This window comes from Desulfovibrio sp. SGI.230 (assembly GCF_050313065.1).
Lineage (GTDB): Bacteria > Desulfobacterota > Desulfovibrionia > Desulfovibrionales > Desulfovibrionaceae > Desulfovibrio.
Genome location: NZ_JBNPKS010000014.1, coordinates 1 through 57,671, shown reverse-complemented (window position 1 = coordinate 57,671; position 57,671 = coordinate 1). Strand labels below are relative to the sequence as shown.

42 protein-coding genes (1 of these 42 running past the window's edge) are annotated in these 57,671 nt (G+C 64.8%); 16 read left to right on the top strand and 26 right to left on the bottom strand.

Features of this window, described 5'->3' with window-relative positions; genetic code table 11:
* Positions 1–300 carry the 3' portion of a type III secretion system chaperone gene (locus ACQRAG_RS10195; RefSeq protein ID WP_006007678.1) on the top strand. Its footprint begins 156 nt before the window's first position, so only the last 300 of its 456 coding nucleotides appear in the window; its start codon lies off the left edge, out of view; the stop codon is at positions 298–300.
* Positions 301–310: 10 nt separating this feature from the next.
* Positions 311–2,560: an inositol phosphate phosphatase SopB gene (locus ACQRAG_RS10190; RefSeq protein ID WP_427803955.1), complete on the top strand. Its 2,250-nt coding sequence runs from the start codon at positions 311–313 to the stop codon at positions 2,558–2,560.
* 301 nt (positions 2,561–2,861) lie between these two features.
* Here the strand turns inward: ACQRAG_RS10190 and asnB are convergent, their stop codons facing one another.
* The 3 genes from asnB to ACQRAG_RS10175 form a co-directional block, all read right to left on the bottom strand.
* A complete protein-coding gene (asnB, locus tag ACQRAG_RS10185; protein WP_427803956.1) occupies positions 2,862–4,763 on the bottom strand; it encodes an asparagine synthase (glutamine-hydrolyzing) in 1,902 nt (633 codons plus the stop codon).
* 253 nt (positions 4,764–5,016) lie between these two features.
* Positions 5,017–6,270, bottom strand: coding sequence for a glycosyltransferase family 4 protein (locus tag ACQRAG_RS10180; RefSeq protein ID WP_297158461.1), 1,254 nt, complete (start codon positions 6,268–6,270; stop codon positions 5,017–5,019).
* Positions 6,271–6,348: 78 nt separating this feature from the next.
* Entirely contained in the window at positions 6,349–7,638 is a 1,290-nt protein-coding gene (locus tag ACQRAG_RS10175) for an aminotransferase class I/II-fold pyridoxal phosphate-dependent enzyme (protein ID WP_204625782.1), read from the bottom strand.
* A 298-nt stretch (positions 7,639–7,936) separates the two neighbouring features.
* Between ACQRAG_RS10175 and ACQRAG_RS10170 the strand changes: the two genes are divergently transcribed.
* From ACQRAG_RS10170 to ACQRAG_RS10145, 6 genes are read left to right on the top strand one after another with little or no spacing between them, the layout of a single operon-like run.
* Complete coding sequence (locus ACQRAG_RS10170; protein WP_427803957.1) at positions 7,937–11,599, top strand: acyltransferase domain-containing protein; 3,663 nt, start codon at positions 7,937–7,939, stop codon at positions 11,597–11,599.
* 22 nt (positions 11,600–11,621) lie between these two features.
* Entirely contained in the window at positions 11,622–13,085 is a 1,464-nt protein-coding gene (locus ACQRAG_RS10165) for a TolC family protein (RefSeq protein ID WP_427803958.1), read from the top strand.
* Positions 13,085–13,978, top strand: a complete 894-nt coding sequence (locus ACQRAG_RS10160; RefSeq protein ID WP_168934925.1) for an HlyD family secretion protein — start codon at positions 13,085–13,087, stop codon at positions 13,976–13,978. Before ACQRAG_RS10165 ends, ACQRAG_RS10160 begins: the two co-directional genes overlap by 1 nt.
* A 3-nt stretch (positions 13,979–13,981) precedes the next feature.
* Positions 13,982–15,403, top strand: coding sequence for an oligosaccharide flippase family protein (locus ACQRAG_RS10155; RefSeq protein WP_006007699.1), 1,422 nt, complete (start codon positions 13,982–13,984; stop codon positions 15,401–15,403).
* Positions 15,404–15,461: 58 nt separating this feature from the next.
* Complete coding sequence (locus ACQRAG_RS10150) at positions 15,462–16,382, top strand: 4Fe-4S dicluster domain-containing protein (protein WP_239463860.1); 921 nt, start codon at positions 15,462–15,464, stop codon at positions 16,380–16,382.
* Positions 16,372–16,860: a FeS-binding protein gene (locus ACQRAG_RS10145; protein ID WP_427803959.1), complete on the top strand. Its 489-nt coding sequence runs from the start codon at positions 16,372–16,374 to the stop codon at positions 16,858–16,860. The genes ACQRAG_RS10150 and ACQRAG_RS10145 overlap by 11 nt, the downstream gene beginning before the upstream one ends.
* A gap of 286 nt (positions 16,861–17,146) precedes the next feature.
* Here the strand turns inward: ACQRAG_RS10145 and rlmN are convergent, their stop codons facing one another.
* The 16 genes from rlmN to ACQRAG_RS10065 form a co-directional block, all read right to left on the bottom strand.
* Positions 17,147–18,220 (bottom strand): 23S rRNA (adenine(2503)-C(2))-methyltransferase RlmN, encoded by a 1,074-nt coding sequence (gene rlmN, locus ACQRAG_RS10140; protein ID WP_204625786.1) that lies wholly within the window; start codon positions 18,218–18,220, stop codon positions 17,147–17,149.
* A 218-nt stretch (positions 18,221–18,438) separates the two neighbouring features.
* A complete protein-coding gene (locus ACQRAG_RS10135; protein ID WP_427803960.1) occupies positions 18,439–19,773 on the bottom strand; it encodes an HD domain-containing protein in 1,335 nt (444 codons plus the stop codon).
* A 465-nt stretch (positions 19,774–20,238) separates the two neighbouring features.
* Positions 20,239–21,405, bottom strand: a complete 1,167-nt coding sequence (dsrP, locus tag ACQRAG_RS10130) for a sulfate reduction electron transfer complex DsrMKJOP subunit DsrP (RefSeq protein ID WP_006007720.1) — start codon at positions 21,403–21,405, stop codon at positions 20,239–20,241.
* Between the two features lie 12 nt (positions 21,406–21,417).
* On the bottom strand, positions 21,418–22,200 hold the full coding sequence (gene dsrO / locus ACQRAG_RS10125; protein ID WP_006007722.1) for a sulfate reduction electron transfer complex DsrMKJOP subunit DsrO: 783 nt from the start codon (positions 22,198–22,200) through the stop codon (positions 21,418–21,420).
* Complete coding sequence (gene dsrJ, locus ACQRAG_RS10120; protein WP_006007724.1) at positions 22,200–22,583, bottom strand: sulfate reduction electron transfer complex DsrMKJOP subunit DsrJ; 384 nt, start codon at positions 22,581–22,583, stop codon at positions 22,200–22,202. The genes dsrO and dsrJ overlap by 1 nt, the downstream gene beginning before the upstream one ends.
* Before the next feature lie 4 nt (positions 22,584–22,587).
* Positions 22,588–24,213 carry a sulfate reduction electron transfer complex DsrMKJOP subunit DsrK gene (gene dsrK / locus ACQRAG_RS10115; protein WP_204625787.1) on the bottom strand — a complete coding sequence of 542 codons (1,626 nt, stop codon included), beginning with the start codon at positions 24,211–24,213 and terminating at the stop codon, positions 22,588–22,590.
* Positions 24,214–24,225: 12 nt separating this feature from the next.
* Positions 24,226–25,248, bottom strand: coding sequence for a sulfate reduction electron transfer complex DsrMKJOP subunit DsrM (gene dsrM, locus ACQRAG_RS10110; RefSeq protein WP_168934931.1), 1,023 nt, complete (start codon positions 25,246–25,248; stop codon positions 24,226–24,228).
* Positions 25,249–25,271: 23 nt separating this feature from the next.
* Positions 25,272–25,799 carry an RsbRD N-terminal domain-containing protein gene (locus tag ACQRAG_RS10105; RefSeq protein WP_303954024.1) on the bottom strand — a complete coding sequence of 176 codons (528 nt, stop codon included), beginning with the start codon at positions 25,797–25,799 and terminating at the stop codon, positions 25,272–25,274.
* 87 nt (positions 25,800–25,886) lie between these two features.
* On the bottom strand, positions 25,887–26,864 hold the full coding sequence (locus ACQRAG_RS10100) for a hypothetical protein (protein WP_303739762.1): 978 nt from the start codon (positions 26,862–26,864) through the stop codon (positions 25,887–25,889).
* A 468-nt stretch (positions 26,865–27,332) separates the two neighbouring features.
* Positions 27,333–28,604, bottom strand: a complete 1,272-nt coding sequence (gene sat, locus ACQRAG_RS10095) for a sulfate adenylyltransferase (RefSeq protein ID WP_168934934.1) — start codon at positions 28,602–28,604, stop codon at positions 27,333–27,335.
* A gap of 503 nt (positions 28,605–29,107) precedes the next feature.
* A complete protein-coding gene (locus tag ACQRAG_RS10090) occupies positions 29,108–30,469 on the bottom strand; it encodes a cytochrome c peroxidase (protein WP_204674312.1) in 1,362 nt (453 codons plus the stop codon).
* Positions 30,470–30,861: 392 nt separating this feature from the next.
* Positions 30,862–31,386 (bottom strand): single-stranded DNA-binding protein, encoded by a 525-nt coding sequence (locus ACQRAG_RS10085; RefSeq protein WP_006007739.1) that lies wholly within the window; start codon positions 31,384–31,386, stop codon positions 30,862–30,864.
* A 37-nt stretch (positions 31,387–31,423) separates the two neighbouring features.
* Positions 31,424–32,209: a hypothetical protein gene (locus ACQRAG_RS10080; protein WP_304037025.1), complete on the bottom strand. Its 786-nt coding sequence runs from the start codon at positions 32,207–32,209 to the stop codon at positions 31,424–31,426.
* A 6-nt stretch (positions 32,210–32,215) separates the two neighbouring features.
* Positions 32,216–32,866, bottom strand: coding sequence for a biotin attachment protein (locus tag ACQRAG_RS10075; protein ID WP_204625792.1), 651 nt, complete (start codon positions 32,864–32,866; stop codon positions 32,216–32,218).
* A 93-nt stretch (positions 32,867–32,959) separates the two neighbouring features.
* Positions 32,960–35,203 (bottom strand): carboxyl transferase domain-containing protein, encoded by a 2,244-nt coding sequence (locus tag ACQRAG_RS10070; protein WP_297158442.1) that lies wholly within the window; start codon positions 35,201–35,203, stop codon positions 32,960–32,962.
* Positions 35,204–35,258: 55 nt separating this feature from the next.
* Positions 35,259–36,698, bottom strand: coding sequence for a biotin carboxylase N-terminal domain-containing protein (locus ACQRAG_RS10065; RefSeq protein WP_006007747.1), 1,440 nt, complete (start codon positions 36,696–36,698; stop codon positions 35,259–35,261).
* 141 nt (positions 36,699–36,839) lie between these two features.
* On the opposite strand from ACQRAG_RS10065, the gene ACQRAG_RS10060 reads away from it, so the two are divergent.
* Positions 36,840–37,670: a purine-nucleoside phosphorylase gene (locus ACQRAG_RS10060; protein WP_168934939.1), complete on the top strand. Its 831-nt coding sequence runs from the start codon at positions 36,840–36,842 to the stop codon at positions 37,668–37,670.
* 67 nt (positions 37,671–37,737) lie between these two features.
* Positions 37,738–39,567 carry a translational GTPase TypA gene (typA, locus tag ACQRAG_RS10055; protein WP_168934940.1) on the top strand — a complete coding sequence of 610 codons (1,830 nt, stop codon included), beginning with the start codon at positions 37,738–37,740 and terminating at the stop codon, positions 39,565–39,567.
* Between the two features lie 83 nt (positions 39,568–39,650).
* Here the strand turns inward: typA and ACQRAG_RS10050 are convergent, their stop codons facing one another.
* The 3 genes from ACQRAG_RS10050 to ACQRAG_RS10040 all read right to left on the bottom strand — a co-directional run bounded on the left by ACQRAG_RS10050 (position 39,651) and on the right by ACQRAG_RS10040 (position 43,451).
* Complete coding sequence (locus ACQRAG_RS10050; protein ID WP_303739765.1) at positions 39,651–41,147, bottom strand: outer membrane homotrimeric porin; 1,497 nt, start codon at positions 41,145–41,147, stop codon at positions 39,651–39,653.
* Positions 41,148–41,553: 406 nt separating this feature from the next.
* Positions 41,554–41,910 carry a cytochrome c3 family protein gene (locus tag ACQRAG_RS10045; RefSeq protein ID WP_300645734.1) on the bottom strand — a complete coding sequence of 119 codons (357 nt, stop codon included), beginning with the start codon at positions 41,908–41,910 and terminating at the stop codon, positions 41,554–41,556.
* A gap of 14 nt (positions 41,911–41,924) precedes the next feature.
* Entirely contained in the window at positions 41,925–43,451 is a 1,527-nt protein-coding gene (locus ACQRAG_RS10040) for an FAD-dependent oxidoreductase (protein WP_304037027.1), read from the bottom strand.
* 123 nt (positions 43,452–43,574) lie between these two features.
* On the opposite strand from ACQRAG_RS10040, the gene ACQRAG_RS10035 reads away from it, so the two are divergent.
* Together ACQRAG_RS10035 and ACQRAG_RS10030 are read left to right on the top strand one after the other, a co-directional pair.
* Positions 43,575–44,276, top strand: coding sequence for a Crp/Fnr family transcriptional regulator (locus ACQRAG_RS10035; RefSeq protein WP_412626059.1), 702 nt, complete (start codon positions 43,575–43,577; stop codon positions 44,274–44,276).
* Entirely contained in the window at positions 44,273–45,010 is a 738-nt protein-coding gene (locus ACQRAG_RS10030) for a Crp/Fnr family transcriptional regulator (RefSeq protein ID WP_304043951.1), read from the top strand. The genes ACQRAG_RS10035 and ACQRAG_RS10030 overlap by 4 nt, the downstream gene beginning before the upstream one ends.
* A 125-nt stretch (positions 45,011–45,135) precedes the next feature.
* Here ACQRAG_RS10030 and ACQRAG_RS10025 read toward each other — a convergent pair whose 3' ends face one another.
* A complete protein-coding gene (locus tag ACQRAG_RS10025) occupies positions 45,136–45,483 on the bottom strand; it encodes a DsrE family protein (protein WP_168934941.1) in 348 nt (115 codons plus the stop codon).
* A 90-nt stretch (positions 45,484–45,573) separates the two neighbouring features.
* On the opposite strand from ACQRAG_RS10025, the gene ACQRAG_RS10020 reads away from it, so the two are divergent.
* The 3 genes from ACQRAG_RS10020 to ACQRAG_RS10010 all read left to right on the top strand — a co-directional run bounded on the left by ACQRAG_RS10020 (position 45,574) and on the right by ACQRAG_RS10010 (position 52,845).
* Entirely contained in the window at positions 45,574–47,718 is a 2,145-nt protein-coding gene (locus ACQRAG_RS10020; RefSeq protein WP_427803961.1) for an autotransporter assembly complex protein TamA, read from the top strand.
* Positions 47,719–47,798: 80 nt separating this feature from the next.
* On the top strand, positions 47,799–52,052 hold the full coding sequence (locus tag ACQRAG_RS10015; protein ID WP_427803962.1) for a translocation/assembly module TamB domain-containing protein: 4,254 nt from the start codon (positions 47,799–47,801) through the stop codon (positions 52,050–52,052).
* Between the two features lie 217 nt (positions 52,053–52,269).
* Positions 52,270–52,845, top strand: a complete 576-nt coding sequence (locus tag ACQRAG_RS10010; RefSeq protein ID WP_302261046.1) for a GNAT family N-acetyltransferase — start codon at positions 52,270–52,272, stop codon at positions 52,843–52,845.
* A 181-nt stretch (positions 52,846–53,026) separates the two neighbouring features.
* Here the strand turns inward: ACQRAG_RS10010 and ACQRAG_RS10005 are convergent, their stop codons facing one another.
* The gene (locus tag ACQRAG_RS10005; RefSeq protein ID WP_239463862.1) at positions 53,027–54,250 is read right to left on the bottom strand and encodes an MFS transporter; all 1,224 of its coding nucleotides are present in this window, start codon (positions 54,248–54,250) and stop codon (positions 53,027–53,029) included.
* 181 nt (positions 54,251–54,431) lie between these two features.
* On the opposite strand from ACQRAG_RS10005, the gene ACQRAG_RS10000 reads away from it, so the two are divergent.
* Complete coding sequence (locus tag ACQRAG_RS10000; RefSeq protein WP_006007772.1) at positions 54,432–54,863, top strand: MarR family winged helix-turn-helix transcriptional regulator; 432 nt, start codon at positions 54,432–54,434, stop codon at positions 54,861–54,863.
* A 278-nt stretch (positions 54,864–55,141) separates the two neighbouring features.
* On the opposite strand, the gene ACQRAG_RS09995 is transcribed toward ACQRAG_RS10000, so the two are convergent.
* Both ACQRAG_RS09995 and ACQRAG_RS09990 read right to left on the bottom strand, forming a co-directional pair.
* Positions 55,142–56,344: a bifunctional nucleoside/nucleotide kinase/histidine phosphatase family protein gene (locus ACQRAG_RS09995; protein ID WP_168934946.1), complete on the bottom strand. Its 1,203-nt coding sequence runs from the start codon at positions 56,342–56,344 to the stop codon at positions 55,142–55,144.
* A gap of 81 nt (positions 56,345–56,425) precedes the next feature.
* Complete coding sequence (locus tag ACQRAG_RS09990; RefSeq protein WP_427803963.1) at positions 56,426–57,121, bottom strand: hypothetical protein; 696 nt, start codon at positions 57,119–57,121, stop codon at positions 56,426–56,428.
* Positions 57,122–57,671: the final 550 nt, after the last annotated feature.

Sequence of the window (57,671 nt, the reverse complement as noted above, 5' to 3'; positions counted from 1 at the left end):
ATCGCCTTCGGCAGCATAGGTACGCTTTCCGAGGATGAGGAAGTGGCCCTGCGGGAACTGCGGGCCCTGCTCACCGCCAACCTCATGTGGCAGGATACCCAGGGCGCCACCATCACCCTGGCCCCGGAGAGCGACACCGTGCTGTTGCAGCAGATGTGGCTGCCCGAACAGGCCACGGCGGACAAACTGGATGCCTTCCTGCAATCCTTCGCCCTGTCGCTGGACTTCTGGACGCAGCGTTGCGCGACCCTGGGCGACACCGTGATGGAGAGCGAGCAGCCCTTTTATGTGAAGGTCTAGGAGGGGAGCCATGCCTATCGATTCCATAGCCGGCCTGCGCCACCTGAGTCAGGCCCAGGGCAGTTTCGTCCGCCTCGACCAGAGCACGGACAAGCTCCAGACGACGACCGCCAAGGCCCGTTTCTGGCAGTTGTCGCAACGCAGCCAGGAAAAGGCCGGGAACAGGGCCGCGGCCGAGCGCGTGCGCGACAGCGTCTGCGCCTACTGCGGCAAGGCCGAGGGCACACGTTTGTTCAACCAGTACATCGGCAAGAAGTCCCTGGAGGGCAAGGCCTTCACCGGCGCTAGCCTGTCCAGGCTCCTGGATGCGGCGGCGGAGCGCAACCTGGCCTGCCTGGGGCGCGGCATGGTGGCCACGGGGCGGCGGGCCCTCCGGCCGGAGCTTATGGCGGAGCTGGGCCGGGCCGGTGTGGATCCCGACTATTTCGTCAGCCTGGTGAGCCAGGGCGTGCCTCTGGTGGGGAACGATTTCTGGGGGCAGCAGTCCGTTGCCGAGGGCGAGCGGGAGCTTGCCTCGGTCTCCTGGGCGGTGGACGCCATGCGCAGGGATCTGGACACCTTCCAGGCGGGGCTGCCCGCAGGCGCGGAGGGCGTGGCCGGGGTGCTCCATTGTCTGGAAGGGCTCAAGGCACAGCTGGATACCAAGCGGGACATCATGGCCGCCCAGAAGGAGCAGAGCCCCTTCACGGCCGGGAACGTGCGTCTTGCCTTTCAGCAGACCTATGCCGCCTACGAACGGGTCATAGGGGAGCATGTGCGCCGGACGGGTGTGGAGCTGGGGACCCTGGATCCCGCTTCGGACAAGGGCATGCGCCTTGCGGAACGGGCCCGGGATCTCAGCAGGCTGATGGCGGCCATGCAGGACAAGATGACCGATCCGCCCGAGCTGCGTGGCCTGGCCGACGGGGAACGCGTCCCCGATGCGGTGATGAAGTCCTTCAATGAGCTCCCCGGAGAGCTGGGCAAGGAACTGCACCGGCTGCTGCCCGGCCTGTCGGCGGGGAAGCTGGCCAGGGAGATCAAGGAGGCCCATATCCAGGTGCTCAACGAGCAGGGCTGGGGCGTCATCCGGCGCGATCTGCAATATCTGGGGCGCGGGGGCGCGGGAGTGACGGCCACGTCCACCATCACGCCCGCCTGCCATATCGGTGCGGGCGCACAGCCCGGCCCCATCGGCCGGAGCATGGCCCGGCACGGCATCAATGGCGTCTCCTGCGAGGACAGGGGCCAGCCCAACCATGCCTTGAACCTGGCCCGCACGGAGATCGCCGTGGGCGGCAACACCCTGTTCCGGGGCCTCCGGCACGGTATCAACAGCGCCTATTCCATCAAGAATCCCGCGGCCAGAAGGGCGGCCAACGCCACCCGCGCCACGGAGATCTTCACGGCGGCCCTGCAAAGCTCCCCGAAGCTGGCGGACGTCCAGCGCAGGCTGGCGGTGAACCCCGATGCCGTCATCGACCTGCCTTTGCTTTCCACCAGTCTGGTCACGCCCGATGTGCCGCGCGAGATCTTCGGCACGTCGGAAAAGACCTATCTGGCCGAGCAATGCGCTTCGTGGAAGGATGCCTGCGGGCCTGACGGCACCTGCACGGTGAACGTGGTCCTGCCTGACGGGCAGGAAAGGGCGGTCAAGGTCAGGCCGCAGGTGCTCACCTTCAATTTCGGCGTGAACACCGGCGCGCAGGGCGGGCTCCAGGGCCTGATCGGCGGCTGGGGCACGTCCGACCGGTACAACAGGGAAGCCATGGCCCTGCTTTTCGGGGACGACATGCTCGGCGGGATGGTGGAGACCTATCTTGCGCGGTCGGACATCTCCGCCAGGGACAGGCAGAACATACAGGCCCTGCGCTACGAGATCCACGCGCTCTGGGCCGCCGGAGGCTACAGGATGAGCGGGGCCGACCCCTATCGCCTGCCTGCGCGTCTGGCCATGCTGGGGCACATCATGGGCATGATGCCGCTGTTCAACTGCAAGAGCGGCAAGGACCGCACCGGGCAGATGGACGTGGCCTGCAAGACCCTGGCCCTGCAGATGCACGAGAACGGCGGCCTGCTGCCGCCCTTCAATGCCCCGCGCAGCTCCATGGACCAGCAGATCTTCCAGCAGGTGGCCCTCAACGGCGGCAATCTGGAGATGCAGCGCCTGAACACCGGTCTGGCGGGCTTCAAGACCAAGGGCGTGGCTGGTCTCGATGCCCTGTTCACGGACGAGGCCAGGGAGATCCACCGGGGCCTCAGCAGCTATGTGAAGGCATAAGGCGTCAGTACGACCAGGCTGATCCCTCCACGCATCCCTTCTTTTCAAACCTCATTCAGGGGCGGGCCTCGGCCTGCCCCTGTCGTTTGCTGTCTGTCTGAAGGACACCTGATCCTTGGGGAGGCGTCCTCCCCAGACCTGCAGGATGCTCTTGTCTCTTTTGCCAACCCGTATGAGCGGTTTTTGAAGGGGTGGGGGAGCGCGAGGGGGCGGGGGAACTTTTTTCCGCCAGGAAAAGTTCCCCCGCCCCCTCGTCCATCCCGGAAGGCTGCCAGCCGTACCGGGCCTCTTTTTTTATCCGTTACATCCCCCGGGCGCGCAGCCAGAGCTGGAGCACGAGCAGCGTCCAGAGCGGCTTGCGCAGGTCGGCCTTGCCGGAGCAGTGGGCGTCCACCAGGGAGCGCACGGCCTCGGGCCGGAACAGGCCCTGGGCACGCAGGCGCTCGGGAGCGAAAAGCTCTTCCATGAGCGGACGCATGCGCCCGCGCAGCCAGGCCGCCACGGGGATCTGGAAGCCGCGCTTGTTGCGGTGCAGGATCTCGGGCGGCAGCACGTCGGTGAAGGCCTTCTTGAGCAGGTATTTGCGCTGGAAACCGTGCAGCTTGTGCCGGATGGGCAGGCGGGCCACATATTCGGCAAAGTCCTTGTCCAGGAAGGGCGCGCGCACTTCCAGCGAGTGGAGCATGGAGCAGCGGTCCACCTTGACCAGGATGTCGTCCAGCATGAACTGGCGGGCATAGACGTGGAAGGCCCGTGCCAGGGGCGAGGGACCGGCGGGCCAGTGCTCGAACTGCTCCCGCGTGGGCGCAAAGAGGTTCTCGCGGCGCAGGAAGTCGTGGTCGGGCCGGGCCAGCAGCTCGGCCTGCATCTCGGGCGTGAAGGAGGTGAGCAGGGTCTGCACCCGTTCCCAGGCCGGGGCGTGGGCGCCGCGCAAAAAGGTCTCCACCGCCAGACGGGGATTGATGTATCCGGCCGAGGCGGGCAGGAGCCGGGTCAGGGGCTCGATGACGCCGCGGCGCAGGATGCCGGGGATGGCGTTGTACCATTCGGCGATCTTGAAGGCGATGTAGTGCTCATACCCGGCCCAGAGTTCGTCGGCACCGTCGCCGCCCAGGGCCACGGTGACTTTTTCGCGGGTCACGCCCGAAAGCAGCCAGGTGGGCGCCACCGAGGCGTCGGCCATGGGCACGTCCATGCGGCTGATGATGTTGGGCAGATGCTCGGCGCAGTCCTCGGCCGAGAGCACGCGCTCGTGATGGTCGGTGTTCCAGCGCTGGGCCACCACGCGGGCGTAGCGGCTCTCGTCGTAGCTGGCCTCGGTGAAGCCGATGGAAAAGGTCTTGATGGGCGTGGAAGACTGGCGGGCCATGAGACCGGCCACGATGGACGAGTCGATGCCGCCGGAGAGGAAGACCCCCAGGGGCACGTCGCTGACCATGCGGCGGCCCACGGCGCGGGTGAGCAGCTCGTGCACGTCGGCGCAGATATCGGCCTCGGAGCGACGGTCGTCCTCATCGGCCGGGGGCAGGTCCCAGTAACGGCGGATGCTCAGGCGTCCGTCCTCCACCAGCAGCCAGTGCGAGGGCGGCAGGCTCTTGGCCTCGCGGTACATGGTGTCCGGGGTGGGCACGTATTCGTAGGCCAGGTAACGCATGACGGCCTGCGGATTGAGGGTGAGCTCCAGCCCCGGCACGGCGGCCAGGCAGTTGAGCTCCGAGCCGAAGAACAGGCTGCCCTGCTGCAGGGTGTAGAAGAAGGGCTTTTTGCCGAAGCGGTCACGGGCGCAGAACAGACGGCGGCGGGGAGCATCCCAGAGGGCGAAGGCGAACATGCCGTCGAAGCGCTGGAGGCAGTCCGTGCCCCAGACGCGGTAGGCCTGGAGGATGACCTCCGTATCGGAGTGGCTGCTGTGGAAGCGGGCGCCCGCCTGCAGCAGTTCCTGCCGGAGTTCGGCAAAGTTGTAGATCTCGCCGTTGAAGACGATGCAGAGCTCGCCGTCCACGTCCTGCATGGGCTGGCTGCCGCCGGAAAGGTCGATGATGGACAGGCGGCGGTGCCCCAGGCTGACGGGCCCTTCCTGCCAGATGCCGCTGCCGTCGGGGCCGCGGTAGGTGATGACGTCGGTCATGGCCCGGACATGGGCCCGGGCGTCCTCGTTCAGGGGCTGGCCGTCAAGACGGCAGATACCGGCTATTCCGCACATGGCATATCCACAGGGCGTACCGGAGGTTCAGGCCGCCGGCCGCCGGTTGCAGGTGTCGGGGAAGGGGCTCCGGCGGAAGACCGTCGCGGAGCGGGGAAAGGGGGATTGTTTGCGTTCCCGGCAGGGGGTGCTGCCGGAGGGAGCGCCGCGGTTGACCACGGCAGGACATCTTTCCGAAAGTGCCCCGGAAAAGAGGGCCGGGGAAGGGCAAACTTCCGTACTGGCGGAAGGGCCCTTCCCCGGTGATCCCTCCCTAAACGTTGGGGCCGTGGGTGGTGCGCCACTGCGTGTACTGTTGGCAGTAGAGATCCTGCAGGGCCGCGATATTGGTCTCGGTATCGAACATGCGGAAGACGAGCTCGCGCCCGGTCCGGGCCATGCGCAGGGCCGCCTCGCGGTCGGAGAGCATGCGGCGGATGGCATCGGCCAGGGCGGCGGGATCGCGCTGGGGGATGAGGTAGCCGGTCTCGCCGTTGCGGATGACCTCGCCCACGCCGCAGACATCGGTGGCCACCACGGGCATGCCGCAGGAAAGGGCCTCCATGATGACGTTGGGGATGCCGTCGCGGTCGCCGTTGGTGTGCACCACGCTGGGCACCACCAGCATGTCGTGCTCTTCCATGAAGGTACGGATGCGGTCATTGGGCACGAAGCCCGGCATGTCCACCAGATCTTCCAGATGCAGGCGCTTGCGCATCTCCACCAGCTTGCGCTTCCAGTTGCCGTCGCCCACCAGGGTCAGACGCACGGGGAAGCCGTCGTCACGCAGCCGGGCCATGGCCGTGAGCAGCTCGGGGAAACCCTTGGTGCGGGCAAAGCGGCCGATGGCCAGCAGGCGGTAGGGCTTCTGGAAGGGAGCGCGGCAATCCACGCGGCGGCCCAGGGTCAGGCCGTTGTAGATGACGTGCACCTTGTCCTTTTGTCCGGCGGGGCAGAAGCTCTGGAGCCAGGGCTTGTTGGCCATGTTGTTGGTGCGGATGAAGATGGCGTCGCGCGATTTTTCGGCCAGGATGCCGTCCTGCGGGTAGATGTCGCCCGCGCGGCCGGTGAAGGCGAAGGGGATGCCCGACAGGCGCGAGGCCACCCAGACGGCGGTGGCGGGCCCGTTGCCCCAGGAGGAGTGCAAAAGCTCGATGCCGTCGCGCTGGGCCTCTTCGGCCAGCAGGAAACCGGCCAGGAAACACCAGAGGTTCTCGGCATAGGCTTCCAGATTGCGCATCTTGCGGAACAGGCCGCGACGCATCAGGGTCTTGACGGTCTCGCGGTCGCGTTTCCAGGCGCGCCAGAAGGCCTTGAGCAGGCGCAGGGTCGCCACGGAGCCGAAGCGTTTGATGGGCCCGGCGTAATTCTTCATCTCGTCGCTGCAACCGCGCAGCTTCTCGCCGTACATGGTGTAGACGCGGATATCCATGCCGCGCTGGACCAGCTGCTGGATCTCACGGAAGACGAAGGTCTCGGAGGAGAGGGGGAACCAGAGCAGCACATAGGCCATACGGGGGGACAGCATAGGGACCTCGGATGGGCAGGATGTTGGGGAAGAAAAAAAAGGCCGGGCAGGGTGCCCGGCCTCGTGCTGTGCGACAGACTAGGCGTTCTGTTCGTCCTGGTGCTCGCGGCGGAATTTCTCCACGATCTCCCGGGCCACGGGGATCTCTTCGACCACGGTGTCGATGGTCTTGCGGATCTGCTCTTCCGTGTGGGAGGCGGAAAGGAAGAAGCGCAGGCGGGCGGCGCCTTCCTTCACGGCGGGGAAGGTGATGGGCATCACATAGATGCCGCGGGCAAAGAGGCGGGTGGCCAGGAAGCCGCTGACCATGGAGTCGCCCACCATGATGGGCACGATGGCGTAGCCCTGGGCGGCGCCGGTATCCAGGCCCTTTTCCTGGGCGTAGTTGAGGAAGAACTGGGAGATCTTCTGCAGCTTGTGCACGCGCTCGGGCTCACGCTGCATGAGTTCCAGGGCCTTGTGGCAGGCAGCGGCCACGATGGGAGGCATGCCCACGCTGAAGACGAAGCCCGGGGAACCGTACTTGAGGTATTCCACCAGCTCCTTGCGACCGGCGATGAAACCGCCGCAACCGCACATGGCCTTGCTGAGGGTGCTCATCCACATGTCCACTTCGTTGGCGTCGATACCGAAGTATTCGTGCACGCCGCGGCCGGTGGCGCCCAGCACACCAAAGGAGTGGGCCTCGTCCACCAGCAGCATGCAGTCGTACTTCTTCTTCAGCTCGATGATGCGCGGCAGGTCGGGGATGTTGCCGTCCATGCTGAACAGGCCTTCGGTGACGATGCAGGCGCGCTTGTGCTTGCCGCGGTGCTCCTTGAGCATCTTCTCCAGGGCATCGCAGTCGTTGTGCTCGTAGGAGTAGCGGTCGGCGCCGGAAAGGCGGGCGCCCTGCATCAGGGAGTTGTGGGCGAGACCGTCATAGAAGATGGCGTCGCGGTGACCGAAAAGGAAACCCAGGGTAGAGACGTTGGTGGCGTGGCCGCTCACATAGGCGATGCAGTCCTCGACACCGTAGAAGTCGGCCAGGGCGCGCTCGAGCTGGCGATGGGGCGGACGTTCGCCGCCCACCAGGCGGCTGGCGCCGGCGGAGCTGCCGAAGACCTTGGCGGCTTCGGTGACGGCTTCGGTGATCTCGGGATGGGTATTGAGGTCCAGATAGTCGTAGGTGGAGAAGTTGATGTACTCCTTGCCATTGATCACCGTGGTGGCCTTAGCCGCCCGCTCGTGGCACAGGAAGAGCGGGTTTTCCATGCCCATCTTGGCACCCATTTCCACCATGCGCTCAAACGACAGTTTGGAGCGCAACCGTGTGAAACTGCTGGTGCCGCTCTCCTGGGCGTTCTGGCTGGAGTGGTTTTCTTTCATTCCGGATCCTCTCAGATATAGTATAAAAACCGTACGTTACAGGTGACGTACAGTAAACGTTCCGGGCAAACTGCCCGTAAAAATTGTTTTTAACGGCTAACCATATCCCAAGAGTTCCACCAAGGCAAGCGAGAAAGACTCGCGGTTGGCGCGGGCTGGACAAGCGGCCTGAGATGGCCTAAAATTTGCTTTTAACATTGTGATAGAATGGCCGCGGCTCCCCTGGGCCGCGGGCTGTACATACCGGACCCCTCCGGGTCCTTTACCCGCCGGTGGCGGTATTCCCGGTATCCTTACGATGCAACGACCCGAATCTTGCGGAGCGTCTGCGGCTCTCGAACTTTGGCCCCTTGCCGGGCGCGAGGGCGCCGACAGCGGCGAGTCCTGCCGCCTGCTCCTCGAAGAAGCTTCCCGCCTGCCCCAGCTCCGGGGCAAGGCCCCCCGTCTCGTCCTCAGTCCCGCCGGCAGCGGGCAGGCCACAGCCGCCGCGCTCGACATGCTCCGTCCTCTGGCTGCCGGGCTTTGGCCCGGTCTTGAGCCCGAGGCCCTTCCGGCTGTCCCCGGTCCCGGCGATCTGGCCCGGCTGGCCGGTGGAGACCGTCCTGTCCTGCTCCTCCAGCCCCGCCCCGAAGGCCCCTGGGAAGGCATGCTGCTTGCCCGCAAGGATGACGTGGCGGCTCCTGCGCCGGAGGCTGCCGTGGTGAGCATGCCCGACATGCCCGCACCGTCCTGTGAGCCCGGAGAAGGGGAGATTGCCTGTGACGGCGTGCGCTTCGCCGACCTGCCGCACGGCGGGGCCATCTGGCACGCAGGCTCCGTGGTGCCCGCCTGGCGTCAGGAACTGCTGGCCCTCGGGGCCCGTCCCGATGCCGCGGCCCTCGAAGCCATGGGACAGCGGGGCATCTGGCTGCATCCGCAGGGCGACGTGCCGCCTCTGGCCGTCATGTGCTGCGGGCAGGGGGCCGTCTGGCCCGGCATGGGCCGCGAGCTCTACGACCACTTCCCGGCGGCCCGGGCCGCCATGGACCGCATCGCCCGCGCCGCCGACTGGGACGTGCTGGCCCTGCTGGACGAGACCGATGTGGAAAAGATCGGTCTGACCCGCTGGCAGCAGCCCTACCTCTTTTTGCTGGAATACGCCCAGTGGAGCCATCTGGCCTCGCTGGGACTGCGGCCTTCCCTCATTTGCGGGCACAGCCTGGGCGAGCTCATCGCCCTGTGCCTGGCCGGTGTCTACGAACCGGAAGTGGCCTGGTACATCCTGGACACCCGTTCCACCCACATGGCCGAACTGGAGGCCCGCGCCACCCGCGAGACCGGCATGATGGCCGTGCCCGCCGAGGCCTCGGTCATCGAAGAGGCCCGCAAGACCTGGCCCCAGCTCTACGTCTCCAATTACAACTCCCCGCGCCAGTTCATCATCAGCGGCCCCCGCGACGTGCTGCTGGAGGCCCGCAAGAGCCTGCGCAAACGCCGCATCCCGGCCATCATGCTCAACGTGAGCCTGGCTTTCCATCACCCCAGCATGCGCGTGCTGCGCGACATGTCCCTGCGCCGCCTCAATGCCCTGGCCATGCAGGCGCCGCAGATCCCCATGCTCAGCTGCATCACCACGCGCCCCTATCCCGACGACCAGCCCGGCATCTGCGAGCACATCGGCGACCTGGACGAGAATTCCGTGCGCTGGGTGGAATGCGTGCAGGCCATGTGGCAGCGCGACGGCATCCGGCATTTCGTGGAAGTGGGCCCGCAGGATACCCTGTGCGGTCTGGTGAACGACATCGAGCCGCAGGCCCTGTGCCTGGCTGCCGGCCGCAAAGGCAAGGAAGCCGAAGGTATGCGCCAGACCTGCGCGCGTCTCTATGCCCTTGGCCATCTGACGCATGACGGCGTGGCGCGGCACCGGCAGCGCTGGCTGGATGCGGCCCCCGCTCCGGCCGCCTCTGCGGAGGCCCCTGCCGCCCCGGCGGCGCGCGCGGTTGCTCCGGCCAGGGACGAGCTGCCCGAGGCCGCCCGCAAGGTACTGGAGATCCTGGCCGCTGCCTGCGGTCGTGACGCGGATTCCCTGAAGCCGGAGATGGATCTGCGCTATGACCTGGCCCTGCGGTCCAGCCGCTTCCCGCTCATCGTGCAGGAAGTGGAGGAGGAACTGGGCATCAGCGTGGATTTCGAGGCCCTGCTGCACGTGGCCACCGTGGGCGACCTGCTGCGCGTGCTGGCCAGCCTTGCCCCGGCGGAAAGGGAGCCCGGAGAGGTCGCTCCCCTGAGCACGCCGCAGCACGGCTCCGGTGAAGATCTGCCGCCCCTGTGCTGCTTCGATCTGGGCTGCTGCGACGAAGACGGCCGGCCGTTGCCTCTGGTCCTCGATCCGGCCGTCCGGGGCATGGGTGCCCACGCCGGTGACGTGCTGGCTGTCTGGGGGCCCGATGCCCAGGCATTGCCTCTGGCCGAGCTGCTGGGGGCGCTGGCCCCCCTGGGCATGACCTTTGCCCTGCCTGATGCCGCGTTGGAAGATTGTTTGTCGCTGGAGCAACTGGGCGGCCACCTGTACGGCCTGCCCGCGCTGACGGCCCTCACGGCCCTGCCCGAGACCGTGCATCGTGCCTGCGGGCGCCTGGACGGCATCCTGCTGTGCGCGCCCGCGGACAGGGCGCTGGCCGCTGACGAGATGGAAGCGCTGTGCCGCTCGGCCAAAGCCTGCGGTGTGCGCTATGTCTATGCCCTGCGCTGGCTGCATGCCGGTGATGCGGCCCATGCGGCCCCCTGGCAGGAAGCCGGTGAAGCGGCCGCCCGTGAGCTGGGCCTGCCCTGGCGGGTGGTCTGCGTGGACGACGGCGGACGGCCCCCCATCCCCCGCGAACTGGGCGACCTGCTGGCCCGTGCCCTGACGCACGGGACGTCCGACAGGGTGCTCTGGCGGCGCGCCCCGGCCGACGCCCCCGTCCGTGACTGGCAGTGGCTGGAGCGGCCCGAGCTCTTCCCCCGTGTGTTTTCCGCCGCTGTGGCGCACGAGGCCATGCCCTGGCCAGAAGCCGCCCGGCCTTCTTCCCGCCAGATGCTCGCCTGCGCGCAGTTCTCCCGCTATGCCGATCCGCGTCTTGCCGGGCATGGTGCCCTGCCGCAGGACGGCCAGCCCTGGCTGCCCCTGAGCGAACTGCTCCAGACCATGCTGGAGAGCGGTCGTTTGCAGCTGCCGTGGCTGGAACCCACCGGGTTCTCCGACCTGCGCTTTGCGGCCCCCCTGCCCCTGCCCGAGGCCGTGACCCGGGAGTGCCGCATCACGGCCCGTTCCCAGTCCTGGCTGCTGCAGGACGGCGTGATGACGCGCATGTGCCATGTGCGCCTGCAAAGCCGGGATCTGGCCCCCAACCTGCGGCGCATCAACCATTTTTCGCCTCTGGCACGGGGCATGGTCTTCCTGGCCGCTGCCGCGGGGAGCCTGCCGCCCCTGTGGGACGGCGAGATGGCCGTTACCGGCCCTGATCTGCCTCTGGAAGACTTCTACGCGGGCTGCGGCATGGCGGAGGGCTGGCGCCTGCTGGCAGAACTGGCTCCGGCGGGCGATGACCTGTGGCAGGGCCGCTTCGACGGCATGGCGCAAGGCATTGCCCCGGCTGGCAAATCCGGCTATTGTAGCTTGCTGTCCGCTGTGGACGCCATTTTGCAGGCAGCCTGCCGTATCATGGAAGAGACCGTCCCCCGGGCGGAGCTTGCCGGAGGACGTCTGCTCTGGCCGCAGGGCTGGCGTCTGAGCGGCATCGGCTTTATCCGTTTCGCGGATGCGGGGCTGCTGTGCGGTGCCCGGATGCCCTGGCGCATCCAGTTGCGCCGCGGCTGGGACGATGAACGTCTGCAGCGCTATGACGCCCAGGTCGTGGATGCGGACGGCCGGGTGCTGCTGACATTGCACCAGATGGAATTTGAAAAGGATGTCCGGCCGCAGGAAGGCGCCGGTGCCTAATATTTGTCGCAAGGGAATGACCATGACGAAAAGAAGGGTTCGCTGGAAACGGGGACTGGCTGTGGCGGCCTTGTGCGCCGGGATGGCGCTTTCGGGATGTGCTTCGCAGAAGGCCGGGTCGGATGCCCCGGAACTGCCCGCCAAGCACTGGCTGGAAGACGTGCCCGGTGTGCCGGTGGAGAACAAGGGCAAGCTCGAGGCCGTGATCCCCAACCTCTATGACCCGGCCAAGAAATTCTCGTTTGAGGATTGCGTGTTCCTGACCATCCAGCAGTCGCCTCTGCTGGTCAACAGCGCCGTGGAACTGGAGATCAAGCGCCTGGCCCTGACCGATGCGGTCTGGAAGTATCTGCCCGAACCCCGCATGACCGTGGAAGTGGGCAATACCCTGACCTATTACAATGAAGGTCGTGACGACGTCCCCAGCAACTACGGCAAGGTGGTGCCCCGCATCGGCTTCTACGCGCGTTTCCCCAACCCCGTAGAGTCCTATTTCAATCACCAGGCCCAGAAGATCATGGTCAACCTGGCCATCTCCACGCACCGCAAGGCCGTGGGCGAGGCCATCTACAAGGTGGCCCAGGCCTACCTGCGTCTGGAGGCCAAGAACGAGATTTTGCGCATCCAGAAAGAAGTCGCTCCCCTGGCCAGGGAAACGACCCGTTACTGGGAGCAGTTGGAGTCCGCTGACGGCCGTCAGGGCGTGGCCCTCAATCTGGCCCAGCAGCACGAGCGCGAAGTGGAGCTGACCAGCGAGCGCATGACCATGGAAGAGGTCATGGAGCGCACCAGCCTCAAGATCCTGGCCGGTGTGGAGCCGCAGCAGCGCCTGAACATCGACAGCAAGAGCGCCAACGACATCCTGCGCGGTTTCAACGGCAAGGATTACCGCTGGGAAGACCGCTGGCTGGTCACGGAAGACAATCTGCTGCTGCGTTCCCAGATCCGTCTGGGCGATTACAACATCATGCTGGCCTGGGCCGAATACGTGCCCGACATGACCATCAGCGTGGACAAGAACCCGCCCGCCGGTCAGTATCAGCCCGCTGACGGCCAGGAAGACTATTTCTGGCGCCTGACCTTCGACTTCCCGCTCATCGACTGGAACCGCCGTTACCGCGGTGTGCAGGCGGCCCGCATGAAGAAGGCCCAGGCCTTCCATGAGCTGTCGCGCAAGCGCACGGATTACTCCAACACCTGGCTGCAGTGCGAACAGCGCGTGGCCCTGGCCGAGACCAACCGCCGCCTGGCCAAAGTCCATTTCGAAACGGCCGAGATGCGCTACAAGGAAGCCCGCATCTCCTTCGAGACCGGTCTGGGCGACATGCCCGCCATGAGTTCCGCCCACGAGGCCATGGTCCAGAGCCGCATCAAGCTGATCGAAGCCGAACTGGAACTCAAGCTGGCCAATCTGGAATGGATGTACGTCGCCAACCTCTTGCAGGAACGCTTCCTGGGCCTTCCTGCCACGGAGATTGAAAAATAATGAAAAGACTGACCGTTTTCTGGGCCCTGCTGGCCTGTCTGCTGCTGGCCGCCCCGGCCATGGCCGTGGAGACCACCGCCACCGGCAAGGTGGTGGCCACCGTGACGCGTGATGTGCGTCTGCCCTTCAATGCCGTCATCGACGAGGTGCTGGTCCGTCCCGGGGATGCCATCAAGGCCGGGGATCCGCTGGTGCGTTATCATCTGCAGGACGAGGCCGAACGCGTGCTGCAGCGCGAAGTAACCACCGGTGCCGCCACCGAGAGCCTGCGCGGCCAGATCCTTGATCTGGAGCGCGAACTGGTGCAGGCCCGCGCCGAGCGCAATCGCGCCAGCCAGCTGGCCGCTTCCGGGCTGGGCTCGCGCCAGGCCCTGGGGCGTCTGGAAGAGAGCGTGCGCTCCCTGCAGCACCGCATCGAGCTGACCCAGATCTCCATCAAGAAGAACGAAGAGAGCTTCCGGGCCCGCCTGAAGGAACTGGAAGGCTATTACGGCCAGCCCATCCGGGAGGGCGAGACCCTGCCGGATCAGCTGGTGCTGACCTCCCCCATCGACGGCTATGTGCTGCAGCTCATGCCCAACCTCAATCCCGATGTGCTGCTGCCTGCCCAGGCCACGCCCGTGACCGTGGGCCAGCTGGACCCGGTGCTGATCCAGGTGCCGGTCTATGAAGGCGACCTGGGCCGCATCAAGGAAGGCGGCCATGCCCGCGTGGAGATCCCCTCGCTGGGCGACAAGGTGTTCTCGGCCACCATCACGGAGATCTCGTGGATCTCCACCAACATGGATGTGGCCCAGCCCTCGTACTACACGGTGGAACTGACCGTGCCCAACAGCCAGCTTGAGCTCAAGCCCGGCTTCAAGGCGCTGGTGCGCTTTGGCGCTGCCGAGTAGCCCATGAAGCTGAAAAGCCTGCCGCGCCAGCTGGGATACATCCTGGGGGCCCAATGGACCAGGGACCTTTCCTGGACCATCTTCACCATCCTGCTGGCACGGCGCAGCCCCGAGATGCTGGGCCAGATCGCCGTGGCCCTTTCCTGCGGCTATCTGGTCAAGACCGTCTCGGACGTGGGGCTCAACGACTTTCTGCTGTCCACGTTCGCCCGTCGGGAAGAACGCCCCCGTACCCTGCTGGGCGAGGTGACGGGCCTCAAGACCTGCTTCATGATGCTGGCCCTGATCGTCACCTGGTTCGTGACGGGCTGGCTGGGGTACAGCTTCGAGCTGCGGCTCATCGTCCTGTTCATCGCTACGGGCTTCGGTCTCGACGGGGTGACGGATTCCTTCTTCGCGCTCTGCCAGGCCCGCGGGCGGCAGGACGTGGAGATGCGCATCCGCGTGCCTTCGGCTCTGCTGGGCATAGGCTACGGCATCGTCTGCGTGGTGGCCGGAGCGCCCCTGATCTTCATCGCCCTCTACAAGCTCATCGAATCCGTCCTCTGCACGGGCTTCGCCTTCCGTGCTCTGGGCCGCAATCCCTTCGTGGGGTTCGGCTACGACAATGTGCGCGACCTGGCCGTGAAGATGAAGAGCGGCTTCATCTTCACCATCATGGCCGCCTGCGCCATGTTCTACAACAAGATCAATGTGTTCTTCCTCAAGAACTACGGCGGCGACGCTGCCGTGGGCGGCTACAACGTGGCCTGGGAGACCGTGGAAGGCCTGTCCGTGCTGGTCTCCAGCGCGCTGCTCGGCAAGGTCATCTTCCCCTTGCTGGCCCGCTACTGGGCGCAGGACAGGGCCGCGTTCCGTCAGCTGGCGGGGCAGACGGCCCGCTCGCTCTGGGCGGCCTCCCTGCCGCTGATCTTCCTGATCTGCGTGGAGAGCGACCGCTTCCTGCCCACCATCTACGGCCCGGGCTACGAGATGGCCGCCACGGCCCAGCGCCTGCTGACGCCCTGCCTGGCCACGGCCTTCCTGCACAATCTGGCGGCCTATGCCATGATCGGCATGAGGAAGCATACCCTGCTGCTTTTCTTCTATCTGAGCGGTCTGGTGGTCAACATCGTCTGCTGCCTGACCATCATCGAGCCCATGCCGCTGGAAGGGGCCGCGCTTTCCCTGACCGCCACCAAGGTCTGGGTGGCCATCCTCACTGTGGGCTATTTCCAGTGGGTGGCCCGTCCCATGAGCCTGGGGCAGTGGCTGCTGATGCTGGCCGCCATCGCCGTGGCCGTGGGCCTGTGGTGGTCGCTGGGCATGATCCTGGCCCTGCCGCGCGAAGTGGCGGAACTGGCCGGCCTGCTGCCCCTGCTGGCGCTGTTCTGGTACTGGCGCCCGCCGCCGGCTTTTGAGAAGGAGCAGCGTCAGGAGGCCTGATCATATGGAACGACGCGGCTTTCTCAAAACGCTGGCAGGTGCCGGCCTGGGAGCGGGGATGCTCTCTGCCTGGGGAGCTGCGACCCCGGCTCAGGCGGCCGGGCTGGAAGATTGTCTTGCTGTGGTCGTGGATGTGGATGCCTGCACGGGCTGCGGGGCTTGCGTGCAGGCCTGCCATGAGCGGGCCGCCGCCCGGGTCCCCCAGCCGGTATCGCCCATCCCGGCTTCCCGCTGGGGCCGGGACAGGAAACCCGACTGGTGGGGACGGCGCAACGTCACGGATCGCCTGACCCCCTACAACTGGCTGTATCTGCAATCCTGTACCGTACAGACGGCCCGGGGCGAGCGCCGGGTCTTCATGCCGCGGCGCTGCCTGCAATGCCTCAACCCGCCCTGCGTCAGTCTGTGCCCGCTGGGGGCCGCCCGGCAACGTCCCACCGGTGCCGTCTACACGGAGATGTCCCTGTGCTTCGGCGACAGCCAGTGCATCGCCGTCTGCCCGTGGCACATCCCGCGCCTGCAGGCCGGGGTGGGGCCCTACCTGCATCTGGCGCCCGGTTACCTGGGCTACGGCCAGACCTTCAAATGCGATTTTTGTGAAGACATCATCAGCGACGGCAAGCCCCCGCTTTGCGTGGCAGCCTGCCCGCACGGCGCGCAGCATTTCGGCCCCTATGCGGAGATGACGGCCCTGGCCCGCCGCATGGCGGAGGAGCGGCACGGCGATCTTTTCGGTCTGCAGGAGAACGGCGGCACCTGCCTGATCTATGTCTCGTCCATCCCCTTCCGGGATATCGAAGCCTCATTGCTGCGGCAGGGGCTGATCTCCGCCGGACGGCCCAGCCTGCGCCCGGCCGGGGCCAGTCTGGAACGCGAGAACGATCTTGTGGGCACGGTGCTGGCCGCGCCGCTGGCCGGGGCCGCACTGGCCGGCCTGCGCCTGTTGCGCGACCACTGGAGGGACAAGGATGAGGACTGAGCGCCGTCCGCTGTTCGGCTTCCTTTTCCGTTTGCTGTGGCGGATCAGCGTGGTCTGGGCGGTGGTCAGCGGCTTCGCGCATCTGCCCGTGATCTACCGCTACGCCGAAGCGGCCCTGCCCTGGCTGCGGCCCGCAGCCTATTCGGGCACAGTGGCCCATTATTGGGCCGCAGCGGCCATGCTCTGCCTGACCAGCTACGCGGCCATCGTCTGGCTGGTCAGGGGCACGCGCAGCTACAGCCTGACCCCCTTCGGCATGCTGCGCCTGGTCTTGCTGGCCCTGCTCATGCTTTCCGGTCTGGGCCTGATTCTGCACAACTTCCAGGACTTTTCCTTCTACGGCCCTGTGTACACCCTCATCAAGCATGGCCACCTAGGCTGTGCGTTGCTCTGGGCCCTGCTGGTCCTTGTCCGTCTGGCCCGCCGCGGGCTGTGGTGGGATCGCCGCCGGGGCACGGACCGACGGGCTCGCGCCTGAGCTTGTCAGCCATGCTCCACGGCATGGCCCCCCATCGTTCCGGATAACGAAAAAAGACGCCCTGAGGGCGTCTTTTTTGTTTTCACGTCTCTCTTGCCGGACATTTGTTTTTCAGCGTCCAGAGGGGCGCTGGGAGGGGATAAAAAGGGTTTCCTAACCCTGTGGCGGTCTTCGAGCTGCTTTCCCCATCTGCTCTAGAAAAAGCGCGGTTGGAGAGGATGGGGGACGGGGAAGGAGGCACGTTAGCGCGGGCAAAGGGCCTCCTTCCCCCGGAAAGCATTCCCGTCTAGGCCTGTTCCCCGGCCTCGTTCTGGCGGGCGGCCTTGAGCTGGCCACAGGCCGCCTTGATGTCCTGCCCCTTGCTCTTGCGGATGATGGCCGTGATGTTGCGGTCCCAGAGGTACTGCTCGAAGGCCAGCACGCGTTCCGGCGAGGGGGCCTTGTAGGGATCGCCCTCGGAGGGATTGTAGACGATGAGGTTGAGCTTGCCCTTGACGTCGCTGACCACGCGGGCCAGCTGCCGGGCCTGTTCCAGACCGTCGTTGACGCCGCCCAGCAGCAGATATTCGAAGGTGATGCGCTCGCGGGTCTTGAGCGGATAGGACTTGAGGGCCTGGAGCAGGTCCTCGAGGGGCCAGCGGGCGGCCTTGGGCATGATGCGGGCGCGCAGTTCCTGGGTGGGAGCGTGCAGGGACACGGCCAGATAGGCCAGGCCGCTCTCGCCCAGTTCGCGCAGGCCCTTCTCGATGCCGCAGGTGGAGACCGTGATGCGGCGGGGCGAGAAGTTCAGGCCCTTGTCGTTGTTGAGGCTCTCCAGGGCGCGCATGACGTTCTTGAGGTTGAGCAGGGGCTCGCCCATGCCCATGAAGACCAGGTTGCGCAGCACGGGCCAGTCGGGGCGGGTATCGCCCAGGTGCTCGCGGGCCACCAGGATCTGGCCCAGGATCTCGCCCATGGTCATGTTGCGCTCGAAGCCCATGGTGCCGGTGCTGCAGAAGGTGCAGGCCATGGCGCAGCCCACCTGCGAGGACAGGCACTGGGTCCAGCGGCGCACGCCTTCGCGGGAGTCGCTGGGGATGAGCACGGTCTCCACTTCGGCGCCGTCCTGGAGGCGGAGCAGGAACTTGGTGGTATCGTCGCTGCTCTGTTCCACGGTGACGATCTCGGGCCAGCGGATCTCGGCACACTGGGCCAGGCGTTCCCGGCAGGCTTTGGAGACATTGGTCATGGCATCGAAATCGCGGGCCATCTTCTGCCAGATCCATTGCCAGACCTGGACGGCCCGGAACTTGGGCTCGCCCAGCTCGTTCTGCATCCAGTCGGTGAGTTCGGGCAGGGTATAGTCGAGGAGATTGATCATGGTCTTCGGGGGTGCCACGGCAGGGCTCGACCGTGGGTTGGAGGGAAAGACAGGGCGGCGGGGCGCTGTGGCCCCGTGTCCGGCACAAGGGCCGCCTGCCGGGAAAATGCCGGAGCGGGAATATGAGAGGGAGAGGGAGACGGCATGGCGCCGTGCTTCCTCTCCCTTATGGTCGTGTCGTAGCGGTCCCGTTTGGGGCCGCAGGGTGCGGGAGGCGTCTAGCCCACGGACTTGCGGGCGTATTCGCACACGAAGTGCAGGGCCGAGGCACGGTCCGTGACTTCGCCCGCGATCTGGGCCTGGAGCAGGGCATCGCGGATGACGCCCACCAGCGGGCCGGGGGCCAGCTTGGTCTCGCTCATGATCTCGTTACCGTTGAGCAGGGGCTCCAGCATCTGTTCGGGGGTCTCGGCACGCTCCAGATACTTCATATTGTGGTTGAAGTAGGTGTAGCTGCCGTCGCGGGCCTGGATGTCCGCACGGGACATGGCGATGAGGCGCGGGTATTCGTCCAGGGCCTTGAAACGGCGGATGCCGCGGTCCGTGAGCATGAAGTGGAAGCGCATGTGGTAGCGCACCAGATGGCAGAGCAGGTCGATGTCTTCGGGGCTGAAGTGCAGACGGCGCAGGATCTTGCGGGTGACCTTGGCGCCCACGCGGTGGTGCTGGTAGAAAGTCCACTGGCCGTCGAAGTATTCGCCGGTGAAGAGCTTGCCCACATCGTGGAAGAGCATGGCCATGGTGCCCAGCCAGTCGTAGTGGAAGCCTTCTTCGGGGTAGTGGCGCATGCACTCCAGGGTGTGGTCGAAGACCGTCTCCTCGGTGTCGTCATCATCGTTGCGGCGCTGGCGGATGCAGGCCAGGGCGGCCACTTCGGGGATGAGGCCCTGGAGGATGTGGGCGTCGAACATGAGCTTCACGAAGCGGTACATGGATTCGGCGGCCACTTTGCGCCATTCGTCCATGATGTCGGCGGCGGGCACGTAGTCCAGCACGCGGGTGGACGAACGCACGATGGCCAGCCAGGTGTTGGGCTCGATGGGGATGTCGAAGTTGGCGGCGAAGCGCAGGGCGCGGATGGCCAGCAGGTAGTTGTGGCGCAGGGTCTCGTCCGGCAGGCCGGTGAGCTGGATGAGGCCGCCCTTGACGTCCATGAAACCGTCATAGACGTCCCCGGTGGGGGCCGGGCTGCCGAAGCCGGTCATGCGCAGCTGCAGGCGCTCCTGGGGATCCATCATGTTGGCCATGGTGGGGGTGATGCGCAGCAGGGAAAGCTCGGGATGGCTGGCATCCTCCACTTCCAGGGCATAGAAACGGAAAAGAACGCCCTCTTTTTCCATCTGGGCGATGGCACGCTGGTCCGGCTCGACGCGGGCTTCGGGGAAGAGCTTGAGAAGCGTCTCGAGGTCGGGCTCACAGGCGATGTCCACAGCCAGCTGTTTGCTGTGTTTCAAAAGATGTTCCTGCACGGGCGCATTGATGACGTGGGCGTCATAGCCGTTGCGCAGCAGGGTTTTGCAGATGGTGATGGCGTCTTTTAGCGCTTTTTCCATGAAAACTCCTCAAGCGGCAAAGCCGCATCCAGGGAAATCCCCGGCATACATGCGTTGTGAAGGCCTGACCGCATTGCAGGCCGCTGATTTCAGTATCGGCGGCAATGGGGGCAAAGTCAAGCAACAGTGCGCTCCGGGCGCGATGTCTCCCGGTGGCAAAAGGGGCTGGAAACGATGCCCTGGCCTGCGGGGAGAGCCTTGCCCGGATGCCCGTAAAAGCTGCCGGGGCGCCCCTCACGACCGCCCCCGGAACGCCTGGTGCGGGCAGGATGAGAAGGCATGAGTCCCGGCATCAGGCCGTGCGTTCAGGGGAGCGGGCAGACCCGTGAGAGGCATGGCCGCCGTCCGGCGGGGTGGCCGTGCTGTCCTTTCAGGTAAGGGGGGCGGCCTCGCTCATGCGGAGGCCCCGGGCAACAAAAAAGGCCCCGTGCGAACACGGGGCCTTTGGAGTGCGGGATCGTGAAACTAGTCGCTGAAGTGACCGGTTTCGCGCTTCACGCCCAGGGCGATCTTCCAGAGCAGGGAGAGCACCAGGGCGCCCACGGCGTACACGCCCAGGGCCACGATGATCTCACGGCCGGTGGGGGCGTATTCGGTGACGGTCTCAAACATGTTGGGAGTGAAACCACCGATGAGCAGGCCGAGGCCCTTGTCGATCCAGGAAGCGGCAACCAGCAGCACCAGAGCCAGGGGCAGCAGGGGGCCGGTACGCCACTGCGGCGGGATCAGGATGATCAGGGAAGCGGCGGCCATGACCACAGCGGCCCACATCCAGTTGGTCACCCAGGAAACGTGGCCTTCATGACCAGCGAACAGGAAGACCAGGGGATGCTGATGACCGGGGATGCCACTGTAGAACGCGGTGAAGACTTCCAGCAGGTAGAAGAACACGTTGATGCACATGGCATAGGTGATGATGGTCGTCAGGGTCTTGATGGCGTCGCGGCCGGGATCGAAGCCGGTGAGGCGGCGCACGATGAAGATCAGCAGCAGCAGGATGGCGGGACCGGAGCAGAACGCCGAGGACAGGAAGCGGGCGGCCATGATGGCGGTCAGCCAGTAATGGCGGCCGGGGATGCCGGCGTACAGGAAGGCGGTCACGGTGTGGATGGAGAAGGCCCACAGGATCGAGAGGTAGATCAGGGGCTTGATCCACTTGGGCGGTTCCACGTCATGGCGCTCGGCTTCCAGGGTGACCCAGCCGATGACGGCGTTGAGGGTCAGGTAGCCGATGAGCACGATCATGTCATAGAACATGACCGAATTGGGCGTGGGATGCAGCAGCACGTTCATCATGCGCTGGGGCTGGCCAAGGTCCACCACGATGAAGAGGGCGCACATGACCACGGCCGAGATGGCCATGAATTCACCGAAGATGATCATGCGCTTGAACTTCTTGTAGTGGTGGAAGTAGGCGGGCAGCACCAGCATGACGGCGGAGGCGGCCACACCCACAAGATAGGTGAACTGCGAGATGTAGAGGCCCCACGAGACATCGCGGCTCATGCCGGTGATGGAGAGGCCTTCCTGCAGCTGCTGCAGGTAGACCAGGCCGCAACCGGCGATGACTGCGAGCAGGAAGAGCAGCCACAGGTAGTAGGTCTTGGGACCGGTAAGCAATTTTTCAAGCATGGCCTGTTCTCCCTAGATGAGGTAGTAAACGCCGGGCTGGGTGCCCAGATTGGGCTTGCGGCGAATGCTGTAGTTGGAGGCGAGGGCCTTGCACACATCGGACTTGGGATCGTTGAGATCGCCGAAGAGGATGCGGCCGCCGGCAGCTTCCACGCAGGCGGGCATCTGGCCCACGGCCAGGCGCTCGGCGCAGAAGGTGCATTTTTCCACCACACCGATCATGCGGGTGGGGTAGGCGGGGTTCGGCACGGGATCGCTCAGGTACTTGCGGGGATCCACAAAGTTGAAGGAGCGGGCGCCGAAGGGACAGCCGGCCATGCAGAAACGGCAGCCGATGCAGCGATGGTAGTCCATGGCGATGATGCCGTCTTCCATCTGATAGGTGGCCTGGGTGGGGCACACGCGCACGCACGGCGGGTTGGTGCAGTGGTTGCACAGCAGGGGATAGCTGGCATCCTTCACACGGGAGGTCAGGTGTTCGTTCAGGTCGTCGGGGAAGGCGTGGTCGAACTTTTCGAGCCACATCCACTTGATGTCCTGATGGCCTTCCATGGTGGGCACGTTGTGGGCCTTGTGGCAGGCTTCGATGATGGGAGCGTATTCCTTGGCGTTCTTGAAGGCGCGGGTGTCGATGACCATGGCCCAGCGCTTGGCCTTCAGGGCCTTGGCGTTGGGTTCATAGGAGCCGATGCGCGCACCGGCCTGGGCAGAGCCAGCCATGGTGGCCAGGCCGCTGCTCAGGGCAAAGACCGAGAGGCCCGCCACCTTCAGAAAGGATCTTCTGCTTTTGTTCATTACTTGTTCCCCTTGGGAAGAATGTGGCAGGTCCAGCAGTAAGGATCGACGCTGTTGGACACGTGGCACTTGTCGCAGAACTCTTCGTAGTTGCTGTGGCACTTCAGGCAGGTGTTCTGCAGGCTGATGGTCCACTTTTTGCCGGTGGACGACACATAGGTGCGGTTCTCATAGCGCAGGGCCTGATCGCGCCATTCGTTGAGCAGGTACATGTGCTCGGCGCGCATGAACTCGACGGGTTCCACGCATTCCTTTTCATTCTGGGGCAGGACGATGGCAGGACGCTTGTAGTCCTTGGTACCGCCGAAGTTGGCCCAGAAGGGGGTGGAGAACAGGACCGCGAAAACGAGGATCCCGAGAATGACAGCTTTGGCGTTGTACATGTTGTTATTCCTCCTCGGCCTCGGCGGTCACATTGGGCAGGTCTTCCTGACGCAGGTCCATGGTGCGCTTGCATTCGCCCTTCATGACCAGGGCATTGGCCACCAGTTCGTGCACGCCGCTCACGGTCACGCCGGGGGCCCAGTAGTCGGCCAGGGGCGGCAGGGTGGCGCGGTCGATGGCGCAGACGCAGGCCATGTGGTTGACGCCGTACTTTTCCTGCACATAGCGCAGGGCGTTGCCACGAGGCATACCGGAACGCATGCGCAGTTCCATGATTTCTTCGGTGTTCAGACCGGAACCGGCGCCGCAGCAGAAGGTCTGCTCACGGATGGTGTTCTCGGGCATTTCCACGAAGTTGTTGCACACGGCCTTGAGCACGTAACGGGGTTCTTCCAGCAGACCCATACCGCGAGCGGGGTTACAGGAGTCGTGGAAGGTGGTGATGATATGGTCGTTACGGCTGGGGTCCAGGTTCAGCTTGTTGTGCTTGATCAGGTCGGCCGTGAACTCGGTGATGTGCACCATCTTGGTGGCAGCCGCGTTGGTGAACTTGGTGCCGGTGATGGGGGAGGTGGGCACATCCATCATGCAGGACGGGGCCGGGCCGTTGTAGGTGGCCATGTACTGGTTGATGACGCGCCACATGTGGCCGCATTCGCCACCCAGGATCCACTTGGCGCCCAGACGTTCGGCTTCGGCGTACATCTTGGCGTTGAGCTTCTTGGCCATGTTGAAGGTGGTGAAGGAACCGAAGTTGCCGCCTTCAGAGGCATAGGTGGAGAAGGTGTAGTCCAGATCCAGTTCGTGGAACAGCATCAGGTAGCCCATGAAGGTGTAGATGCCGGGGTCCGCGAACACGTCGCCGGAAGGCGTGATGAACAGAATCTCGTGGCCCTTTTCGTTGAAGGGGGTCTTGGGACGGATGCCGGTGATGGTTTCGCAGTCATCGGCCAGCATTTCCACGATTTCCACGAAGGAGTGGGGCTGGATGCCCAGGTGGTTGCCCGTGAAGGAGCAGTTTTTCACCGGGTCCATGATCCAGTGGATGCCCAGGCCCACTTCGTGCAGCAGTTCACGCACGATGGCCGTGATCTCGGCGGTGTCGATGCCGTAGGGGCAGAACAGGGAGCAGCGGCGGCATTCGGTGCACTGGTAGGCGTAGTAGAAGAGTTCCTTCACCACTTCCTTGTCCCAGCTGCGGGCGCCGGCGCGCTTGCCGAGGATCTTGCCCAGCTTGGTGTAGTCGCGGCGGTACAGGGAGCGCAGCAGCTCGGCACGCAGCACGGGCATGTTCTTGGGGTCGTTGGTGCCCAGGAAGAAGTGGCACTTGTCGGCGCAGGCGCCGCAGCGCACACAGATGTCCATGAACAGCTTGAGGGAGCGGTGCTTCTGCAGGCGTTCCTCAAAGGCGTCACAGAGGATCTGTTCCCAGTTTTCGGGCAGGTTCCAGTCTTCGGCCGCCGGATCCCAATCGTGGGGATTGGGCATGTGCAGCAGCTCCATGGTTTCCTTCTTGGCCGGATAGCAGAAGCTGCCCGGCGCAAACTGGGGCTTGATGTCCAGCCAGGGTTCCGAGGGAAACTCGGGACGGCTGGCGATGAGTTCTTGTGGCGTAGGTAATTTAGCCATGATGTCAGCTCCTTACTCGGCGGCCTTGGAAGAGGGCTGCTTTTCCAGCGGCAGGCCGGCTTCGGCCATGGCATCGCGGTAAACGTCCTCATATTCGGCATAGGTGAAGTACTGCTTGGGCGGGTTCCAGGGGTTCACGTGGCGCACTTCGCGGGTGTTGGTGGGAAGGTTGCGCGTGGGGCTGAAGAACACGCCAGGCATGTGCATGAGCTTGGAGAAGGGGAAGTACAGCAGCAGCACGCTGACAAAGGCCAGATGCATGAAGAAGAGCGGGCTGATGCCGTCGGGGGCCACGGGCGAGAAGTGCACCAGACCCATGATGAAGACCTTGACCTGGGCGATGTCGGTCTTATCGAAGTAGCGCATGCAGATACCGCTCAGAACGACGCCCAGGATGAGGAACAGGGGGAAGTAGTCGTTCATCAGGGAGATGTAACGCAGACGCTGGTTGAACAGACGACGGGCCAGCAGGAAGAGCACGGCCACCAGCAGCAGGCCGCCGGTCCAGAAGAAGCGGGGGGCGCCGATCTGCATGATGCCGTCGATGCTTTCCATGAAGGTCAGCCAGCCGGGCACCGGATCCATGAAGAAACGGAAGTGGCGGATGAAGACCAGCAGGAAGCAGTAATGGAACAGCAGGGCGAAGAACCACAACCACTTGGAGGAGTAGTAGATGGTGCGGGGGCCCTTGGTCACAGGGTCGAATTCACGCACGTCGGCCGCGGTGTTGCGGAACAGCGAACGGAAGAAGCAGACTTCCAGGAACATGCGGACGACCACACCGAACTTGGTGTTGGGGCAGTCCCACTTTTCATGTTTGATGAAGTCCAGCGACTTTTCCTGACCCCCGGTCGTGGGGATGCTGAAAGGCACGGGCGATTTGGCCCAGTAAACCATGCGCCAGATGACGCCCAGGAAGAAGGTGACTACCGCCACATAGGGCAAAACCACGCCGAACAGGTACGACAGACCAATGGCCGAACCTGCCCAGGCAATGGCCCCGATGAGCGCCACCACCAGCAATGATGCGAACATTCCCTACCTCGCTTCGAAGAGTGTTAGCTTTTGCCCGAAACCGGGCTGCCATCCACCGATTGCGCCCAGCGCACCAGCTGGGCATGCTGATTGCGTATTTCGGCGATGCGCGTTTCCGCCAGGGTCTCGCGCGCGGCCGAATACAAATCGAAGGCCAGCAGCGTGACGCTGTCCAGCCGAGATTCCGCGTCCAGATACTCCGCCAGATCTTCCTTCTCCTGGCACAGGGGAAGGATGTGTTCGCGCAGCAGGGGCTTCATGAGGAAGAAGACCCCCAGGCCCTGACTGGGCGTATACTGCTGCACGGCACGCAGCCGCACGAAGCGGTCCAGGGCGTGCTTGATCTTTTGCGGCGTCACATGTTCGCCGGCGATCACGTCGTAGATGAGGCCGGCGGCTTCCTTGGTCATATCCCCCACCGGATTGGTGAAAGGATCGTTCTTGGTGCGCAAAAAGCCAGTCGTTTGAAGGGGATAGGTCGAATAGACCGCATTGATCCACCCCTCGACGATGACAGCGCGCTGCTCACGGAAAATTTTTTGTACGTTCATGGCAGTACTTTGGCAAAAGGGTAAACGGGCATTCCTATAAAGTGCCCGGCTTTTCTCGTCAAGTTTTTCATCGTCCGGCGACGGCGGCTACGGGCAGGGCGCAGGGCCGCCGCACTGTCCGGCCACCTGGGGGTCCAGGGGCAGGACGGCGTCCGGGAACGTCTGGCCACCGGCCGGTGAAAATTCGATGACCGGCTCCTGTGCACGGGCAGGGGCCGGAGGCTGGGCCTGTTTTTTGAGCATGGCCGGCAGGCCGTGATACTCGAAAAACGGTACCGTACGGGAACCGGCATTGAAAATATGGGCCCGGTTGCGCTGCAGGCGCAGGCGCAGGCCCCACTGCCCCGGATGCAGGAACGCCCAGGGGCCCGGCTCCTCCACGTTCTGGCAGGCGGCCACGGCTTCCTTGAGGGTCTTGCCTTCTTCCAGCAGGAGCAGCATGCGCTCCACGCGGGCCACATCGGCATCGTTCTCCGCCACCGGACAGAAAGCAACGTCCACGCTGCCCGACAGGATGCCGATGCCTTCGCGGCAGGCCGAGCAGGACGGCGAGAAGAACATGCGCACCGTGGCCTGGTCGGAGTTCTCGCTGATGCTCCAGACCTCGCCCTGCATGCGCACTACCTGGCCCGCATTGACCACGAACAGCACCAGCCAGGCGCAAAGCAGGAGCGAACGTTCCTGCGGGCGTCTGTCGTCCCGGTGCAGCGCACGGCGGAAGAGCCAGTAGGTCAGGGCAAAAAAACAGGCCACTACCAGGCAGCTGACACAGGGGGAGGTCAGCGCCATGAGCAGCAGCAGAAAAATATCGCCCAGCAGGGTCAGTCCCGCCAGGAAGTGCCCCGCCGGGACAGCGCCCAGCAGCGCAAGGCAGGCCAGCACGCCAAAAGCGGCCGTGCCGATCCACCACATGGAGAGACCGCCGATGACAAGGTCCTGGTACAGAGAGCAGCCCGCAGTGACGCAAAAGGCCACTTCGTTGCCCAATGCCGTCCAGATGCAGAAGAGCATACCCAGAAGGGCGGCCGCCAGTGCGCCGCCGGAGATGCCGTAGGCCTGTTTCATGGCTCTCCTTGGTAAAGGAACTACGTCCGGCAGATGCAGACGCACACCCTGTATACTCCATAATCCCGGACAGGTAAAGGCATCTTGTCATGCCTGCCGGGAGTTGCGTTGTGTAATATGGCCATGATCTGGGCAAAGGGAAAAAATGGCTGTCTTGTTTTGGAAACAAACAGAGCTGACAAGGATATCCTTCTGCAAGGAAAAGAGGAAAAAAGAAAAATTTTTTTCCATTGCTGAGCAAGAGAGCCAAGTTGCAGTCATGACGCTTTCCTAAAAAAAGAACTGCATCATGGTGCGGGCGGCCTTCCTCGCAAGTCTTGCCTGATAAAGAACGGCCGTTGCATGAGGGAACATTGTGATTCCGTGCACGATGCCGGAAATACGAAAAGGCGGGCAGCAGGGCAAAAAAAGGGGCGCCCCCGAAGGGGCGCCCGCTATCAGGATTTCGCTGGGAAAACCCGGCGATGCTTACATGGTGGAACCGGAAGCAGCGCGCTGCATCTTGATTTCGACCTTTTCGGTCAGGCCGGAGTAGTATTCGCGCAGGATGGCGAGCACTTCTTCACGACCGAAATGATCCGGCACTTCAGCGCCTTCGGACAGCATCTTACGCAGCTTGGTTCCGGACAGGATGACGCGGTCTTCCTTGCTGTGGGGGCAGGTACGCATGGAGGCCATGCCGTCGCACTTCTTGCAGTAGAAGGTCCAGTCGATCTTCATGGGTTCGCAGAGCAGGCGCTTGCCTTCTTCGGCGGGAGTGGGGATCTTGTCGAAGATTTCCTGGGCTTCGAACATACCGTAGAAGTCGCCCACACCGGCGTGGTCGCGGCCCACCAGCTGACGGTTGATACCGTAGTTCTGGCGGAAGGTGGCGTGCAGCAGGGCTTCACGAGGACCAGCGTAACGCATGTCCAGAGGATAGCCGGCCTGGATCACATGCTCGGGCACGAAGTACTTCTGCACCAGGGTGTCGATGCATTTCACGCGGACTTCGGCCGGGATGTCACCGGGTTTCAGGGCGCCCACCAGGGAGTGGATCACAACGCCGTCGCACACTTCCACGCCCAGCTTGGCCAGGTATTCGTGAGAGCGGTGCATGGGGTTACGCAGCTGCAGGGCGGCCACGTTCTTCCAGCCGCGTTCGTCCATCTTGGCACGCAGCTGAGCGGGGGTCATGTACACGCCGGGGAACTTTTCGGGGAATTCGCCCTGAGACAGGACTTTCACGGGGCCGCCGATGTTGTATTCTTTCTGGCCCAGGACCATCTTCACGCCGGGATGGTCATTGGGGGCCACTTCCCAGAACTTTTCGGAGTCAGGACCGCAGCCCTTGAACACCAGTTCGCATTCCCACTTCTTGTCGGCTTCGGTCATTTCGTAGATGTCTTCCACCTTCATGGTGGCCATCACCTGACCCTTGCGGACCAGGGCGACTTCTTCGCCGACCTTCAGGGCCTTGGCGTCGTCAGCGGACACGTCCAGGGTCACCGGCACGGGCCAGAAGGTACCGTCGGACAGCAGCATCTTTTCGCACACGCTCTTCCAGTCGGCCTTGTTCATGAAGCCGTTCAGGGGAGAGAAGCCGCCGATGCCCATCATGATCAGGTCGCCCTTGGCGCGAGAGGAGATCTCAATCTGCTTCAGGCCGGCAGCCTTTTTCAGTTCTTCTTCCAACGCCGCGCCTTCCAGAAGACAACACACCAGGCCCTTGCCGCCATGAGGGGGTACCAGTTTGGACATTGAGAAATCCTCCATTTGATTTGTTGCTATACCGTTGCGCAAGTGGCGCATCCGTAACGTCTCTTTGTGAGTTGCATCTTGTGAATAATCTAACAAAAAGTCAACCACCTTTCCGAATTTTTCACGGAAACGACACGAAAAAGACGTAGCGGAAAACGGCTATCACATTGATTTACAACACAAAGAGTGCGAGAAAAATTTTATTGTGAAAATTGACGCCCACTCGGGCCCCATACCGTCCCGGCTGGAAGATCCCGGCACGCTCATGGCCGGGGCTCCTGCCGGAGTTTGGGAGGAACATAGCATGGCCGCCAAAGCATGAAAAGGGGGCCTGCGGGCCTGCTGCTGTATCCTTTTTCCAGCCCTGCGGAAAACAAGGACAAATTCTTGCTGCCTCGTGCGCTCGCACACGGGGCGGGCGCCGTCCCGCCCCGCCGGACGCAAAAAAGGCCCGGCACCACAAGGTGCCGGGCCGGGGATGCTGCGGGTCGTATCCGGTCAGGTTAGCGGGCCACGGCCTCGCCCTGCACGGGACGGCCTTCATGCTGGCCGGTCAGGGTGCGCAGGAAGCCCACGATGAGGGCTCGGTCCTTCTGGGGCACGTCCAGGCCGGAGCAGTAGATGCCCATGATGCGCACGGCTTCGTCCAGAGTGGTCACGGTGCCGTCGTGCAGATAGGGATGGGTCAGCTCCACGTTGCGCAGGTTGGGCACCTTGAAGCGGTGCATGTCCTCTTCCTTGCCGCTGGCGTTGAAGCGGCCCTTGTCGGAACCCAGGGGCTTGCCGCCGCGGTCGGCGAAGTAGTCCTTCTTGAGGTCCAGATATTCGTAGGACTGGCCGCCCATGCTCTTGCCCACGTGGCAGGAGGCGCAGCGGTAGGCCTTGAAGCGCTCGTAGCCTTCCACTTCGGCGGCGGTCAGGGCGCTCTTGTCGCCGCGCAGCCAGCGGTCGAAGCGGCTGTCGGGCGAGATGAGGGTCTTTTCGTATTCGGCGATGGCGTTCGTGATGTTCTTGCCGGACCAGCCGTCAGGATAGACGGCGCGGAACTTGGCGGTCAGTTCGGCATCGGCGGCCAGACGGGCCACGATCTCGTCCCAGTCCTTGCTGCCCATCTCGATGGGGTTCAGCGGCGGGCCACCGGCCTGTTCCTGCAGGTCGGCAGCGCGGCCGTCCCAGAACTGCACGAAGTTGAACACGGCATTGAAGGTGGTGGGGGCGTTCACATCGCCCAGCTGCTTGCGGATGCCTTCGGAGAAGCGGGCGTTGTCCGTGCCGGCCTTGTCCATGGCATGGCAGGTGGCGCAGGCCACGGTGCTGTCGGCGGAGAGGCGGGCATCGTTGAACAGGGTCTTGCCCAGGGCCACCTTGGCCTCGTCCACGGGCAGACGGTGGGGGATGGGCTGGATGGGCTCGTTGGCATGCTCGGGAGCGGCGTCCGTGGCGTAGTGGGCCTTGCGGGTCTGGGCCACCCAGGTCAGGATGTCCTTCTTGTCCTGGTCGGACAGGCGGCTGCCCCAGTGCACCACGGCGAACTTGGCGGGCGGCATGGTGTCATTGAGGATGACCCATTCCATCTTGGCCAGCACGGTCTCGCCCACGGGGCGATCCTTGCGCTGCACCAGCTCCTGGTTGAGATCCATGGCGCGGATGCCGTCCCTGTAGTCTTTTTCGATGATGGCGCTGATGCCGGGGACCTTGGCATAGAACGGCAGGTCATAGCCGCGGGAGTGACAGGCCATGCACTTGTCCTGCACGATGCCAGAGACACTGGCGAACTTGTGCTTCACATCGTCCAGCCCCTGCGCCATGGCAGGGGTACAGGCCAGCAGCACGAGGGCCGCGGAAGCCAGCAGTTTTTCCTTCATATCGTCCTCCTTGGGGGGCGATGCCGGGTCGGCATCACGGGTTTTGCCGGTGGCAGCAGGAGCTTTTTTTCACAAGTATTGCCGAAAGTCAACAGGAATTTTTACTATTAGCAGGATAAGTTGTTATTTTATGTATATTTTTTATGAAGGATTTTTGACTGTTCGTGCTGATGGATAATTATTCCAATTAGATAACTAATATTTTGTCATGGCCGTCTGCCCCGTCTGCCCCGCCTGTCCCGCGTCCTCCGGAAAGGCCGCCTGCAGGGGAGCCCGGCAAAAAAAAGGGGGGAACAGGGGCTGTTCGGGCCTGGCGGTCGCCGGACACAAAAAAAGCAGGGCGCTCCCCGTGAGGAACGCCCTGCCATATGCTCCAGATGCGGCATCCGTGCCTAGAAGGGCACTTCGTCCATGTTGGAAGCTTCGGAGGGGAAGGCGGGACCCAGATCGTCGTCGCGCTGCTGGGGCGCGGGACGGCGCGGGGCCTGGCGCTGGCCGCCGCCCATGTTGCCGCCGCGGGGAGCGCGGGGAGCGGGCGCAGGCGCACCATAGTCGTCTTCATAGCCGCCCATGTCGGCACGGGGGCCATCGCTGCGGCGATCCAGGAACTGGACGCGCTGGGCCTTGATCTCGGTGGTGTAACGGTCCTGGCCGTTCTGGTCCTGCCACTTGCGGGTCTGCAGGCTGCCTTCCACGTAGACGAGGCTGCCCTTGGTCAGGAAGTTGGCGCAGTTCTCGGCCTGGCGCTGGAACACGGACACACGGTGCCATTCGGTACGTTCCACCTTGTTGCCGTCACGGTCCATGTAGGATTCGTCGGTGGCCACATTGAGGGTGGCCACAGGGGAACCGCTCTGGGTGTAGCGCAGTTCGGGGTCGCGGCCGAGGCGACCGATGATCATGACTTTGTTCAGCATAGATTCTGTTCCTCGAACGGTTGTTCGTTGTACCGTCTCAGCGCAGGCCGAAAAGGCGCCGGAAGAAGGACGGTTTTTTGCGTTTGGGGCCGGAGCCTGCGGCAAGCAGGCTGTCTTCCATTTCGGTCAGAGCGTCTTCCAGGGCCTCGCTGGCGCGATGGGCGGCCCGGGGATCATTGGCACGCAGGGCCGCATCCAGGCTGCTGCGCTGCGTAAGGGCATCGGCCAGAGCCTGTTTGAAGGGGGCCTGCTGCTCGGGCCAGCGGTCCTCGGCCATGCCCCGTTCCAGACGGTCCAGCAGGTCGCGGACTCCGGCGCCGCCCACACCGGCATGGCCGAACGCCAGGAGACTGAGCCCGGGCCAGCTTTTTTCCAGCAGGCCGGAGTTCCAGGTGACGTCCACGGTGGCGATGCGGGCCACGGGCGTGGTCAGCGGGGGCCGGATGGCGGACTGCGTGAGTGTGGCCTCCAGCGTGTCCAGCAGGGCGGCCAGGGCCTGGAGGCCAGCGGCGGCCTCTTCGGCCTGCCAGCTGCCCAGAGCGTCCTCGCAGTGGCGCGTCAGGTCGCACAGGGGGCGCAGACTGTCCAGCGTCAGGGGCGCCAGGTCGTCCACGTTGCGCATGGTCAGGCGGCTCAGGCATTGCGCCAGTTCCAGCAGGCAGGGCTCGGCCTGTGCTTCGGGCACGGCCAGCCAGGCCGCCACGTCCTCACCATAGGGACCGGCAGCCTTGCGGGCCAGGGCCAGCAGGGCGGGCCAGCGACGGGCCGTGAGCCCCTGGGGGCTGTCGGCGGCTTTCTGGCGGATCTGCAGTGCCTTGCCCATGACGGTCTAGCCCTTTTCCGTCCACTCGGTCTGGACGCGCATGATGACGTCCTGGATGACGGGCAGCTGGTCTTCGGGGCAGACGCCGATGAGGGGGGCGTCCGCATCCATGTTCTCGTTGTAGCTGAAGTAGACGGCGTAGATGACGCCCGTGGGGCCGCTGTAGTGCAGGGGCACCTCACGCTTCATGCGCGACATGATGAGCAGCTCCATGCCGTCGCGCACCACCACGGAGTGGGCGTCCGCGGCGCGGATCTTCTTGTCCACCTCGGGGGTGAAGTAATACTTGGCCCGCTCGGGCGCGCGGAACAGGTACAGGGCCTTCTTGAGGATCTGGTGTTCCACTTCGCTGCGGGTGAGCATGTGGCGGATGACCATCAGGGGCGTGCCGGCCTCCACGAACATGCCTTCGAGCTGGCTGTGGATCTTGCTGATGATGCCCTTTTCAGGCGAGCATATGGGTTTGGGGTTGCGTTCGCGTTCCAGGGTGGCCAGGCGGGTGCCGGGCTTTTCCTTCCACTGGCCCTGGGGGCCGAGGACCTCGTCGCCTTCCTTGATGTCGGCGAAAGTCACCACGCCGGTGTGGGGCGTACGGATGACGATCTCGCGGTAGGGGGAGGCTTTTATCTCATCCAGCAATGCGGAAATGTTGATCATGTGGTTTTCCCGCTTTTTCGTTTGTCTTGGGTGGGGCCGCACCGTCAAGGGCGGCGAAAGGCGGGGCGGAAAGTCCGCCCCGCCGTCTGCTTGCTAACGGTAGTACAGGTTGCGGCCGCCCATGGTGAGCAGCGCCTGCTTGAGGTTGGCACGGATCTGGCGGCGGTCCCAGATGCCCTGGATATGGCCGCGGGACAGGGCCCGGTAGGAGCGGTGATACTTGGGCGGGATGTCCATGCCCGTGGTCTCCTTGATGACGCCGGGGCCGGCAAAGCCGATGTTGGAGGAGCGCACCGCGAACTGGTAGGGAGCGCAACCCAGGAAGCTGGCCACGGGACCGGCGAAGGAGTTGGTATCGTACAGCACCAGGTACAGGCCGCCGGACTCGATGTAGCGGCGCACGGCCACGGTGCAGCGGGGCATCTGGATGACGCCGTGGGTGCCTTCCTGGATGCGGATGCCGGCGGTGCCGTGCACATAGGCCAGGAAGGGATAGCGCTTCTTGGCGGCGCGGGCGGCGGCCTCCACGAACTTGTAGCCTTCGGCCGCGCCGAAGGAACCGCCGCGGAAGGTGCCCATGAGCATGGCCACCACCAGCTTGGTGCCGTCGATGCGGGCCTCGAAGGTCATGCAGCCGCTGCGGCAGCCGGTCTTTTCCTGGGCGGCCTTGATGCGTTCCTCGAAGTTGGGGAAGTTCAGCGGGTTGCCGGCTTCGATCTCGCGGTTGAACTCAAAGACCGAGCCCTTGTCGAAGACGTTCTGCACGTACCATTCGGGCTCCATGGGGAAGTGGTAGCCGCAATGGCTGCACACGCCCGCGAACTCGGCGAACAGATCGGGGCCCCAGAGGTCGAGGCAGCCGTACGAGGCGCTGTTGGGGCAGGTGATGGTACGGTCGACCTTGTAGCGCGGCGACAGGTAGTTCCACTTGCTCACGCGGTTGTCGTCCACCCAGTTGGAAAGGGTGGTCAGTTCCTTGGCCGTGGCCTTCTTTTCCGCCGGGCTGGCGATGCGCTTCCAGGGGCTGAAGAGGCGGCCCTTGAACACATCCCATTCGCTGCTCAGCTCTTCCATGATGTTGTGCAGCTTGCGCTGGTGACGGCGCACGAAGTCGTACTTGAAGTGCATCCAGGGCTTGGTCACCCAGTCGCGCAGGGCGGCGGCGTTCTTGGCCAGGAAGGGACGGTTGTCGATGGCGGCCGCGCGGGAGAGGCGCAGGAACTTCTGCTGGCGGCGTTCGCGCATGCGGTTCTTGGCCGCGCCGGACATGCCCCAGCGCACGTACATCTCGTCCAGGTTGGCTTCGGGGTTGCGCAGGCGCGCCAGGGCCAGGCCGCGGATCATGGGCGGCTTGGTGTTGGTGATGACCACCTCGTCGGTGGCGCGCAGCACTTCCTGCCGCAGGGAGCGGAAGAAGTCGAAGTGGTGCGGGCGGGCGCCCAGGGCGGGTTCCTGCACCACGCTGTCGATGTAGCCGAAGGAGAGGTTGTCCTGCGCGGTGATGTGCAGGTTCTGGGCGCAATGCTCGATGAGCTCGGGCGCGGCGCGCTGGCCGGCCTTGAGGCGGCCTTCGATGGCGGCCCCGCCTTCGGGCGAGATGACCGAGTAGTAGCCGTGGGAGAGCATGAGGCGCTTGTCGGCCAGGCCGATGGCCTCGGCGCCGCCGGAACCGCCCTCGGAGATGATGGAGATGACGGGCACGCGCAGACCGGCCATGGTGTAGATGTTGCGGGCGATCTGCTGGGCCGCGCCGGGGTAGTCCTCGATGGGGTAGGAACCGGGCGTGAAGATGTAGCAGTGGATGGGGATGCCTTCGGTCTCGGCCACGCGCATGTACTGCAGGGCCTTGGCATTGCCCCAGGGCTTCACGGAGCCGCCGTTGCGGAACTCGGCGCCGTGGCCCTTTTCCTGGCCGATGACCATGACGGACTGGGTGTGCATCTTCTTGCCGCGGCGGCGGGTGATGACCGCACGGGCGATGAGCATGCTGGGGTCGAGGCTGTGCTCGTCCTGGCCGCCCACTTCGGTGAAGTTGTCGTAGACGTTCTCCAGGATGTCACGCAGGCAGATGCGCTGGGGATGGCGCACGATGCGCACGCGGTCCATGGGCGTGATGAGCTTTTCCAGGCGTTTTTCCACAAAGACGAAAAGGTCTTCCAGGGAAACGATCTCGGTATGGGGATCCTCGACCTCGCCGTTGCGCACACGATTGGTGAACTCGGTCAGCTTCTCGTCCAGCAGGCGGATGCTGTCCTCGTGCTTGCCGGCGAAGATGTCGCGCGTATACGAGAGCCTGTCGTTCAGGCTTTGGATGCGTTTTTCGATAGTGTTGTCCATAATCTCTTGCGCCGTTTGACGTTGATGGAAGGGGACCGCCGGGGCGGCCCGTCAGCTAGAAGCGCAGGGTGCGGGCGGTGTTGGCCCGCAGGAAGTCCACGTTGGACTTGAGCGCTTCACCGGCGTTGTTCCGGCCTTCCAGGTGCAGGTTGTCCAGGAAGGAGACGCCGCGTTCCCGGGCCTCGGCCAGATCCTTGCCCCAGATGATGGCCAGGGCCAGGTTGGGGTCGAATTCGGTGGGGATCTCGTAAGGCGTGTCGGTGGGCACGTGGGTCAGCATGGTGAGCCAGGGCTCTTCCTTCCAGGCAAAGCGCTCGATGCGGCCCACCCAGGGGGTGAAGCCGTGCTCGGGGTCTTCGGCGATGAGGCGGTATTCGATGCCCACGCCGTCGAAGGTCACGTCGTCCTGGGTGTAGCCCAGGGGCTCGCCCAGACCGATGCGGATCTGTTCGGCGATGAGGTCCACGGGGCCTTCGTGGTTGCGGATGCTGGAGATGCGGGCCGAGACGCCGTTCTCCACCTGGATGCGGGTGTTCACTTCCATGAGGAAGGGCTCGCCCTGGCGGGTGACGATCCATTCCCAGGTGCCCACGTTGTCATAGCCCACCTTGCGGGCCATGGTCAGGGAGTAGTGGACGATGTCCTGCAGCACCTTGGCGGCATCGAAGCTGTAGTCCATCTGGGCGGGCACGAAGCCGGGGGCCACTTCCACGCGCTTCTGCAGGCCGGTGGACTGGATGGAGCAGTTGCGGGTGCCGAAGTGCACGGGGTTCTTGCCGCTGCGGTCGGACACGATCTGGACTTCCAGGTGGTTGAAGTCCGTGATGCGCTGTTCGATGAGCACGCCCTCGTCCTTGAACTGGCGCAGGGCGTAGTTGCGGATGCGGCGGTACACGGAGCGGAAGTTGTCGATGTCGTACACTTCCTCGATGCCCATGCCGCCACCGCCGGCCGAAGCCTTGACCAGCACCAGCGGGCGCTTGATACCCTGCTGCACCTGGAACTCGAACACGCTGCGGGCGATGCGCTCGGCTTCCATCTCGTCATAGATGGGGCGGTCGGAACCGGGAACGGTGGGCACGTCCAGGCTGCGGGCCAGACGTTTGGTGTTGATCTTGTCGCCCAGCTCGCGGATGATCTTCCACGAGGGGCCGATGAAGATCATCTTGCGGTCGCGCTTGGTCACGCGACGGGCAAAGCGGAAGTCCTCGGCGAAGAAGCCGTAACCGGGATGCACGGCCGTGCAGCCGGCCTGGTCGGCCACGGACATCAGTTCGTTGGCGTCATGATAGGAAGAAACACGGAACAGGCTGCGTTCGCCGCCGTTCTCGCGGGCGTAGCGCACATGGCCCGAAGCGGCGTCTTCGGCGGTAAAGATGGCGGTAAAGGCCACACCCAGCTTGCGGCAGGCCCGCATGATGCGTATGGCGATCTCGCCGCGGTTGGCGACGAGAACCTTGTGTTGTTGCAAAGAGTCTTTCTGGCTGGTCTCCAAGGCGGTCTCCTGAGGGCGGTGCTGTGCCGCTCTTGTGGAATGGGCGTCAGCACGCTATAAAGCGGTTCGCTTTTGCGACTGAAAAACAAGAGCTACTACAGCATATCGGCTTGGTCTTCAATATCTGAGGGGGTCAATTCTATGCAAAACTGGGAAGAAGTCCAGCTTGCGGTGGCGGCGCTGCGCCAGCGTCTGGGGGCCGCGCTGCCCTCCCGGCCCGATGCGGCCATCATCCTGGGCACCGGTCTTTCGGGGCTCGTGGAACGCATGGAGGACACGGTCAGCGTGCCCTATGCCGACCTGCCGGGCTTCCCGGTGTCCACGGTGGCCTCCCATGCCGGGGCCTTCGTGCTGGGACGTCTGGGCGGCCGCACTGTGCTGGTGCAGCAGGGCCGCTGCCATCTGTACGAAGGCTTCGGGCCGGACAAGGTCTGCATGGGCGTGCGCGTCATGGCCGGGCTGGGCGCGGACACGCTTATCCTTACCAATGCGGCGGGCGCCCTGGACCCGCAGTTCGATGCGGGCGGGCTCATGTGCATCAGCGACCAGATCAACTTCACCGGCGTCTCTCCCCTGAGCGGGCCCAACCATGAGGCCTGGGGCGAGCGCTTCCCCGACATGAGCGCCATCTACGACGCCGGCCTGCGCGACCTGGCCTGCCGGTGCGCGCTCGAGCTGGGCATCCGGCTGGAGCGCGGCGTCTACATCGGCGTGCGCGGCCCGCAGATGGAGAGCCCCGCCGAGACCCGCATGTTCCGCCAGTGGGGCGCCGATGCCGTGGGCATGAGCTCCGTGCTGGAGGTCATCGCCGCCCGCCATATGGGCCTGCGCGTGCTGGGCATCTCCTGCCTCACCAACAAGAACCTGCCCGACTGCATGCGGCCCGCGCCGCTGGAAGAAGTCATCGCCGTGGCCGGCCGGGCCGGGAAGGACCTGGGCCGCCTTGTGGAAGCGGTGGTGACAAAGTTGTAAAAATCGCGTAAACCATGCGCCCCGGCAACGTTCCGGGGCGATTTTTTTACCAGAGCGAGACAGAACTATGCAGCAGAATGACAAACTTCGTAACGTGGCTATCATCGCCCACGTTGACCACGGCAAAACGACCCTGGTGGACGCCCTTTTCCGTCAGAGCGGCGTGTTTCGAGCAGACCAGCAGGTCGATGACCGCGTCATGGACAGCATGGATCTGGAACGCGAACGCGGCATCACCATCGCGGCCAAGAACTGCGCCGTGCACTGGAACGGCGTGAAGATCAACATCATCGACACCCCCGGTCACGCCGACTTTGGCGGTGAAGTGGAACGTTCGCTCTCCATGGCCAGCGGCGCCATCCTGCTGGTGGACGCCTCCGAAGGCCCGCTGCCCCAGACCCGTTTCGTACTGCGCAAGACCCTGGAAGCCGGTCTGCCCGTGGTCGTGGTCATCAACAAGATCGACCGCAAGGACGCCCGTCCCGATGAAGTGCTCAACGAGGTCTACGACCTGTTCATCGATTTGGACGCCAGCGACGAGCAGCTGGAATTCCCCGTGCTCTACGCCATCGGCCGCGCCGGTGTGGCCATGCGCAACATCGACGACGAGCAGAAGGACCTGACCCCCCTGTTCGAGACCATCCTCGAAAAGATCCCCGGTCCCTCCTACGATCCCGAGCAGCCCTTCCAGATGCTGGTGGCCGACCTGGACTACTCCGATTACCTGGGCCGTCTGGCCGTGGGCCGCATCATGCACGGCAGCATCTACGCCAACGAGAGCCTGGCCTGCATCGGTGAAGACGGTCAGGCCCGCCCCCTGCGCGCCTCCAAGATCCAGGTCTATGAAGGCCTGCAGCTGGCCGAGGTGGACAAGGCCCAGCCCGGCGACATCGTGGTGGTGGCCGGCATCGAGGACGTGACCATCGGCGACACCATCTGCACCCGCGAGAACCCCCGCGCCCTGCCGCGCATCCGCGTGGACGAGCCCACCGTGGCCATGCGCTTCGGCATCAACACCTCGCCCCTGGCCGGCCGTGAAGGCAAGCTGGTGCAGAGCCGCATGATCCGCGACCGCCTGAACCGCGAATGCCTGCGCAACGTGGCCGTGCGCGTGGAAGACACCACCGACAAGGACGCCTTCCTGGTCAAGGGCCGCGGCGAGTTCCAGATGGCCATCCTCATCGAGACCATGCGCCGCGAAGGCTTCGAGCTTTCCGTGGGCCGTCCCGAGGTCATCCTCAAGAAGGACGAGAACGGCAAGACCCTGGAGCCCATCGAGCACCTGTATGTGGACTGCGACGAGGTCTTCATGGGCGTGGTCACCGACAAGATCAACCAGCGCAAGGGCCGCATGCTCAACTGCACCAACAACGGTACCGGCCGCGTGCGTCTGGAGTTTTCCGTGCCTTCCCGCGGCCTCATCGGCTACCGCGACGAGTTCCTCACCGATACCAAGGGCACCGGCATCATGAACTCCTATCTGGAAGGCTACGAAGAATGGCGCGGCGACTTCCCCACCCGCTATTCCGGTTCCATCGTGGCCGACCGTCCCGGCAATGCCGTGGCCTACGCCCTGTTCAACCTGGAGCCCCGCGGCACCCTGTTCGTGGAGCCCGGCGATCCGGTCTACGAGGGCATGATCGTGGGCGAGCACAACCGTGACAACGACATCGACGTCAACGCCACCAAGGAAAAGAAGCTCACCAACCTGCGCGCCGCCGGCAAGGACGAGAACGTCATCCTCACCCCCGTGAAGAAGATGACCCTGGAACACGCCCTGCACTTCGTGCGTGAGGACGAACTGGTGGAAGTGACCCCCGTGTCCCTGCGCCTGCGCAAGGTGGAACTCTCCGCCCAGAAGCGCTACCAGATGGCCGGGGCCAAGAAGAAGGCCTAGGTCTCCTTATCCCGGATAGAGGAAGGGCCGGCGGACATGTTCGCATGTCTGCCGGCCCTTTTTTCTTTTTCAGGCGGACAGGCCTAGAAGGTATAGGCAAAGGTCAGGTCGACGTTCCAGATGTCCTGCTTGCTGTAGCTGTCCCCAAGGTAGGCGTGGCCGTCCTGCCAGGTACCGGAGTCCATCAGGTTGGCGATGTAGCCCAGCCAGAGGCCGATGCTGAAGTTGTCGTAGACCTGGTAGACGCTGTTGATGTTGAACTCCAGCAGCCCGTCATTGGTGGTCAGATAGATCCCTTCGTAATCGTTGGTGTAGTTCCAGTCCGTGCGGGTGGTGGCGTATTTGACCATGGATGGGCTGTTGGTCCCGCCCCAGTAGAGGACGCGGAAGGTATGCTTGAGGTCTTCCATGAAGCTGACGTCCGCCACCTGGAGCCCCAGGCCCCAGGTACCGGCATAGGTCATCTTCTGGTCCTGCAGGCTGCCGCCGTAATGGACGTCGTCGCCCATGACGGACGAGAACATGCCGTTGGCGCGCAGGCTGGGCAGACGCTCGGAACCGTTCTTGATGTCGCCGTCGTCACCGCTGCCGTACCAGCCGAAGATGCCGGGCCTGCCCCAGTCCGTCTTGTATTCCACAAGGGCCTTGGCCAGCCAGCCCTGCCGCTGTGTGCTGCCGCGTACCGGGTCCACGCCGCGTTCCAGGGCATCGTAGCGGCCCATGCCTTCCACATAGCCGTAGTTGAGCTCGAATTCGATGTTCCAGGGATCGAAGGCCGTGATGGCCACGGGCAGACCGGCCCAGAACAGGCTGCCGTACATCTTGTCGGTATCGAGGTCCGTAAAGCCGCGGGCCCCGGCGGCGGTCATGCCGAAGGGATAGGCCCCCATGCTGGTCATGGGGTTGCCGTCGTTCCAGATCTGGGTGCCGTTGAAGGTGTTCTTGCCGCGGATGCCGTACAGCACCCAGGGGGTCATCTCGAAACCTTCAAGACGCACGGGCAGGGTCAGGCCCCAGATGTCCATGTTGTCGAGATAGTTGGTATTGCCCTCGGCGCTGTAGTTGTCGTTGAAGGGGCGCAGCCAGAGGGCCGAAAGCCCCACGGTTTCCGAGAACTGCCAGGAGGCCACGATCCCGGCCACATCCAGGTTGCCCGCGACGGACGAGTTGCCTGCCTTGGTGGGCAGGGTCAGGTTCTGCAGGCCCATGCGGACCTTCAGGCTGGTGTCGGGCACCTGCCAGTCCATGAAGGCCATGCGGACCTTGATGGCCGAGGTGCTGTCGGCCCCCAGGGCGCCGCCGCCGGCCTGCTGGCCCCACTGGATATGGCCGATCTCGAAATGCACGCTGCCGGACAGGCTCTCCGAGGCGACAGCATCCATCTGGAAGCGGATGCGGGAACGGCTGTTCATGATGTCATTGCTGTCGGTCTTGTTCCCGCCGACGGATTTGACGAAGTTCCTTTGTGACAGGCCCATGCCCACCTGCCAGATACCTTTGGCCTTGAAGTCGATGGCCTGGGCATCGGCGGCAGCCAGCGCCATGGTGGCGGCGATAAAGAGAATGGCAAGCTTCTTCATCCTTCCTCTCCCTTGTCTTCGGACACGCGTGAGTGTCTTATTTTTATTTAATAAAAACAGTATGTTGTTATTTTGCCTGGACAAGCGGCAAGATGCGCACGAAAAAGGCTTTCATGCGCTGCCGTCTACGGTGCCATGCATGGGGAAGATCGAAGGAGCGGCTCTCGCGAGCAGGCAAGAGCAATGGCGGCATGCCTGGCAGGGCATGCTCTTTTTGCCGGAACTCTTGCCAAGGAGGCCTGCGGCAGTCATTATCGGTGTGCTAGCGGAGCCTGAGGCTACCGCAGACCTCACGAACAGTGCAGCACGGCCGTACGGTCCCCCCCGTACGTCCCCCCGGCTGCGGCTGTTGCTCCCGGTCTCCCGAGGGAAGGCCGCTGGCAGGCGGCTTTCCCCCGGGACCGGTCTACTTGAGCGTGACCCCTTCGAAGTTCTTCACATGGCAGTAGCTGTTGGCACAGAGCAGCTCTGACTTCTTGTGCTCCTTGTGGCAGGTGTAGCAGGGCACCGTATCGCCCCAGTGCGGCGTATAGTGCGGGTTACGCTTGAACCCTTCCGTTTTCTTGATGAGATCCTGCATGGGACCATGGCAGTTCAGGCAGGCTTCGCTGGGCGGCGGCGTGCGGCCCACTTCTTCCTGGTGGCAGTCCACGCAGGCCAGGTCCTGGTGCATGCTTTTGTGGCTCACATAGCTCCCGGCCCAGGCGGCAGAGCTTGCCAGCAAAAGGGCGGCGGCGATCATGCTTAACGTGCGTATCTTCATGGATTCCTCCGTAACTAGGCCTTGATGTTGCGGGCCCGCTTGGCGATCTCTTCCCCGGCGATCATGCCGAACGCGGCGCAGTCGGGCAGGGAGCAGGCGGTCAGGCGCGTGACGCCGAACACCCCGGCAGAGGCTTCGCCGGCCACATAGAGGCCGGGGATGGGCTTGTCGTCCAGGGCGCTGATGGCTTCGGCCCTGGTGTTGATGAGCACGCCGCCCTGCGTGTAGGAGAGGTCGGGCTCGATGGTGCAGGCCGCAAACGGCGGTTCCGTCAGGGGCACGGACAGGGAGCCTGCGATGTCCTTGCCGAACTCGCTGTCGCGTCCGGCAGCGATGTCCTTGTTGTAGCGGTCCAGAGTGGCCTTCAGGGTCTTCAGGTCCAGATGTTCCTTGGCGGCCAGTTCTTCCAGGGTGTCATAGGGGCGCAGGGCATTGGAGAAGAGCAGGCGCTGGCGGCGCTTGTGGTCGAAGAAGGCGTCCATGGTCTTCTTGTCGTAGATGCCCAGGGGGATGCAGCGGTGCTTCTGCATGTAGAGCAGCATGTTCACGGCCAGGTCCGTACGGGGCATGCTCTCGTCGATGAAGCGCTTGCAGGTCTTGGGGTCGATGACCATGCCCATGCGCAGGTCTTCCGAAGCGATGTAGAAGCCGTAGCGGCCCAGGGTCGTATGCACGCTGCGGGCACCGATGGCCAGGGCCGCGCGCAGGGCACCGGCCGTATTGCCGATATGGCAGCGGGTGGCCATCTCTTCGCTTTGCAGCGGCGCTTCGGCCATGCGGAAGGCCAGGTCGCGGGAATAGCCGCCCGTGGCCAGGACGACGCCGTAGCGGGCCGCATAGCGCTTGGGGAGGCCGCCGGCGTTTTCCATGTCTTCGTTCTTGGACTCGTTGATGAAGTCGTAGCGTTCCCGCACGTTCACGCCGGTGACGGCGCCGCTTTCATCCTGGATGAAGCTGTCGAACTTGACGCGGCTGCGGATCTCGCCGTTGTACTTTTTGCGGAAGCTGTCCCAGATGGGGACCATGACGCTGGCGCCGAAGCTCTCGACGCCCTGGTGCACGCGCGGTGCGGAATGTCCGCCGAGGATGATGATCTCGGGATTGAACTTGGCGCCGTTCTCGATGAGGAAGTCGATGGCCCGGCCGGAGTTGCGGGCCACGGTGAGCGTCAGGTCGGGATGGTTCAGGCCGCCGCAGGCGGCGCTGATGTCTTCGGCAAAGGCCTCGGGCGTGTCCTTGATCCCCTGCTTGCGGGTCAGCTGGGAGTTCACGGCGCCGAAGTCACCGGTGGCGATGGCCGAGTTGCCGCCGAGATAGCTCATCTTTTCCAGGACGACGACCTTCTTGCAGCCGTTCTTCTTGGCCGCCAGAGCCGCACACATACCGGCCAGACCGGAGCCGATGACGATGACGTCAAAGACTTCGTCCCATTGTTCCTGGGGCTTGGTCGCCGCATGGGCCACCCCTGCGAGGGAACCCAGCGCCATGCTCGCGGCGCTTCCTGCCAGAAAGGCCCGACGAGAGACATGCTGTTTTGTCATATGCAATCCTCCTGATGGATGTCACAGCTTGTGATTTTTTTCTAAATCGGGCAGGACATGAAAAAAACAGCATCCATCAAGTTTTTTGTTTTTTAAAAAACTTCTTTCCGCTCAGGAGGTTCCATGAAGCGGCGCGACATCCATATGCACGCTGTCTATGTCCAGGGGCTGAACAGGATCTGGGCAGATTTCATGCGCCGGGGGCAGCGCCGGAGGGTGATGGCCTCCTCCCGTTCTCCTGTCGATATCGTCGGTGCCCCGCATGAACTGATCTTCCTCGAAGAAGGGCATGTCAGGGTCTACGGCATGGCCCGGCAGGCCCCGCGCCTGCTGTTGCTGATGGGGCCGGGCTGCCTGGTCAATACGGAGTGCCTGGAGGGCGGCCAGACCTCGCATGGCTATATGGTCAGAGCCATGACGCCGGTGACCCTGCTGGTACGGGACGTCACCGCATGGTACGAGCGCCGTCTGGCCTGCGAGTATCCCGAGCTGTATGTGAACGTGGTGCAGGCTCTGGCCGGGATCAACCTGCTGTTCCTGTACAGGGCCCACGCCGTGACCTTCGGCCCGGCCCTGTCCCGCCTGTGTGCGCTCCTGCTGGACATCCACGATACGAAGGACTGTCCCGTGCTGCGCCAGAAGGACATGGCCGAGCTGGCAGGCATCACGCCCGAGACGGCATCGCGGCTGCTGGCCCGGCTGGAGGATTCCGGCTGTCTGGAAAGGGTACGGGGCGGGAACGTCCGGCTGCTGGACATCCCGCGCATGAGGGAACTGAGCTGTCAGGAGAGGACGTTGATCCCCTGGAGGGATGGTGAGGCATGAACAGGAGGACGCAAGCGGAGTTCTGGCTGGAGCGGCTCAACCAGGCATGGGAGGCGGTCATCCCGCTGGGGAAGCTGGAGACCTACGAAGATCAGGAGACCCTGCGTGTGGAAGGCTGCCGCTTCTTCCACCTGTTGCTGGAAGGGAACATCGACATGGTGAGCCTGAGCGGTACCGGCAAGGAATGGACCCTGTTCCAGGCCGGGCCCCTGTGTCTGATCAACGACATCCCGGCCATCACCGGGATAGACAACCATGTGCGCTACATCTGTTGCGGGCAGGTCCGCACGGTACGTTTTGAGAGCAGGTTGCTGCGGGATCCGTCTTTTTTTCGCAGCTATCCCGATCTGGCCAGGAACCTGCTGACCACCGTGCTGCACAAGATGGAATTCTTTTTGTCCTATGCCATCGAACAGCAGGAATCTTCGGGGCTGGAACGTCTGTGCCGTCTGCTGGTGCAGCTGACGGGCGGTCGTCAGGGCTGTTTTTCCATCGGGATGGGCCAGAAAGAATGCGGCCTGCATATCGGGATGCATCCGGCCTCTTTTTCCCGGCTGGTCACCGGGCTGCGCCGTCAGGGCATCCTGGGCGCGTTCACCCGGCACAGGCTGGAGATCCTGGATGCGGACCGCCTGTTGCAGATCGCCGGAGGCATGTCCGGGACGGACCTGGCGCCTGGAAAAAAGAAAAGGCAGAAGAGGAAAGTCCTCTCCTGCCGGAAAGTTTGCCCGTAAGCGGCCGGCATCGCCGCAGGTCTTTCTGCCGGGCTGGCCGCCCGTGACCAGCTCCGCGGCAGGGCGGCACGCCCCGGGCGCTTCCCGCTGCCCGTCAGCACGGCGGGCAGCGGGCAAACATGGGATTACGGTCTGATGTAGGCGAAGCCCTTGTTCTGCAGCTCCACGATCTCCACCAGGCCGGCGGGCACCACTTCGCAACCGGGCCAGAGGTCGGCGGCGGTCATCTTGTTGGCATCCAGGGCGTTCTTGCACAGACGCAGCTTGAGGCCGCGGGCCATGAGCTCCTCGGCGGTCTTCTGCAGCTCGGCCTGGGCAGGCACGAACAGTTTGACGGCCGGGCCGTTGGCCACCAGCACCAGCTCGAATTCCTTGCCGGGCAGGCCGTTCATATAGTTGCGGGCATTGACGAAAGCAAAGGCCAGCACAGCGGGATCATTGGCGTCCACATGGAGGCAGAGATCATACGACATGGGAGACTCCTGAAAAAAGAACTGAATAAGCTCATGGTAACAAAGGGGATTTGTCTTGCCAAGCTGTCTCTCTGCGGCTATGGGATTATTATGCGCCGAACATATATCCTTTTTTCTTTTTTGCTCATGGCCTGCCTCTTGCTGGGGGGCTGCGGCCTGTTGTTCGGCGATGCCGCCGGAGAACTACGTGATGACGGCGGGACCAAGATGCCCGCCGCTCAGGGCGAGCGAATCCCGTACAAGCTGTCCATCGAAGTGGATGGGGAGCGCCGCGCCACGGCGGACGAGAAACGCGCCGCGGCCACGGATCCTGACGGGGAATCCGAGGGCGTGTCCCTGGGCGGCAGCCCGGAGGAGGGCGACGAGGCCGGACCGGCAGCCCCACAGGCGGATGCCCCCCACCGTGAAGGGACGGGAGCCGCGCCGTCTGCCCCTAAGGGGAACAGCGGCCTGTCGGACAAGATGCGCGACCTGAGCCAGCTGGAGCAGTTGCGCTCCGACCCGCCGGACAGCCTGCTGGCCCTGGAGCGCCGGGCCCGGGGCGATGTGGAGACGGCGGTCAAGCTGCTGCATTCCCAGGGCTATTATGACGGTACGGCGACCTTCCAGATGGACAGCACGACCAAACCGGTCACGGTGCGCCTGCATCTGACGCCGGGCCCCCGCTATGTGCTGGGCCGGGCTTCGGTGCGCTATGAGCCTGTCCCCGTGGTGCCCGCGGCCCTCAAGCACGGCAAGCGGCGGGCGCCGTACAGCGGTCTGGGGGCCCTGTGGGGCGACGAGGCCCGCGAAGCGACCCCGCCCCCGCGTTTTCCCGATACCCTGCGCGGGGTCACCCCCGGTGAACCCGTCACGGCCGACCAGATGCTGGAAGCCGTGGAAAAATTGCCCGAACGCCTGCGCCGCCGTGGCTATCCGCTGGCCCAGGTGAGCAGCCAGCGCTATTTCCTCGATCGCGCGGCCCGGACCCTCAATGCCGAGATCGTGGTGGATACCGGTCCTCCGGCCCTGCTGGGCGAGATCGTGGTGGAGGGCAACAAGGACGTCAGCACGACCTACATCCGCGACCGCGCCCCTTGGAAGGCCGGGACGGAGCCCTGGAACGAGAGCCGGGTGCAGGACTATGTGGACGAGCTCCGCGGCCTGGGCCTGTTCAGCATGGTACGCCAGCGCAACATCAAGGACGTGCCCTCGCCGCGCAAGGACGGCATGGTGGTCCTGCCCGTGCAGCTGGTGGTGCGTGAAGGCCCGCCGCGCTCGGTCAGCGCCGCTGCCCGCTATGAGACCGATTCCGGTATCGGCGTGGAAGGGGAGTGGGAACACCGCAACTTCTTCGGCAACGGGGAAAAGCTGGTGGTCTCCCTGCCCATCACGCCCGAAAAGCAGGGGCTGAAGGCGTCCTTCGAAAAACCGGCCTTTCTGGATCGCGACCAGAAGCTGGTGGGCGAAGCCTCCCTGTTGCAGGAATTCACCGATGCTTACGACCGGCGCGGCCTGCGCGTGGGCGCCGGTATCGAGCGCCGCCTGAGCCCCTACTGGTGGGTGGGCGTGGGCGCCTCTTCCGACAGCGGCGCCCTCACCGAGGACGACCGTACCAACGAGCCCTACAGTTTCGTGGGCCCGCACCTGCGTATCGTGCGCGACAGCCGCAACAACAAGATCAATCCCAAGCGCGGCTCGGTGCTGGAGATCAATTCCAAACCCATCTTCGGCTATTACGACGGCTTCTTCACGGCCCTGGGCACGGAAGTGGAAGGCATGTTCTACTACGCGCCCTTCCGCAAGGGCCCGAACAAGGGCGTCATCGACGACAAGCTCGTGCTGGCGGCCCGTGTGCGCGGCGGCAGCATGGCCGGGGCCGAGATGAACAACCTGCCCAGCACGCTGCGCTATTACGCCGGTGGTGCCGGTTCGGTGCGCGGCTATTCCTATCAGGCCATCGGCCCGCGCAACGACAAGGGCGACCCCAGCGGCGGCCGTTCCTACCAGATCGTCAATCTGGAGGCCCGTTACAAGATCACCGACGAGATCGGCATCGTGCCCTTCCTGGACGGCGGCATGGTCTACGAGGACGCCCTGCCGCAGATCTTCGGCGACATGCGCTGGGGCGCGGGCCTGGGCCTGCGCTACTACACGCCCATCGGCCCGGTGCGTCTGGACGTGGCCACGCCCCTCAATCCCGTGGACGGTGATCCCCCCCTGCAACTCTATATCAGCATAGGACAGAGCTTCTGATGGCCAGCGAATCCGGAACTCCCCCTGTTGTCCCTGACGGCCGTCCGTCGGGCCCTGCTCCCTCGGAAGGGGCAGCGCCCGTGCGCAGGAGCTTTTTCCGGCGCCGTGTCCTGCCGTGCCTGCTGCTGTTCGTGCTCCTGACGTTGCTGGCCGGGGCCGGAGCGGTCTGGTGGCTGCGTACGCCCGGCGGACAGGACTGGCTGCGGCAGGAAGCCGACGCCCTGCTGGCTCCGCCCCTGGCCGAACAGGGCCTTTCCCTGGAGCTGATCCGTCTGGAGGGGGCCCTGCCGCTGGAGATGGAATGCGCCCTGCGCCTGCGTGATGCCGGGGGCCTCTGGCTGGATGTGCCCCGGGCGCGTGTGGACGTGGGCCTGTCCGTTTTCCCGCCCGGCATCTCGCTCGACCTGCGCCTGGAACACCCCTCTTTGTATCGCCTGCCCCAGCTGCCTCCTTCCCCCGACGAGCCCTCCCCGCCGCTGGCCGAGACGCTGGCCGGGGTGGAGACGGCCCTGAGGAGCGCGCTGGACATCACGGCCTCCCTGCCGGGCTGGCTGCCTTCCCTGCATGTGCGTGAAGTGGCGCTGGATGGCCTGTGGCTGGGCTCGGCCGTGCTGGACGGCAGTCCGTCCGGCACGCTGGTGGATGTCTCCGGGCAGGCAGCGCAGGACGCGGCTGCTTCGGCCGGAGCGGGGAGTGTGCCTGCGGATGGTCAGACGCCCCCGGCCCCTGCCGTCGCTGCGTCTGCCCCCGCACAAGAGGCGATGACGCCCGGGGCTCCCCCGGCGCCGCCCCTGTCCGTGGCTGTGGCCGCCGTGGAAAGCGCCCTCCGCGTCGGTGAGGGGCTGGAGGTCTCGCTGTGCCTGACAGCCGAAGCTGATTTTTCCCTGAGCGGGACCACGGCCCGGGCCGGTCTCCAGGCCTCGTGGCAGCTGGCGTCCGCAGCGGCAGCCGCTGCTCCGGCCACTGAGGAGACGCCTTCCGCCGCTGCGCCCGCTCCCGGATCCGGTGTGACAGCGCCCGGGATGACTCCGGCGGCGGCCCCGGCACAAGAAGCCGGTCCTGTTTCTGCGCAGGAAAAAAACACGGACACGGCCCCCCTCCTGACGGAAGCGGCAGGACAGTGGCTGCCCGCGCCGCTGGCTCTGCTTTTGACGCCCGGGCAGGCGTCGTCCCTGCGGGTGGAACTGGCCCTGCGGCCCGGTGAGCGTCCCGTGCTGGCGCTGGAGACCCTGCAGGCGGATGCCGGGGCCGTGCGACTGCGCGGTCAGGGGACGCTGGAGCTTGCGACCGCTGCGGATGTGCTGGCCTCGCCGCTGGCGCTGGATTGCTCGCTTGCCGTGTCTTCCGCTGCGGATGCGGCGGCCTTGCTGCCCCAGGCGCGGGCCCTGCTGGCGCCCCTGGGCGACGCCCTGCGTCTGGACATCGGCGTGAAGGGCAGTCCCGGTGCGCCCGAGCCCCGTCTGGAACTGGCCTGCGCCACGCTGGACCTGGGCGGGCATGCCGTCAACGATCTCTCCCTGCTGGCAGGCGGAGAGGCCTTGCCGTGGCCGCAGCTGGCTGCCAAAGGCAAGGTGGAACTGCCGCTCTCCCTGCAGGTGCGCACCGGAAAAGACCATATTTCCACGAAACTGCGCCTGCGGGCCGGGCATGACGGCGCGGCCTGGCTGCTGGGCCTGCCGCAGCTGGAGCTGCACGGCGCCGGTGCCCGTCTGGATGGGGCCCTGCTGGCCTTGCTGCCCGATGCCCCGCAGGAGATGCCTGCCGTTCCTTCTGCTTCGGCGGAAAAGCAGGCCCCGCTCCCTGAGGTGGGAGAGGCCGGGACGCTCCCGGCTCCTGTGGATACGGCCGGACAGCCCGCAACGGCCCTTCCGGCGGCCCCTGTTCCTGCCTCTGCTGCGGATGCCGCCGCAGCCCCCGTCCCTCCGGCCCCGGCCATCGTGGGCAGCGATTTTGTCCCTGCGCGGCTGCTGGCACAGCTGTTCCCCGATCCCGGGACAAGGCCGCGCCTGTGGGCCTCGCTGTACGGCGAGATAGAAGACTGGGCCGCGCTGGGCCGGGTGCTGGACTACTGGTTACCGGGCCTGCGCCTGGAAAAGAAGGATGACCGGCCTGTCCGTCTGATGCTGCGTGCGGGCGGTCTGCCGTGTGCCCCGGACAAAGCCGAAGAACTTCCGCTGGCGGCTGTGGCCGGGCTGGCCGATCCGGCCTTCCTGTGCAGCCAGGACTGGCAACAGTGGTTCAGCCTGGATGCCGACGTGGGCTTCCTCCGCCTGCACGACAGGGGAGGCGAGCGTCTGCTGCTGCGCGAGCTGCACCAGCATCTGCGCATCGACGATATTTTCGGCCGGGGAAAGCTGGAACAGCGTCTGGACGTGCGCCAGCTCCATGCGGCCGGTCTGCGGCTGGAGCGGGTGCTCGTGGGCCTGAAGGGCGAACTGGCGACCCCGCTGGAAGCGGAACTGGCCTGCGCCGGAGACATTCGGGCCAAGCTGCGCCTCCGCTGGCAGGGCGACAGGCTGGAGATCCCCGTGTGTGACCTGCATCTCAAGCAGGGCGTGGGCCTGCGCCTGCAGGCAGGGACGGCCCTGGTGCTGGACAAGGACGGTCTTTCCCTGCGCGGTCTGGATGCCCGCATCGCGCCTGCGGGGCGGGTACGGGCCACGGCCAGCCTGAAGCCCGCGGCCATGGATGTGCGCCTGACGCTGGACAGCATGGATCTTGCCCCGTGGCGGGCGGTGGTGCCGGGCCTGCCTTCGGCCGCGCTGGCTTTCCAGAGCCGCCTGCACGGCAGTCCCGCGGCCCCTGCCGGGACCTTCCGGCTGGACGTGCGGCGACTGGAAGTCCCGCAAAGCTCCCTGCCGCCGCTGGATCTGGCCCTGACGGGCAAGCTGGGCGGCAGCAACGGCAAAGGACGTCTGGACACACGGCTGGAACTGCCTCCCTCCACCCGGCAGGCCCTGGGAGCGGAGCAGGCCGGTCTGGAAGTCCGCCTGCCCCTGCATTTTTCCGCCAACGGCCTGCCCCTGCCGGACATGACGGCCCCGCTTTCCGGGCGTCTGGACTGGCAGGGCGACCTTGCCCCGCTCTGGCGTCTGGTGCCGGTGGCCGACCGCCGCGTGACCGGACGCCTGGACATGCATCTGGCTCTGGCCGGCAGCCTTGCCGTGCCTACGGCCAAGGGGCGGCTGGAGGTCGCGGGCGGACGGTATGAGGACCTGGCCCTGGGCATCCTGCTGACGGACATCAAGGCCTCGGTGACGGCGGGCAGCGGCAAGGGCCTGAAGCTGGAGCCCGTGCGTGTGGAGGCCTCCATGAGCGACGGGCGCGGCGGCCTGGTGACGGCCGCGGGCAGCCTGCATCCCGAAGGCGGCAGGCTCGATCTGGATGCCGCCATGAAGCGTCTGCGCCCCCTGCGGCGCGCGGACATCCAGGCGACCCTGTCGGGCACGGCCTCGGTCAAGGGCACGCTCATGGCGCCCCAGGTGGCGGCGGACATCACCATCGACGAGGCCCTGGTCAATCTCAATCGCCTTACCGGCAGCAGCGTGACCACCCTGCCCGTGGAAGGCACCAGCGAAGCCCCGGAACCGGTCACGGAAAAGAAGGAAGGACACGGCTCCCTGGACGTGAGCGTCCGGGCGCCCGGGCATATCGCGGTCAACGGCCACGGGCTGGAGAGCGAATGGCAGGCCGGTCTGCGCGTGCGCGGGGCCCTCAACGATCCGCTGGTCATCGGCAGCGTGCGCTCGGTGCGGGGGCAGTTCGACCTGCTCTCCAAGATCTTCACCCTGCGGCCCAGCACCATCTCCTTCAACGGCGGGGCGGTCTCCAACCCCCTGCTGGACGTGACCCTGCGCTACGAAGTACCGGATATCACGGCCGATGTGCGCGTCAGCGGCTCCGTGCGGCGCATGAAGCTGGAACTGACCAGCACGCCGTCCCTGCCGCAGGAAGAGATCATCTCGCGGGTCATGTTCGGTCGCGGCTCCAGCGAACTGGGCCGTTTCGAAAGCCTGCGTCTGGCCGCCGCCGTGGCACGTCTGGCCGGGTTCGGCTCCGGCGGCCTGGGCGTTCTGGATCTGGGCCGTGCGGTGCTGGGCGTGGACGTGCTGCGCGTCAATTCCGCCACGGACAAGGAGAGCGGGGATGAAGAAAGCAGCCTGGAAGTGGGCAAGTTCATCGGCGAGAAGATCTATCTCGGCGTGGAACAGGGCCTGGAGCCGGACAGCACCGCCGTCATCATGGAACTGGAACTGACCCCGCACAGCAAGGCGGGCATCCGCACGGAGCAGGACAACACCAGCGCCGGTGTCCAGTGGAAGATGAATTACTGACGGACACCGGGACGGCGTGAGGCTTGCGGACGCTCCCTTGCGATGGGCAGCCGTATGGCGCCTTGGAGCCCGGAGACGATGGCACTGCTGTCCCGGTCAGAGGCCCGGCCGGATGCGCCTTGCCTGCCGTCGGGCACTGCCTGCGGACGCATCCGGGGGCACCTGCGGCGTACGGGCCTGAGGCTCCTGCGGGTGCTGTCCCTGCAAGGAATAGAGGATGGAACGACTGACCTTCAGCGATGCCGGTCCTGCGGACTGGCCGTATCTGCTGTGCCTGTGGTGGCGCAACGTGCGGGCCACGCACGGCTTCGTGGCGGAGGACTATCTGCGGGCCATCGGGGCTGCTTTGCCGGGCGCCTATCTTCCGGCCATGGAGCGCGTACGTCTGGCCTGGCTGGAGGTCGCGCCCGCTGAAGGCGACGGGAGCGACCATGCGCCGGGGGCAGGAGAAGGCCATTTCCCGACGGGCACGGTAGCCGTGCCCCGCCCCTCTCAGGGGCGCTTGCCGGCGGGCTTTCTGGGCAGCGTGGAGCAACGGGTGGAGATGCTCTTCGTGGAGCCGGGCCTGCGGGGCAGGGGTATCGGTACGGCCCTGCTGGAGGATTTCGGCAGCCGCCATCCCGAGATCCTGCTGGACGTCAATGAACAGAATACGGCGGCCCGGATATTTTATGCCCGCCGGGGCTTCGAGGTGGTGGGGCGTTCCCCGCTGGACGGGGCGGGGCAGCCGTATCCGCTCCTGCATCTGCGCCGCCTGCGGGCCGGGGGCGCCGGGACAGGGCAAACAGCCTGACGCATGGCCTTCCGACGGCCTCGCATCCCTGCCGTCACAACAGGGGGGCGGCATCCTGCCTTGGCTCCGCAGAGGACACAGCGGCGACGTGGCCGCCCAAAAACAGAAACGCCGGGGGGGACCCGGCGTTTTGGCATCGTCCGGGAGAATGACAATGCCGTCTCTCTGGGGAAGGAGATATCTATGCGGCTGCCACGCGGCGGCCGTGGAGGACGTAGTACAGCAGCACCGCGCCGAGGACCACGAAGGCCAGGGTCTGGTACATGCCGTCATAGCCTGCGGCGGGGATCATGAAGCCGAACAGGTAGGGCCCCAGACCGATACCCAGGTCGAAGAAGATGAAGAAGGTCGTGGTGGCCTGGGCAAAGCGGGACTTGGACACCAGCGAGAGCGAGACCGCCTGTCCGGCGGACTGGAAGTTGCCGAAGCCCATGCCCAGGATCAGCCCCGCGGCCAGCAGGACCCAGCTGCTGCTGGCGTGGGCCATCATGGTCAGGGAAAGGGCCGTCAGCAGCAGGGCCGGGTAGAAGATGATGTTCTCGCCGCGCAGGTCGAACAGGCGACCGGTCAGGGGCCGGGTCACCAGGGCGGCCAGGGCGTAGAGCAGGAAGAAAAGGCTGGCCGCGCCGGTCAGGCCGCGTTCCGCCGCATAGGAGGTCATGAAGGCCTGGATGCAGCCGTAGCTCAGGCAGGTGATGAGCGCCACCAGCGAAAAACGCACCACACGCGGGTCGATGTAGCTGTTGAGCTCAAGGAAGGGCCGGTGGCGGTGGCGCATCTCCGGCAGGTCGTGCAGGCCGAAGAAGATGGCGATGCAGGTCAGGCCGATGCCCAGGCAGGTCTGTGCCAGGATGGTATAGCTGAAATACTGGGAGATGAGGATGCCCAGGAAGGGCCCCAGGGCCAGCGCGAAGGCCGTGCTCATGCTGAACAGGCTGATGCCCAGCCCGTGATGCTGGTGGGGCACCACATAGGCCACGATGGTACCGGTGGCCGTGCCCATGATGCCCACGCCCATGCCCATGCACAGACGTTGCACGAAGAGCAGGGCCAGGTTGGGGACCCAGAAAAAGGCCGCGATGCTGGCCGAATAGAGCAGCAGCCCGGCAAAAAGGATGGCACGGCAGCCGCACAGGGAAAGCAGGTTGCCGGTCAGGAAACGGCCGATGAGGCAGCCGATGACCATGATGCCCGCGGTGAGCCCGGCGCTGCTGAGGCTGGCGCCGTAGGTGGCCCGCGCATAGGCCGTGCTGGTGACGAACATCAGGTAGTAGGCCGTCATGACCAGCAGGTTGATGCAGGCGACCACATTGAAGTTGCGGTTGAAAATGGAGCGCAGGGCTTCGCCGGTGCTGGCGGTGCTGCGGTCCTGTGTCCGGGGCCGGGATCTGTGTTGGGTGGGCATAGGGATTCCTGGGCGAAATATCGCCATACCGTTGCGTGTGCAACGATATACGTCCGGGTGCTTTCCCTTGTCAAGCAGAAAACCTGTCCGGCGGACGGAGCGCTTTTGCCCTTGCAAGGCGCTGCAAGGCTGACTATGAAAAAACGACGTATGTGACCTACATCATTTTTCTGGAGCTGTTGTGGAACTGACCTATAAGTGGATCGCGCTGGCCAACCGGCATTACCTCATGTACCTGAACAAGCGTCTTGCTTCGTACGGTCTCAGCGGCAGCCAGTATCTTTTCATCCTGAACATCTGCCGCCAGCCCGGCCTGACCCAGGACAAGCTGCCGGACATCATCCACATCAACAAGAGCAACGTCACCCGTGCCCTGGCCCATCTGGAGAAGCGCGGCTTCATCCGGCGTGAGGTCAACCCGCAGGACAAGCGCACGGCCGCCGTCTTCCCGACGCAGAAGGCCCTGGACGTGTACCCGCACGTGCTGGAGATCATCCGGGGCTGGGACGCCTCGGTGACCAGCCCGCTGACGGAGGACGAGAAGCACACCCTGCAGGCCCTGCTCAAGCGCGTGGTGGCCTCGGCCCACGAGTACCGCAGCACCGAGGGCTAGGGGCCAGGTCCTCCCGCCAGAAGTCTTGGGGACAGCTGTCGCTGCCCATGCCGTGCAGGGACGGTATGGAGCCGGGCCGGGAAGGCCGCCCGGCTTCGCGCCATACACAGGGCTGTTCCCCCCTGTCTCTCCCGCAGCGTCCCTGCAACCAGTACATGCGACAGGCACGAGCCCTGTTCCCTGCGGGGAGCGATGAAAGAACAACGAGCGGCGCGGACGATTCGTCCGCGCCGCTTTCGTTCGGGCATCTTGCCGTGCCCTTGCGTGCGTTCCCCGCTCTAGTAGCTGATGCGTTCGATGAGCTTGCGGCGGGGCGTGAGCGAGATGTGGTAGTACTGGTTCTGCGGCACGTTGATGTAGGGGATGTCCTCCTCGCGCTGGCGCAGGAACAGGGAGAGGATGACCCGGTTGATGGCCTGGTGGCCCACCAGCATCACGGGCAGTTCACCGGCCAGGAACAGGGCCCGCTGCAGGCCGCGCCGCACACGTTCGCGCAGCATGGCGTAGCTTTCGCCGTGCGGGTAGGCGTAGTGGTATTTGTCTGCGTTACGGCCTGCCGTGATCTCGGGCATGGTCTCGCGGATCTCGCTGTAGCACATGCCTTCGCAATCCCCGGCCCAGATCTCGTCGAATTCCTTGAAGGCCATCACGCGGGTCTCGTGCCGTCCGCGCAGCAGGGGCGCCGCGGTCTCGTGCGAGCGCATGCGCGTGGAGGTGAACACCCAGTCCAGTTTCTGGTCGCGCAGGTGCAGGGCCAGGGCCTCGGCCTGCATCCGGCCTTTGGCCGTCAGGGGCGGATCGCCGCCGATACGGCCCTGCACGTTGTATTCCGTCTGACCATGCCGCGCCAGGTACAGGCTCTGCACCCACCAGCTGACCACGATCTCGCGGATGGCGGGATAGTAGGGGGAGCCTTCGCAGGGCTGTTCCGCCAGGATGCGGCTGGACATGGTATCCACGCACAGCCAGTACTGTTCCTTGCCCACAGGCTCGTAAATGGCTTCGTAATAGCCGATGCGGCCCACAAAGCTCGCCAGGGCCTCGTCCTCGGTATAGCCCGCGTATTCCGGCAAGCGGGTCTTGTTGCGGATGCAGGCATTGAGCAGCACGGGGTCTTCATTGACGCATTCCAGAAAAAGCACGGGATGGTCCGTGAGGGTCCTTTCGATAAAGGCCCGCCGTGCGCGACTGACGTTGGTGGCATCCAGGATGGCTACGTCACCTTCCCGGTTCAGCCATTCTTTGGCCCGGATCAGGTTTTGCCGGCAGATCTCCTCGCGGATCCTGCGACCTTCGGCATTGTCCGGAGAGTAGAACTCCGGCAGGGTGGATTCCGCCCCCAGCAGTTCGCGGCGGACGTCGCCGTTGTTGAAGATGGCTGAACGGAAGCCGTCAGCCGCCAGGCCGCCGCAGATGCGCCGGGCCAGACGGGACTTGCCGCGTGCGGGCAGGCCCACCATGACGAGATAGAGCTTGTGCATGAGACTCCTGTGGGGCGTTGGTCTGTACGGATATCAAGAGCCGCCCGGCCGCGCGAGGGGCAGGGCCGGACATCATGCCGGTCAGCGGGCCGCAGGGGCCGCCTTGGGGGCCGCAAGCTGTTCCAGGGCCTTTTTCAGCGGCTTGCCGGGATGCTTGTCGCACCACTCCAGCAGGGCGTCGCTTTGGGCGGCCATACTCCCCAGCTCCAGGGGACGGTAGGGGCGGTCTTCCTTGAAGGCCTGATAGCCGTCCCACCAGAGGACCAGCGGCAGCCAGTTGTCGCCCTGCCGGCGGAAGGTGCGGCAGGGCTGGGAGAGCTTTTGCCGCGACAGCTTTTCGCGTACTGCCTGCCAGCGTTCCGTCAGGCGGGACATGGGGGCCGCGGCGCAGGCGTCGTGCAGGCGTATGGGCAGGCTGGAAGTCCACTGCTCGCCCTGCTGCCAGAGCTGGAAGGGGAGATCCTCCTTGCCGCTGCGGGCCGCCACATAACCGTCCAGCCATTCCAGCGGCACGTCCAGGCGCAGACCGCCTCCTGTTTTTTTTCTGTCCACCGCCTGTTCGGCCAGAGGCCGGCAGATCAGGGCCCCCACGCGCAGGTCGCTGTCTTCAGGGCTGCTGCCCAACAGCAGCATCTGGCCGGGTTCCGCCTCCTGCACCGTGATGGTCAGGGGCGATGATACGGGTTTTTGGGGCTGAGTCGCACCGGCAGCAAGGGGGCTCAGCAGCATCAGCAGCAGAAAAGCCGCGCACAGCGGGCTGAAGGACGTGTTTCGCATAATTTACTCCTGCCGCAGGATAGCATTGTCGACCGGGGGATTGGAAGCGGGTTTCTCGTGGGGGAAGGGGCGTTTTGGGGCAAAACTGCCCCTTCCTCCACGCCCCAACCCCGGAAAAAACTTGTTCGGATATGGACGACAGGCCCCGCCGCTGTCTGCAGGGCAGGGTCATCGGGGCGTGCCGGAAAAGGGAACGGATGGGGGCCCCTCCGGGAATGCAGGGCGTTTTCGAAAGTTGCCGGAGGGGATGGCGTGCCCTGTCATGACAACCGGCAAGGGGCAGGTGATGGGAAAGACTCCGGACTGTGGCGACAGGAAAGCAGCAGAGGGCGTTGAACTACCGGGCCGATCCGGACTCAGGGGCGGGAGGAACGGCTCAAAAACTTGCCGGAATGAGGAACAACAAGCGGATACGGGCTGCCCGCTTGATGTTCTCCAGGCTGGCCAGGGCTCTGGCAGTGCAAAGCATCCCGTGTGCCGGCTGGATGATGAGGGAAGGATGGCCTTGCCGGTGAGACGGCGACGGGGACCGGCGCACGGACCAGAGTGA

Bases quoted from the DNA above. Each gene is read 5' to 3' on its own strand.
- ACQRAG_RS10190 (WP_427803955.1), top strand. From the start codon at position 311: ATGCCTATCGATTCCATAGCCGGCCTGCGCCACCTGAGTCAGGCCCAG.
- asnB (WP_427803956.1), bottom strand. From the start codon at position 4,763: ATGTGCGGAATAGCCGGTATCTGCCGTCTTGACGGCCAGCCCCTGAAC.
- ACQRAG_RS10180 (WP_297158461.1), bottom strand. From the start codon at position 6,270: ATGCTGTCCCCCCGTATGGCCTATGTGCTGCTCTGGTTCCCCCTCTCC.
- ACQRAG_RS10175 (WP_204625782.1), bottom strand. From the start codon at position 7,638: ATGAAAGAAAACCACTCCAGCCAGAACGCCCAGGAGAGCGGCACCAGC.
- ACQRAG_RS10170 (WP_427803957.1), top strand. From the start codon at position 7,937: ATGCAACGACCCGAATCTTGCGGAGCGTCTGCGGCTCTCGAACTTTGG.
- ACQRAG_RS10165 (WP_427803958.1), top strand. From the start codon at position 11,622: ATGACGAAAAGAAGGGTTCGCTGGAAACGGGGACTGGCTGTGGCGGCC.
- ACQRAG_RS10160 (WP_168934925.1), top strand. From the start codon at position 13,085: ATGAAAAGACTGACCGTTTTCTGGGCCCTGCTGGCCTGTCTGCTGCTG.
- ACQRAG_RS10155 (WP_006007699.1), top strand. From the start codon at position 13,982: ATGAAGCTGAAAAGCCTGCCGCGCCAGCTGGGATACATCCTGGGGGCC.
- ACQRAG_RS10150 (WP_239463860.1), top strand. From the start codon at position 15,462: ATGCTCTCTGCCTGGGGAGCTGCGACCCCGGCTCAGGCGGCCGGGCTG.
- ACQRAG_RS10145 (WP_427803959.1), top strand. From the start codon at position 16,372: ATGAGGACTGAGCGCCGTCCGCTGTTCGGCTTCCTTTTCCGTTTGCTG.
- rlmN (WP_204625786.1), bottom strand. From the start codon at position 18,220: ATGATCAATCTCCTCGACTATACCCTGCCCGAACTCACCGACTGGATG.
- ACQRAG_RS10135 (WP_427803960.1), bottom strand. From the start codon at position 19,773: ATGGAAAAAGCGCTAAAAGACGCCATCACCATCTGCAAAACCCTGCTG.
- dsrP (WP_006007720.1), bottom strand. From the start codon at position 21,405: ATGCTTGAAAAATTGCTTACCGGTCCCAAGACCTACTACCTGTGGCTG.
- dsrO (WP_006007722.1), bottom strand. From the start codon at position 22,200: ATGAACAAAAGCAGAAGATCCTTTCTGAAGGTGGCGGGCCTCTCGGTC.
- dsrJ (WP_006007724.1), bottom strand. From the start codon at position 22,583: ATGTACAACGCCAAAGCTGTCATTCTCGGGATCCTCGTTTTCGCGGTC.
- dsrK (WP_204625787.1), bottom strand. From the start codon at position 24,213: ATGGCTAAATTACCTACGCCACAAGAACTCATCGCCAGCCGTCCCGAG.
- dsrM (WP_168934931.1), bottom strand. From the start codon at position 25,248: ATGTTCGCATCATTGCTGGTGGTGGCGCTCATCGGGGCCATTGCCTGG.
- ACQRAG_RS10105 (WP_303954024.1), bottom strand. From the start codon at position 25,799: ATGAACGTACAAAAAATTTTCCGTGAGCAGCGCGCTGTCATCGTCGAG.
- ACQRAG_RS10100 (WP_303739762.1), bottom strand. From the start codon at position 26,864: ATGAAACAGGCCTACGGCATCTCCGGCGGCGCACTGGCGGCCGCCCTT.
- sat (WP_168934934.1), bottom strand. From the start codon at position 28,604: ATGTCCAAACTGGTACCCCCTCATGGCGGCAAGGGCCTGGTGTGTTGT.
- ACQRAG_RS10090 (WP_204674312.1), bottom strand. From the start codon at position 30,469: ATGAAGGAAAAACTGCTGGCTTCCGCGGCCCTCGTGCTGCTGGCCTGT.
- ACQRAG_RS10085 (WP_006007739.1), bottom strand. From the start codon at position 31,386: ATGCTGAACAAAGTCATGATCATCGGTCGCCTCGGCCGCGACCCCGAA.
- ACQRAG_RS10080 (WP_304037025.1), bottom strand. From the start codon at position 32,209: ATGGGCAAGGCACTGCAGATCCGCCAGAAAGCCGCCGACAGCCCCCAG.
- ACQRAG_RS10075 (WP_204625792.1), bottom strand. From the start codon at position 32,866: ATGATCAACATTTCCGCATTGCTGGATGAGATAAAAGCCTCCCCCTAC.
- ACQRAG_RS10070 (WP_297158442.1), bottom strand. From the start codon at position 35,203: ATGGACAACACTATCGAAAAACGCATCCAAAGCCTGAACGACAGGCTC.
- ACQRAG_RS10060 (WP_168934939.1), top strand. From the start codon at position 36,840: ATGCAAAACTGGGAAGAAGTCCAGCTTGCGGTGGCGGCGCTGCGCCAG.
- typA (WP_168934940.1), top strand. From the start codon at position 37,738: ATGCAGCAGAATGACAAACTTCGTAACGTGGCTATCATCGCCCACGTT.
- ACQRAG_RS10050 (WP_303739765.1), bottom strand. From the start codon at position 41,147: ATGAAGAAGCTTGCCATTCTCTTTATCGCCGCCACCATGGCGCTGGCT.
- ACQRAG_RS10045 (WP_300645734.1), bottom strand. From the start codon at position 41,910: ATGAAGATACGCACGTTAAGCATGATCGCCGCCGCCCTTTTGCTGGCA.
- ACQRAG_RS10040 (WP_304037027.1), bottom strand. From the start codon at position 43,451: ATGACAAAACAGCATGTCTCTCGTCGGGCCTTTCTGGCAGGAAGCGCC.
- ACQRAG_RS10035 (WP_412626059.1), top strand. From the start codon at position 43,575: ATGAAGCGGCGCGACATCCATATGCACGCTGTCTATGTCCAGGGGCTG.
- ACQRAG_RS10030 (WP_304043951.1), top strand. From the start codon at position 44,273: ATGAACAGGAGGACGCAAGCGGAGTTCTGGCTGGAGCGGCTCAACCAG.
- ACQRAG_RS10025 (WP_168934941.1), bottom strand. From the start codon at position 45,483: ATGTCGTATGATCTCTGCCTCCATGTGGACGCCAATGATCCCGCTGTG.
- ACQRAG_RS10020 (WP_427803961.1), top strand. From the start codon at position 45,574: ATGCGCCGAACATATATCCTTTTTTCTTTTTTGCTCATGGCCTGCCTC.
- ACQRAG_RS10010 (WP_302261046.1), top strand. From the start codon at position 52,270: ATGGAACGACTGACCTTCAGCGATGCCGGTCCTGCGGACTGGCCGTAT.
- ACQRAG_RS10005 (WP_239463862.1), bottom strand. From the start codon at position 54,250: ATGCCCACCCAACACAGATCCCGGCCCCGGACACAGGACCGCAGCACC.
- ACQRAG_RS09995 (WP_168934946.1), bottom strand. From the start codon at position 56,344: ATGCACAAGCTCTATCTCGTCATGGTGGGCCTGCCCGCACGCGGCAAG.
- ACQRAG_RS09990 (WP_427803963.1), bottom strand. From the start codon at position 57,121: ATGCGAAACACGTCCTTCAGCCCGCTGTGCGCGGCTTTTCTGCTGCTG.